Raw genomic sequence first — 44,326 nt, 5'->3', positions numbered from 1 at the left:
TCACAAGCAGCGCCACCGGCACACACCAACCACACCAAACGTGCAGCCAGCACAACACAGGCACGCAACCAATCCACAAACAAAAGTACATTGGCACACTATCGAGTTCTCAAACAACACACGCACACCAGACCAACCAGTCAAACACAACCAATCAGTGCTCGGCAGCGGAAAACAACGTTACACACAAGGTAAACAAAAGTCAAAATCGAGTAAAACCTCAACCAAACTCAAGCAACCAAGCCCGCAACACTGTGAAATTATTTCGTTCCCTCCGAGCGACTCACTCGCTCTCGGCAACGAGGAAATACTTAACCACGAACAACACAAACACGCAAATCCCCAGCACACAACAGGTTTTTGGGCAAACGAAAACCGCCAACAGCTCGCTTACACGAAAGCTGATGGCGGTTGATAGCGGTGAGGAGCTATCCCACCTTCTTGGCACCGGCGAAGTTCTTCTTTCCGCGGCGGAGGACCAGCCACGCGCCGTGCAGCAAGTCGTCACTTCCGGGCTTCCATTCCTCGGTTGCCACCCGCTCGTTGTTCACGTAGATGCCACCCTCCTTGATCGAGCGACGGGCAGCGCCCTTCGAATCGGCAAGGCCTGCCCCAATGAGCAGGTCAACAATGGTGGTCTCCGCATCGCTGAACTCGAACACCTGGGTCTCCGAAACCGCGGAGGCGAGCGTCTTCTCGTCCAGGTCAGTCAGTTCCGCCCGCCCGAACAGCGCCTGCGAAGCCAGCTCAACAGCTTCGCGCGCTTCGCGGCCGTGAATGAGGTCCGTCATCTCCTGCGCAAGACGCTTTTGAGCCTCACGCTTGAACGGTCGCTCCTCCACCTCAACCTCAAGGCGATCGAGTTCTTCCTGGTCCAGGAACGTAAACCAGCGCAGGTAGCGGATCACGTCGGCATCAGCGGTATTCACAAAGTACTGGTACCACTTGTACGGGCTGGTCATCTCGGGATCGAGCCACAGCGAGCCGCCGCCAGTGGACTTGCCAAACTTCTTACCCTCGGAGTCGGTGACCAGCGGCACCGTCAGCGCGTGCACCTGCTCGCCGTCCATGCGACGGTTCAAGTCCACACCAGCGACAAGGTTGCCCCACTGGTCACCTCCACCAACCTGCAACACGCAGTCGTGGTTGCGACGAAGCTGCACGTAGTCATTCGCCTGCAGCAGCATGTAGGAAAACTCGGTGTACGAGATGCCGTCGTTTTCCAGGCGGCGCTTCACCGTGTCGCGGCCAAGCATCGTGGACAGGGAGAAATGCTTGCCCACGTCGCGGAGGAAGTCGATGACTGACATGTCCTTCGTCCAGTCGTTGTTGTTCACCAACAACGCGCCGTTCTCACCCTCAAAGGAGACGAATCGCTTGAGCTGACCGCTGATACGTCCAGCCCAATCCGCAACCGTGTCGGAGGAGTTCATGGTCCGCTCCCCTACGTCGCGGGGATCACCAATCATGCCGGTGGCGCCGCCTGCTAGCACGATCGGTCGGTGCCCCGCCTCCTGGAAGCGCCGCAGCATGAGCAACGGCACCAGGTGGCCGGCGTGCAGCGACGGGCCCGTCGGGTCGAAGCCGCAGTACAGGCTGATCGGCGATTCCGTCGCGGCGCGCAGTGCATCCAGGTCGGTGGACTGGTTGATCAGTCCGCGCCATTCGAGTTCTTCAACAATGTTTGTGCTCATCGGTGTCCTTCGCGCGTGGAAATGCGCAGTCGTCTCGGGTAGTTGAATTCAGCTGATGCGGTGAGGTCTTAGGCTGCGGGATAGGGCTCGGCTTCGTCGATAAGGAGCACCGGGATCCCGTCGTCGATGCGATACGCGATGTTGAGGCGCTCGTTGACCAGCAGCTGTTCGTCTTCCTTGTACGTCAGTGGGCCCTTGTCCTTCGGGCAGGCCAGGACGTCAAGGAGTTTCGGATCGAGACTCATGGGGATCATCCTACTTGTACGGGCTCGTCCCCGACGTGTCGGGATCGGAGGGAGGGTCAACGGTGGCGTCGTCAAGCGAAACGGGCCCCTGCAGCGCCTCCTTGAGGTACGAAGCCTGCGAATCCAGGGCGCGGAGGTTGTTGTCAAGGATGCCTTGCTTGACGCGGTTCACCGCGTCGTACATCGTGCGCAGCGAATCGATGCAGCGCATCGACGCCTCGCGCCCGCGGTACTGGGGCGCCTTGAGGTAGGTGTCGACAACCTCGGGGAGGTAGACCTTTGACACATTGTACACGGTCTGCTGGTGTTCGGGCGTCGGCGTCAGGCTCTCCCACTGCGAGAGCACGAAGCGGGTGACCGACTGCAGCTTCATCGCCTCGTTGTACACCGGCGGTGGCACGTTTGCCCGGTGCAGTTTGGCCAAGTTTTCCTTGATTGACTCATCAATCATGGACTCAGTCGAGGTCGTCTCAGCCGCCGGGAGCGCCTTTTGACTATTCGACGGCGTGAGCAACGCGCCCGCTCCGTACGCGACTCCGGCGGCGACCGCCCAGGGAATCACTCCGAGCGCCCCCACCAGGCCGAAGACGGCGAACGCCCCGGTGGTGACCGCGGCCGCGATCATGCCGACCTGGTTTTTCGGCGAGGCGAAATAGTCCCATTTACTGGTAGCCACGGATCTCCTTAAACGTCTCGGCCAAGTCGCCGTTCTGGGCGTCGAATACCTTACCGCCGGTGAGCTGAGCCAACTGCTCCATCTCGCCCCGGTTCGCTTCACCGTACAGGATCACAAAGACCGGGATACCAGACCATTCGGGATGCTGCCCGTAGTCCGCAACGAACTGATCGTAGAACGGTTCGGCGGTCGCCTGCCCGTCGGACAGGAGCACGACCGTGGGCGTCCGGGTCTTCTCGTTCTGGTCCTGCGTCGACTCGCTCTTCGCCTTCGCCGCAGCTTGCTGGGTAAGCACCTGCTCAAGCGCGGCGTAGGTCGCGGTGTACCCGCCCGGCTCGAGGTTGTTCACAAAGGCGTCAAGGTGTTCGCGGGACGCAGGGTCCGCATCAGCAATAACGCTCGAGGCGCCTTCCTCCAGTGCATCATTGAACGGCAGGAGCTCGACGTTTTCCCTGTCGCGGAAGGAGACATCACCGGTCGACGTAGCAGCAGTGCCGCCGATGAGCTCGTGCATGATCCGCTTCAGCGACGCCAGGCGCTCGCCCTCCATCGAGCCTGAGGTGTCCAGCAGGAATGTTGATTGGCCGGGCATGCGGAACTCTCCGTTGTACTGGTCCAGCAGCTGCGTCGTGACGTTCTCCGTGGCCGGGAACGGCAGCTCGATCGGAGTGTGCCGCGCGAGCTCAGCGGGCAGAGTATCGACGCCCTGCACCGGGCGCCGGTACGTATCCGCCACCTCTTGCTGGTGTTCCTGGAACCAATCCGCAAGCTCACGGACCGCCTCACCCGAGCCCGTATTCTGCGGGTGCTTGAGCGCACTGAGCGGGTAATCCGCGGTGATGGTTCCGTCGGCGGGGACCACCACCTCGATGTCCTGCCCCGCGTTCTTCAACTGGTAGAGCGTCGACTCATAGTTGAAGATCGCGTCCGCCTTCGTCGGATCCTGCGCAAACGTGTCCGCGAGCCAGCCGGAGGAGCCAGACGAAATCGTCTGGGAGGAAAAGAAGGTTTGCAGCTGCGGGGCAACCCGGTTGATGTCCTCCTCCGTCAGCGCGAGCCCGGTATCGGCCAGCGCCGTCGCGGCGGAGACCACCGTGGAAAAGCCGGAGTTCGACGCCGTGGGGTCGGTCATTCCGAAGGACAGCTCGCCGGCATCGGCAGCGGCAACGAGGTCATCCCAGGTCGGCGGGCTATCCACCCAACCCTTCTGTTGCGCCAGATCGCTGCGAACTCCAAGCGCGATCGGGGAATTGGCCAACGGGTACTGGTCCGCCAGCGCGTCAGAGGCGCCGATCAGGTCCGCGTAGCGGTTGGTGGCAAACCAGGTGGCGTCGTACGTGCCGTCGTACCCGCCGTCCTTCAGGCCCTGTGAGTTCTCCAGGGTGCCTCCGTCGTAGCTCACGCGGATGTCCATACCTAGGTCATCAGCCGCCTGTTGGATCAACGGTTCAAGATCCTTCAGCTCGGTCGCGGCGAGAATGTGCAGCGATGCGTCACCACCACCGCCGGACCCACCCGATCCTCCCAGGCCACCTGATTCACCGCCGAGGCTCATGCAGCCGGCGGTTACAGTCACCATGAACAGCGCTGAAAGAACGGCAAGTAGTTTCTTCATAGGGTGGCCTCCTCATTGGCTGGTGGTTGTCCGCTGTAGCGTTGCCCGACGGCGTCGAGAAGCTGCTCGAGGCGATCGAAGGTCGGTGGGTCGACGCTGTTGACGTAGTCGGACGGCCCGGGCAGTCCGTGCGCTTGGAGCTCGTCCGCGAGCGAGCCGCTCTCAGCCGGGCGGAAACCGTGCTTCGCAGCGAGCCGCTGCAATTCCGGATCAGTACTCAGCAGGTGGCCGAACTCCTTGCCCTTGTCCGAGATGCCGACGATGCCGTGGTTTGCCACCACGGTCGGCTCGAGGCGCAGGAGGACCATGTCGTCGCGAACGCGCGAGTTGTCCTTCATCTGCTCGCCAAGGAACTGGGCCTCGTAGACCAGGACCAGCGGCGTCGAGCCCATGCCCTGGCTCAGGTAGTCGCGGAAAGGCGCGGATGAAGACGACTCCGAGTACCCCTGCCCCACGAAGAACGGCGAAATCTTGTCCACCAGTTCCTCGGTACTCATCCCCGGATTTTCCTGCTCAAACTGCCAGGTCAGCAGCGAGAGGTACATGGCAGCGGAGTTTGAGGTGCGAATGTCCGTCGTGCTCACCTGCACCTGGCGCGGGGACGGGAAAGTGTCGCCGAGGTCGCGCCACCGCTTCCCACTTTCCGCGAGCTTGATGTATGCGCCCATGTCAAAGGCGTAGCCGTCGCCCGTGTTGCGCACCACGCCCTCCTGCTCGAGCAGGTCCACGATCGGCTGCCAGGTGGCGATAGCCATCGGGGTAAAAAACGGGTAGTCCACCGAGTAGCTGCCGCCCTGGCTCTTCACCTTTTGGGCTGCCGGCCCGGACGACGGGAAGACAAAGTCCTGCTTGTCCAGGTCAGTGTTCGTCGCGATTTGACGCGAGCCCGCAGTGGAAAACTTCACGGTGTAGCCGAGCTCCGCGAGCCGGTTGCTGACTTCCGGGTCCTCGAAGTAGTCGCGCTTCTCCGAGCCGATAATTCCCTCTACGGTGGTGGTTCCGGCACCACCACCGTCGCCGCCTCCGAAGTTCAGCCAGCGTATCGCGTTGTTCTCGCCGCGGGCATCGCTCAGCGCAAGCCCGATCATCACGATGAGCACAACCGCGATGATGATCGAGACTATTGCAGAGAAAGACCGCTTCCCTCCGTTGGTGTCGCTCATGCACCCAGCATAAGCTCTGCGCGGTTGTGGCGCAGGTCATTGCGCCAATGCCGAGGTTACGCGCCCCGCACCGGCGCCTCCGCCCACGCACGGAATGCCGCGTTCGCCTCGGAAACGCGTTGCCGCTGCTCATCCACGCGCACCTTGGCGGTGCCGCCCCGGGTATCGCGGGATGCCACGGCCCCATCGATCGTGAGGACTTCACGGACCTCGGGGGTCAGTCGCTTATCGACGCCCACCAGCTCCTCATCCGTCAAATCGATGAGGTCCACACCACGCTCCTCGGCGATGCGCACACACGCGCCCGACGCCTCGTGCGCTTCGCGGAACGGCACACCCTGGCGCACCATCCACTCCGCGAGGTCCGTCGCCAGCGTGAAGCCGGCGGGCGCGAGCTCGCGCATGCGGTCCTCGTGGAATACGAGCGTGGAGACGAGCCCGGTCATCGCGGGCAGCAACACCCGCAGCTGGTTGACCGAATCGATCACCGGCTCCTTGTCCTCCTGCAGGTCGCGGTTGTACGCCAGCGGCATCGCTTTCAGCGTGGCGAGCAGGCCGGTCAGGTTGCCCAGGAGACGGCCCGTCTTGCCGCGAGCTAGCTCCGGCACGTCCGGGTTCTTCTTCTGCGGCATGATCGAGGACCCGGTCGACCAGGCGTCGTCAAGCGTGATGTAGCCGAACTCCGGGGTCGACCACGCGATGAGCTCCTCGGACAGCCGCGAAATATCCACGGCGATCTGTGTGAGCACGTAGGCGGTCTCCGCTGCGAAGTCGCGCGAGGCGGTGCCGTCCAGCGAGTTGTCGGATGCGGAGTCGAAACCGAGCTCGGCCGCGATCGCTTCAGGGTCCAGGTGCAGCGACGAGCCCGCCAGCGCGCCCGAGCCGTAGGGCGAGACAGCGAGGCGCATGTCCGCGTCTTGGATGCGCTCGAGATCGCGCAGCAGCGGCTGCGCGTGCGCCAGCAGCGAGTGCGCGAGCAGGATCGGCTGCGCCGCCTGGAAGTGGGTCTTGCCCGGCATGATCGCGTCCGGGTGCGCGGAGGCCTGGTCGACGAGCGCATCGATGAGCGCGCTGACCTCGACGGCCACGCCGCGCAGCGCGTCACGGCACCACATGCGGAACATCGCGGCGACCTGGTCGTTGCGGGAACGGCCTGCGCGCAGCCGTCCGCCCACCTCGGGGCCGACCCGCTCGATCAGTCCGCGCTCCATGGCGCCGTGGACGTCCTCGTCCGTCGGGGCCGGGACGAAGGAGCCGGCCGCCACGTCGCGCCCGAGCTGGTCGAGACCGTCGAGCATGGTGTGCAGGTCAGCGTCGGAAAGCAGCCCTGCCTTGTTGAGCACCTTCGCGTGCGCCTTGGACGCGAGCACGTCGTAGGGTGCGAGGACCCAGTCAAAGTGGGTGGACACGGAGAGCGCGAACATCGCTTCCGAGGGGCCGCCGGAGAAGCGGCCGCCCCACAGCGCGCCTTCGTTGGTCTTGTGCTGTTCCATGGCTATTTTTCCTGCTTCTCCTGGGCGCCGGCCTCGCGGTCGCGCTTGTTGGCAATCTGGGATGACAGGCCGTGCAGGCGCACGAAGCCCTTGGCCAGGGTCTGGTCGAAGGTATCGCCGGTGTCGTAGGTGGCCAGGTTGAAGTCGTAGAGGGAGTGGTTGGAGCGGCGGCCATTGACGGTCGCCTTGCCCGCGTGCAGCTCCATGCGGATGTCGCCGGTGACGTGCTCCTGGGTGGAGTCGATGAAGGCGTCGAGCGAGCGCTTCAGCGGGCCGAACCAGAGGCCGTCGTAGACCTCCTCGGACCAGCGGGCGTCGATCAGGCGCTTGTAGCGCGCAAGCTCACGCTCAACGGTGACGTCTTCAAGCGCCTTGTGCGCGGTGATCAGCGCAACCGCGCCCGGTGCCTCGTAGACCTCGCGGGACTTGATGCCCACCAGGCGGTCCTCCACCATGTCCAGGCGGCCGATGCCCTGCGCGCCGGCGCGACGGTTGAGCTCCTCGATGGCCTCGAGCACGGTGACCTTACGGCCGTCGATTGCAACGGGCTTGCCGCCCTCGAAGGAGATGATGACCTCGTCCGGCGCGTTGCCCATCGCCGGATCCTCGGTGTATGCGTAGAGATCCTTTGTCGGCGGGTTCCACAGGTCCTCGAGGAAGCCGGTCTCAACGGCGCGGCCCCACACGTTCTGGTCGATGGAGAACGGGGACGCAGCTGACTGCTCGATCGGCAGGTCCTTGCCCTCGGCGTACTCGATTGCCTTATCGCGCGTCCAGGCGAAGTCGCGAGCCGGGGCCACAATCTCCAACTCGGGGTCTTGGTTGAGGAAACCGACCTCGAAGCGGACCTGGTCGTTGCCCTTGCCCGTGCAGCCGTGGGCGACGTGGGTGCCGCCGTGCTCCTGGGCGGCCTTCACCAGGTGCTTGACAATCAGCGGGCGCGAAATCGCAGAAACCAGCGGGTACTCGCCCTGGTACATACCGTTCGCTTTGATGGTGGGCAGGCAGTAGTCCTCAGCGAACTCGTCCTTCGCGTCGACGACGATGGACTCGACGGCGCCGCAGTCCAGGGCGCGCTGGCGGACGGACTCCATGTCCTCGCCGCCCTGGCCCAGGTCGAGGGCGACGGCGACGACGTCGGCATCAAGCATTTCGCCCAGGTAGGAAATGGCGACGGAGGTGTCCAGACCGCCGGAGTATGCGAGTACGACGCGATTGCTCATGAGAAGTAGCTCCTTCAATAGTGTTCGAGGTTGTTCAAGTTGTGACACACCCGGTTACTGAGGTTACCCGGGGATGTGTGTTTCCTGTGACCCGCTGCTGCGGAACACGCTATTCGTTGGCGGGGTGCGCGTGGCCGAAGATCTTTTCGCCCAGTTCCTTACCGCTGAGCGGCTCCCGAGCCAGGACAAAGATCGTGTCGTCGCCCGCGATGCAACCCACGACTTCGTCGAGGCCGACGCGGTCGATGTAGCTGGCCAAGTACTGCGCGGCGCCGGGAGGCGTGCGCAGGACCGTGGTGTTGCCGGTGTAGTCCACCGAGACGACGAGTTCCTCGATCATGCGGCGCAGCTTGTCCCGCGGCCCGGTCTGCACGACGGAGAGCGACCCCGTGTCCGAGGTCACCGTGTAATACGCACGGCCGCCTCCAAGGGGACGGATCTTTTTCGCCCCAAGCTCATCCAGGTCGCGCGACAGCGTCGCCTGGGTGATGTCGATGCCGTCGGCCTGCAAGAATTCGGAGAGTTGCGCCTGCGAAGACACCCGTGTGCTCCCGATGATCTCAAGGATGCGGGCCTGTCGCGCCGTGCGCGATACGGGTTGGGTCATACCTGGTGTTCCTCCTCATCTTGGTGTTCCATGAGCCACGCCAGCAATGCTTTCTGGGCGTGCAGCCGGCTTTCCGCCTCGTCGAACACGCGCGATTGCGCGCCGTCGATCACCTCCGCCGTGACCTCGTTGCCACGGTACGCAGGTAAGCAGTGCAAGAATACGGCATCCTCCGACGCGCGTGCCATGACCTCTGCGTTGACCTGGTAGGGCAAAAACGGGGTCCGACGATCCAACCCGTCGTCCTCCATGCCCATGGACACCCACGTGTCCGTGATGACCACGTCCACGCCGTCCACCGCGGCCAGGTCGGCGCTCACCGTGACCGTCGCGCCGGTCTGTTCGGCGCGCTCACGCGCCCGCTGCACAAACTGCTCCTTGGGCTGGAACCCCTCGGGCGCGACGATGGCAATGTCCACCCCCGCGGTGGCGAACCCGAGCATGTAGGAATTCGCCATGTTGTTGTCGCCGTCGCCCAGGTACGCGGCGCGCAGCCCCTTGAGGCGGCCGAAGTTTTCCTGGATAGTCTGCAGGTCCGCGAGGATCTGGCAGGGGTGCAGGTCATCCGACAGCGCGTTGACCAGCGGGACCGTCGCGGTCTCGGCCATCGCGTGGAAGTTGTCATGCGCGTAGGTACGCCACACGATCGCGTCAACGAACCGCGACAGCACCGCCGCCGTGTCCTGCAGCGTCTCCCCCTTCCCCATCTGGGAGTTGGACGTGTCCGTGATAATCGCGTTCCCGCCCATCTGGTGAATGCCCACGTCGAAGGAGAAGCGGGTCCGCGTGGACGTCTTGTCAAAGAGCACGGCCACAGACCTCGGCCCCTCGAGCGGGCGCTTCGCGTACGGGTCGCGCTTCATCTCAGCGGCGAGCGCGAGCACCTCGGCCTGCTCGTCCGGCGTCAGATCGTCATCAGCCAAAAAGTGCCTGGTCATGAGTCGTTCCTTTCGTTCTCGGTGGCGTCGGCAAGCGCGAGCGCGATGCGCTCAACGGCCGCATCAATGTCATTGTCCGTGATGATGAGGGGCGGCGTGAGTCGCACCACGCTTGTCGACGGAGCGTTCACAATCACTCCCCGCTCCAGCCCCTTCGCCACCACGTCCTTGGCCACGGGCCGGTCGAGCACCACCCCGAGCATAAGGCCGCGACCGCGCACCTCCTGCACGCCGGCCAACGCCGCGACCGACGCAGCAAGTTTCTCCCCCTTGCGGCGCACCTCCGCGAGGAATGCGTCATCAACAGTGTCCAGCACCGCGTTCGCCGCAGCGCAGGCGACGGGGTTGCCGCCGAAGGTCGTGCCGTGCGAGCCCGGGGTGAACAGCTCCGCGGCCTTCCCGCGCGCGAGGACCGCGCCGATGGGCAGGCCGGCACCGAGCCCCTTCGCCATGGTCACCACGTCCGGGACGACGCCTTCGTGCTGGAACGCAAAGAATTCTCCGGTGCGTCCGATGCCGGTTTGGACTTCGTCGATAAGCATGAGCGCCCCGGACTCGTCGCACAGTTGGCGGACCTGGGTGAGGAAATGCTCGGGAGCGGGGATGACGCCGGTTTCGCCCTGGATCGGCTCGAGGATGATCGCCGCGGTGTCACCCGGGTTTACGGCCACGAGTTTGCGCAGGTAGTCGATGTCGCCGTAGGGGTAGAACTCCACGCCGGGGGGCAGGGGCTCGAACGGCGCGCGCTTCTCGGGCTGGCCGGTAAGCGCGAGCGAACCCATCGTGCGGCCGTGGAAACCGTTCACCGCGGCAAGGACGCGCGAGCGCCCAGTCAAGCGAGCAAGCTTGAACGCTGCCTCGTTCGCCTCGCCGCCCGAGTTGCAGAAAAACAGTCGCGCAGAATCGTCGCCACACCGCGCCTTGAGCTTCTGTGCGGCCTGCACCACCGGCTCGGAGGCGAAGAGGTTAGAGACGTGGCCCAGCTTGCCAATCTGTTCGGTGACGGCGTCGATCACCGCCGGGTGGGCGTGGCCCAGGGAGTTGACCGCGATGCCAGCCAACATGTCGATGAACTCGGCGCCCTGCGGGCCAAAGACCCGCGCGCCCTCGCCGCGGGCGAGCTCCACGGGCGGCGTGCCGTAGGTGTTCATGAGCGTGTCGCCCCAGGCCGCGAGCGCTGGTTGCGCGGAGTGCGTCTGCTCGGTCATGCGTTTTCATCCTTCCTGAACACAGTGGTGGCCGTGCCCTCCGGGTAGTTGTTTACGTCAAAAGCGTCCGGGAACACCATGGTGCCGATACCGCCCTCGGTGAGCAGCTCCAGCAGCACGGAGTGGGCAATGCGGCCGTCAATCACGTGCGCGGCGCGCACTCCCCCTTTCACCGCCGTCAGGCAGGCCCCCATCTTGGGGATCATGCCGGAATCCAGGTCTGGCTTCATGCGCTCAAGCTCCCGGACCTGGATCTTGGACAGGAGCGAGTCCTTGTCCGGCCAGTCGGTGTAGAGGCCCTCCACGTTGGTGAGCACAACCAGGCGCTCCGCGCCGATCGCCTTGGCCAGCGCGCCGGCAGCCTCGTCGGCATTGATGTTGTACACGTCGCCGCCCTCGCCTGGCGCGATGCCGGAGACGACGGGGATCCGGCCGGCCTCGATGATGTCCATCACTGCCGAGGGGTTCACGTCCGTGATCGTGCCGACCAGGCCGATGTCGGTGGGTTGCCCGTCGACGTCGACAAGCCTGCGCTTCGCGGTAAACAGCCCGGCATCCTCGCCGGAGGTCCCCACCGCGTAGGGGCCGTGCGAGTTGATCTTGCCCAGCAGGTCGCGGCCGACTTGGCCGAACAGGACCATGCGGACCACGTCGAGGATCTCCGGCGTGGTGACGCGAAAGCCCCCAACAAACTCCCCGCCATCGAGGCCCAGCCGCTTCAGCATCGCCGAAATCTGCGGCCCGCCACCGTGCACGACGACGGGTTTTGCGCCCACCGTGCGCAGAAACACCATGTCTGCGGCGAACGCGGCCTTCAGCTGCTCATCAATCATGGCGTTGCCGCCGTACTTGACCACGACGATCTTGTCCCGGTAGTGCTGCAGCCACGGGAGGGCCTCCGCGAGAACGTGCGCGCGGTCCTCGCTGCTGAGATGCTTCAAGGGTTTCAGCGGCTGCGCCGGAGTTGGTTCGCTCATTGTGCTCGGTGCCCTTCCTGCTAGGAGCTGTACGCGGAGTTGATCTCCACGTAGTCATGGGACAAGTCGGTGGTGTGGACCGTCGCGGTGCCCGGCCCCCCGGTCCCCAGGTCCACGCGGACGTCGATGTCCACGCCGGAGAGGTCGACGTCGCGCGCGCCGGGCGTTCCGGTGGAGCGCTCGCACACCGGCTGCCCGTTGAAGTACACGGAGATGTTCTCGGGGTCCATCGCTGCGTCCGCCATGCCGACCGCCGCGAGGGTGCGGCCCCAGTTCGGGTCGGAGCCGAACATGGCGCACTTGAACAGGCTGTCGCGGCCCAGCGTGCGGGCGGCGTTGAGTGCGTCGTCATCGCTCGCGGTGCCGGTCACCGTGATGTTGACGCGCTTGGTCACGCCTTCGGCGTCGGCCTGCATCTGGCGCGCCAGCGAATCGCACACCGCGTGGATCGCGCGATCCAGCTCGTCCTGGCTCGGGGTGACCCCGCTCGCGCCGTTGGCCATCACGATGACCGTGTCGTTGGTGGAGGTCGAGCCGTCAATATCGACGGTGTCAAACGTCACCTTCGTCGCCTTGCGCAGCGCGGCGTCCAGCGCCTGGGGTGTCGCGGCAGCGTCCGTAGTAATGCACACCAGCATCGTGGCGAGCGAGGGCGCCATCATACCCACGCCCTTGCCCATCGCCCCGACCGTCCAGCCTTCGCCGCGGTAGCCAGCCTCTTTCCGCACAAGGTCCGTCGTCAAAATCGCGTCAGCCGCCGCCTCGCCCTGCGCCTCGTCGTCGCCGAGCAGGGGCAGCAGCTTTTCGACGCCACCACGCACCTTCCCCATGTCCAGCAGCTCCCCAATTAGCCCGGTCGAGCACACGGCCACCTCCGAGGGCTCGACACCGAGCGCCGCTGCGGCGAGCGCCTGGGATTCGCGCGCGTCCGCGTCGCCCTGCGCACCGTTGCACGCGTTTGCGTTCCCGGAGTTGTACAGCACCGCGCGCAACGCGCCGTCTGCCAGCGCCGCCTGTGACAGCTTGACCGGCGACGCCTTCACGCGATTGCGCGTAAACACCGCGGCCGCAGCGTCATTCGGTCCGTCGTTGACCACGAGTGCCATGTCCGACTTCCCCGACGGCTTGATGCCCGCCGCAGTCGCCGCAGCGCGGAACCCCCGGGGGGCGGTCACACTCAGTCGGGGCGCTTCGGCGGTGTCGTGGGTACTCGGTGAGGGGTGTGGGGTTTCCATGGTGTCTCGCTTTCTGTGTAAAGGTCGCCGCGCGGGTGGCGTTGTAGGGATGATCTTCCGGGTGTGCCCGGGCTAGGGGGCGACGCCCTGCCGTGGCAGGCCGGCCGTCTCGTCCAGTCCGAGAGCGAGGTTCATGCACTGCACTGCCGCGCCGCCGGTGCCCTTGGTCAGGTTGTCTATGGCGGATGTGGCAAGCAGTACTCCGGCGCCCTCGTCGACCTCAACCTGGAGGTGGCACATATTTGCACCCACGACGTGCTGCGTCTGCGGGTGCGCGCCTTCCGGGAGGACGTGCACGAACGGTTCGTCGCCGTACGCCGACTCGTACGCCGCGCGAGCGGTGGCGGCGTCGACCCCGCTCCGCAGCGGCATGGTCACGGTGGTGAGAATGCCGCGCGGAAGCGGTGCCAGGACCGGGGTGAAGCTCACGGTGACGTCCTCATCCGTGGCCTCGGCGATGTTCTGCGCGATCTCCGGGTTGTGCCGGTGCGCACCTGCGGTCTTGTACGTCTTGAGCGAGCCCATCGTCTCTGCGCCGAGCATGGCGACGGACGCCTTCTTGCCGCCGCCCGAGACCCCGGTGATAGCCACAACGCGGAGATCGGGTGCCGCCAACCCCGCTGCAACGGCCGGGTAGGCAGCGAGGGTCGCGCCGGTTGGAAAACAGCCGGGGACGGCCACGCGGGTCGCACCGCGCAGCTGGTCGCGGTGACCGGGCATCTCCGGTATGCCGTAAGGCCAGCTGCCCGCGTGCGCGGAGCCGTAGTAGCGCTGCCACGCGGCGGCATCACGGAGACGGAAATCCGCCGCGCAATCGATCACGATCGTCGTGTCCGGCAGCTTCGCGCCAATTTCGGCCGAGAATCCATGCGGCAACCCGAGAAAGACGACGTCGTGCCCGCCGAGCACCTCAACCGAGGTCGGCTCAATGACTCGGTCCGCCAGCTGCGGGAGGTGCGGCATCAGCTCCGCAACGGACTGCCCCGCCGTGGAGTTTCCGGTCAGTGCGCCAATGGTAAGGTCGCCCGACTCGTACAGGGGGTGGCGCAGGAGCAGACGGAGGATCTCTCCGCCCGCGTACCCCGTCGCTCCGGCGACTGCTACGTTGAGTGTCATACAGACACCCTACGCTTTTATGCAGTCGACTGCAAATTATTCACTCTTTGCTTAGCCGCGCATCTCAGCGCCAAAGCGAGACTTGGCCGCCTCCGCTGCCGCGAGGCGGGCCTCGGAGGCCTCGTCCTCGGTCAGCGTACGGTCCGGCGCGCGGAACACCAGGCCGAACGCCAGGGACTTCTTGGCTTCGCCGAGCTGTTCGGAGCGGTAGACGTCGAAAAGCGTGACACCCTCGAGCAGCTCACCTGCCCCCTCTTCGAGGACCCTGCGGACCTCCTCGGCCGGCACTGCCTCGTCGACGACGAGCGCGATGTCCTGGTGCAGCGCCGGGTAGACGGACAGGATGGGGGCCGGGAGGACCTCCGCGAACGGCAGCGCGGAGAGGTCGAGCTCCATCGCGCACACGCGCGGCGGCAACTCGAGTGCCTCCAGGATCTGCGGGTGGAGCTCGCCGGCGTGCCCCACGACGGTCTCTCCGACGCGCAGCTCGGCACAGCGGCCCGGGTGCCACGGCAAGTACTCCGCAGCAGCAACCGTGAGCTCAACGCCTGCGGCGCGGGCCACGACCTGCGCCGACTCGAGTGCGTCTGCCCAGGTGTAGGCGCGAGCCTGTCCGAACGGGCCTGCCTCCTCGGCGTTGCCCAGCGCGACGGTTGCCACATGCAGCGGCTGATGCGGCACCGAATCCAGGATGCCGGAGATCGTCGGCTCGTCGGGGCGAGCTTCCACGCTGGGCAACGGCGAGGCTTCCGCGCGCTTGAACGCCGTTTGCGCCACCGAGTAGATCGCGACATCAGCGCGACCGCGTGCCACGTTCTTCCCCACGGCCTCGAGCATCGCCGACAGCAGCGTCGTGGCGAGCACTCCGTAGTCCGTATCCAGCGGGTTCTGCACCTTTACGGTGTTGCGGCGCGGGTCGTCCTCGTCCAGGCCCCAGGTGTCGAAGGTGCCGTTTGCCATGAACGGGGTGGGGATAACCTCGGCGTAACCGGCGTAGGCCAGCGCGTGCGTCACGGCGCGGCGGCGCTGCTGCGCCGGGGTCAGACCGCGGCCACCGCGCGGGGTGGGCAGGATGGACGGGATGTCGTCCAGCCCTTCCAGGCGCACGATTTCCTCGATCAGCTCGACCGGGACGGTGAGGTCGCCGCGCCAGGTGGGCGGGGTGACAGCCAGGACGCCCTCGGCCGCTTTCTCCACGGCGCAGCCGACCTCCTCCAAGCGACGCACGACCGTCTCCTCGGCGTACTCGACGCCGATGAGCTTGGACGGCGCGGCCGGCGGCAGTTCGATGGACTCGCGATGCGGGACCGCGCCGACGAGGGTGCGGCCAGACGTGATCTCGCCGCCTGCGATGCTGGTCAGCAGTGCGCACGCAACGTCCAGGGCTACCTCCACGATGGCCGGGTCGACGCCACGCTCGAATCGGCGCGACGCCTCCGAGCTCAGCTTGTGGTGGCGCGCGGTCTTCGCCACCGTGAGCTCGTCCCAGCTGGCGGCCTCGAAGTACACGTTTGCCGTCTCGTCCGAAATCTCAGAGGTGACGCCGCCCATCACGCCCGCGAGGGACTGGATGCCCGCGTCGTCGGTGATGACCACGTCGGAGTCCAGCAGGGTGCGCTTCGTGTGGTCCAGCGTCTCAAACTCCTCGCCCACCAACGCGTTGCGCACGTGCAGGTTGCCGGAGATCTTGTCCGCGTCAAAGGCGTGCATCGGCTGGCCGAGGAGCAGCATGACGTAGTTGGTCACGTCGGTCGCAGCGTTGACGGAGCGGATGCCGGAGAGCATGAGCTCGCGCTGCATCCAGAACGGGGCTTTCGCTGCCGGGTCAATGCCCTCGACCTTGGCCAGCCCGAAACGGCGAGCGCGGGTGGAGTCGTCCAGGGTGACGTCGATAAGCGCACCCTGCACTGCGGGGACCTGCGAGGTGTCCACGGCTGCAACCTGCGGGTCCGCGGCGGGATCGGTAAACGCGAGGTTGAACGCGGAAGCGATCTCGCGGGTCAGCCCGCGCGCGGAAAGCGCGTAACCGCGGTCCGGGGTGATGTTGACGTCAAAGATCGTGTCATCGAGCTGGAGGATCTCGCGGGCATCATCGCCCGGCTTGCCCATGCCCTCGGGCAGGGTAATGATGCCGTCACTCTTCGTGGTCATGCCGAGCTCCGCGGCGGACGCCATCATGCCGTTGGAGTTGTGGTCATAGGTCTTGCGCGCGGAGATGGCAAAGCCACCCGGCAGGACCGCGCCCGGCAGCGCTACCACGACGTAGTCGCCAAGCGCGAAATTCCGCGCACCGCAGATGATGCCCTGCAGTTCGCCGGTGCCGTTCGCATCTCCCACGTCAACCTGGCAGTATCGGATCGGCTTCTTAAACCCGGTGAGCTCTTCGATCTCGGCGACGCGCCCCAGCACGAGCGGGCCGGTGGTTTCTTCGATCGGCGCGTAGCCCTCCGTTTCGAAGCCAACGCGGACGAAGCCTGCGTCCAGCTCCTCGTCGGTGACGGTCCAGCCCTCGTTGCCCGCGTTGCGCAGCAGGCGAGTGATCCAGTTTTTGGAAATCAGCATGTTGTCCTTGTCCCTTCTCTCCTATTGCCTGCTTACGCCTGCACGCCGAACGGCAGGGTGAAGCGCACGTCGCCCTCGACCATGTCGCGCATGTCCGTCAGCCCGTTGCGGAACTGCAGGGTGCGCTCCAGGCCCATGCCGAAGGCGAAGCCCTGGTACTCTCCCGGATCCACGCCGACAGCGCGCAGCACGTTCGGGTTGACCATGCCGCAGCCGCCCCACTCGATCCAGCCTGCGCCGCCCTTCTTGTTTTCAAACCACACGTCCACCTCAGCGCTCGGCTCCGTGAACGGGAAGTAGTTCGTACGCATGCGGGTTTTCGCCGCCGGCCCGAACAGCGTCTTGGCCAGGTGGTCCAGGGTGCCGCGGAGGTGCGCCATGGTCAGCCCCTTATCCACGGCCAGGCCCTCAATCTGGTGGAACACCGGAGTGTGTGTGGCGTCAAGCTCGTCGGTGCGGAAGACGCGACCCGGGCACGCGATGTACAGCGGAACGTCACGGTCCAGCATGGAGCGCACCTGCACCGGCGAGGTGTGCGTACGCATGACCTGTTTGGAGCCCGGCTCACCAATGTAGAAGGTGTCCTGCAGGGTGCGCGCGGGGTGATCCGGGATGAAGTTGAGCGCGTCGAAGTTGAAGAATTCCGCCTCAACCTCCGGCCCCTCGGCGATTTCCCAGCCCATGCCGACAAAGATGTCCGCGATCTGCTCGCTCAGCGTGGTGATCGGGTGCATCGCCCCGACCTGCCCGCGAGTCGTCGGCAGAGTGACATCCACCGCTTCTTCCTTGAGCTGCTGCGCACGGTACTCGGCCTCGCGCAGCTCGCGCAGCTGCGCGAAGCGCTTCTCGACGCGCCCGCGCGCCATATTCACCATCCGACCAGCGTCCTTGCGCTGGTCCTTCGGAAGGGTGCCCAGGGCCCGCCGCGCCCGCGGGATAAAGGCCTTCTCCCCCAGATGCTGCCTATGCGCCTCTTCCAGCGCCGGCAAGTCTGCCGCGTTCTCAAACGCTTCGATCGCCGCCGCGGCAGCGCTGTCTAGCGCCTCCTCGGTCAGTTGAATCTCCGGGGTCTCGGACACGCTCGTCCCTTCCACTTGTCTGGTGATATTTCAGCGCACACAAGCATACCCGCGCATACACTTCAATTGTCCGACGCCTGCAGAGACAACTTCGAGGGCGCGCACCGCCCTGCGCGTCTTCTAGTCCTGGCCGAGCACCTTGGAGGACTCCCACATGCACATTGCTGCAGCTGTGGCGAGGTTCAACGACTCCGCGCTTCCTTTGATTGGAATTGCCACCCGGTGGTCAGCCAGTTCCAGGATCTCGTCGGGGAGCCCGTGCGCTTCGTTGCCGAAGAGCCACGCAGTCGGTTTCGCGAGCACCTCCCCCGCTGCGTCGAGGGAGACTTCACCGTCCATGGCGGTCGCGACGATCTGCAAGCCTTTGGCGCGCAACTGACCCAGGACGTCCTTGATGTTTCGTTCGCGTGCGACGGGGAGGTGGAACAGCGAACCGGCGGAGGAACGCACGACCTTGGAAGATTCCGGGTCGACCGTCTCGCCGGCAAAGATCACGGCATTCGCTCCAGTCGCATCGGCAATGCGGATGATGGTGCCCGCGTTGCCTGGGTCGTTCGTTTCCACTCCTACGGCGACGAACTCTGGGGTCCCGCGCAGCGCCGCGCCGACAGTCCACAGCGACGGCTTGCACACGGCGAAGAGCCCGGTGGTGTGGACCGTATCAGACATGTGCTTCGCTGCCTGATCAGTGATGGCGTGGGTGAACACGTCCATGTAGTCCGCCGTGGTGATGATGTCCGCGAACTCGTCTGCGGCACGCTCTGTGGCAAAGAGATCGGTGGCCGCGCCCGTCGCCACAGCCGCCTCAACTGAGTTTGCGCCCTCCACCAAGAAGCGGTTCGCCTTCTTTCGGGCCTGCGCCCGGTGCAGCTTCGCCGCGTTGACTACTCGGGGGGTGCGCTCAGTAAAGGGTTGCGTGAAATCAAGGCTCATGGCCTTGCATTCTACCGGCGTGCTACCGCAGCAACGGCACGCCGTCCGCGTCTGCGGAGTAAAACCCGCTGCGCGTGAAAATTCGGACGAGGTCGCACAGTACCCAGATACCCAGCACCCCCAACACGACAAAGCCCACCAAGAAGAACATCGTAAACCAGCCGAAGATGTGGAGCCCCAACTGGACGAGCCCCCGCTTGGTGTAGCCCAGGTAAAAGTTGTGCGCGCCGAAAAGCCCAAAGAAAAGGCACAGCAGGACAGCAAGGGGCCACGCGCGGGGCTGCCTCACAGGCTGCACGGGTCCGTTTGACGTGCGAAGTTTTTCGTAGTGATCCGACAGCGCGGGAGCGCCCGGCCTGCCGCCGTAGAACTGCCTGGTGCGCGCCCACTCGTTGGCAGCCGCGCCCTGCTCGTCCCAATACCAGTCGTCTGCACCTTTGCCGTGTGCGCTGGGGTACCCGCTCCCGTAGGGGCCGTTGTTGTTGCTGCCGTTGTCGTAGGGGTTCGTCATGTCCCACACCTTACTCAGGCACCCGAACACACTCGGACATGCGAAACGCCCACCCCGACCCGTTCGCAAGTGCGAGGGTGAGGTGGGCGTCGATAAGCGAAGGGTGCTTACGCGGCCTTCGGAGCGTTCACGTCCTCCGGGAGGGCGTTCTTGGCAATCTCGCAGATCGCGGAGAACGCAGCGAAGTCGTTGACGGCAAGCTCGGCGAGGATCTTGCGGTCGACCTCGACCTCGGCCAGCTTCAGGCCGTGGATGAGGCGGTTGTAGGTGATGTCGTTCAGACGAGCAGCGGCGTTGATGCGCTGGATCCACAGCTTGCGGAACTCACCCTTGCGCTTACGACGATCGCGGTAAGCGTAGGTCTGGGAGTGCAGCCACTGCTCCTTGGCCTTGCGGTACAGGCGGGAGCGCTGGCCGCGGTAGCCCTTCGCGGACTTGAGGATTGCGCGGCGCTTCTTCTTGGCGTTGACTGAACGCTTCACACGTGCCATGAGTCAAACTTCCTTTACTTATTCGGTATTTGTGCTGGTTACAGGGCGCTGGTTGAACTATGCGCGGCCAAGAAGGCGCTTCATGCGCTTCTGATCTGCCCGTGCGACGTCAGTGGTGCCGGACAGCTTGCGGCGACGCTTGGAGGACAGCGACTCGTTGAGGTGGCGCTTGCCGGCCTGTTCGCGGCGCAGCTTGCCCTTGCCGTTGACCTTGATGCGCTTTGCGGTGCCCTTGTGGGTCTTCTGCTTCATGGTAAAAGCCCTTCAGAGTTGAAAATGTGTGCTACTTCTTGCCCTTGCGAGCCGGCCCGAAGACCATCGTCATGTTGCGACCGTCCTGCTTCGGACGAGACTCGACCACGCCCAGCTCACCGATGTCATCTGCAAGACGCTCGAGGAGGCGGTAGCCGAGTTCCGGACGCGACTGCTCGCGGCCACGGAACATGATGGTCACCTTGACCTTGTTGCCCTTCTCCAGGAAGCGCTCGACATTGCCCTTCTTCGTCTGGTAGTCGTGCTCATCGATCTTCGGGCGGAACTTCTGTTCCTTCACCACGGTCTGCTGCTGGTTCTTGCGAGCCTCGCGGGCCTTCTGATCCTGCTCGTACTTGTACTTGCCGTAATCCATGATCTTGGCCACGGGCGGCTTGGCCTTCGGCGCGACCTCGACCAGGTCGAGGTCCGCGTCGTACGCCAACTTGCGGGCATCATCCGTGCGGACAATGCCCACCTGCTCGCCGGACGGGCCGACGAGGCGAACTTCCGGTACGCGGATTCGTTCGTTGATCCGAGCTTCAGCGCTGATGAGAACTCCTAAAGACGAGAATGACAATGTGATCGCTACCAAGCCCCAAGCGACGTCATCCCACGCGAAAAACCCGCTAGCGTTTACGCCAGCGGGAGTTCATCCGTTCAGCATGGCAGACTTCCTGCGTGTGCCATACCGTTGACCCGTATCCTGCGCTCCAGCGCGGCGTGGGGTGGGAGTAACTCCACTTGCGGCCCGTACACCTGAATCAGGAGCACTGGGCGGTAGTGGTACTTACATTAGCAACCATTGCGGGAGAACCCAAATCGCACGCCGAGACGGGCTGCTTCGATTCTCCGCACCCCCACCCAGGCAGCTAGTGCAGGACCTTGTGCAGGTACTCGCCCGTAAACGATCCTTCCACCGCTGCCACGTCCTCGGGTGTTCCCTGCGCAACCACGGTGCCGCCGCCGGATCCGCCCTCCGGGCCCATGTCGATGATCCAGTCGGCGGACTTGACCACGTCGAGATTGTGCTCGATAACCAGGACGGTGTTGCCCTTCTCCACCAGGCCATTGAGCACGAGCATCAGCTTGCGGATGTCCTCGAAGTGCAGGCCGGTCGTCGGCTCGTCCAGGATATAGATGGTCCGGCCGTTGGAGCGCTTTTGCAGCTCGGTTGCCAGCTTCACGCGCTGCGCCTCGCCACCGGACAGGGTCGTCGCGGACTGTCCCAGGCGGACGTAGCCGAGGCCGACGTCGACAAGCGTGGCGAGATACCGGTGAATGGAAGAAATCGGTTCGAAGAACTCGGCGGCCTCGGAGATCGGCATCTCCAGCACCTCCGCGATCGTCTTTCCCTTGTAACGGACCTCGAGGGTCTCCCTGTTGTAGCGCGCGCCGCCACACACCTCGCAGGGCACGTACACATCGGGCAGGAAGTTCATCTCGATTTTGATGGTGCCGTCGCCGCGGCAGGCCTCACACCGGCCACCCTTGACATTGAAGGAGAAACGCCCCGCCTTGTACCCGCGCACCTTCGCCTCCTGTGTTTCGGCAAAAAGGTTGCGAACTTTGTCAAAGACGCCCGTGTACGTCGCCGGGTTCGAGCGCGGCGTGCGCCCGATCGGGCTCTGATCTACCTGGACCAGCTTGTCCAACGAGTCCAGCCCCTCCACGCGTTTGACGCGGCCGGGAACCTGGCGGGCGCCGTTCAGCTCGTTCTGCAGGGTCTTCGCCAGGATCTCGTTGACCAGGGTGGACTTGCCGGAGCCGGACACGCCCGTCACCGCGACGAGCAGGCCGAGCGGAATCTCCACGCTGACGTTATTCAGGTTGTTCTCGCGGGCCCCAACCACCTTGATCTTCCGGTCCTTATCCAGCGGTCGCCGCTGCGCAGGCACCTCGATCTTCTTGCGGCCGGCGATGTAGTCGCCGGTGAGCGAGCCTTCCGCCTCGACGAGTCCGTCGGGCTCGCCCTGGTAGACCACCTCGCCGCCGTACTCACCGGCGCGCGGGCCGATGTCAATGAGCCAATCCGCCTCGCGGATCGTGTCCTCGTCGTGCTCCACCACCACGAGTGTGTTGCCCAGGTCGCGCAGCTTCTTCAGCGTGGCGATTAGCCTGTTGTTGTCGCGCTGGTGCAGGCCGATGGAGGGTTCATCCAGCACGTACAGCACGCCAGCAAGTCCTGAGCCGATCTGCGTGGCCAGGCGGATACGCTGCGCCTCGCCGCCGGAAAGCGTCCCGGCGGAACGCGACAGCGTGAGGTAGTTCAGGCCCACGTCCAGCAGGAAGTGGAGCCTTGCCTGGATCTCGCGCAGCACGGCACCGGCGATCATCTCCTCGCGGTACCCCAGCACCAGGTTGTCCAGGTATTCCGACGCGTCCTCGATGGACAGCTCGGTCAGCCCGGCAATCGAGCGCTCGCCGTGCGTTGTGGAGTCCAAGCGCACCGCCAGGATCTCCGGCTTCAGGCGCGCCCCCTTACACGTCGGGCACGGGACCTCACGGGTGTAGGCGAGCAGGCGCTCCTTCTGCGTGTCCGTCTCCGCCTGCTCGAGCTTCCGCTCCAGGTAGCCAATCACGCCTTCGTACGCGGCGCTGAAGGAGCGCTGCCTGCCGTAGCGATTCTTGTACCGCACGCTCACCTTGGTCTTCGAGCCGTTGACCAGGTGCTTCTGCTGCGTCTTGGTCAGCGAGGAGAACGGCACGTGCGCGTCGAAGCCCTCCTCCTTGGCCAGCGCCTCGATCAGCCGCTCGAAGTACTTCTTGTTCGGGCTCGAGTTCCACGGCTGGAACGCGTCGACCGCCGGCGCGTCCGGGTCCGGGATGACCAGATCGGTGTCAATCTCCTTGCGCATCCCCAAACCGTCGCAGGCAGGGCACGCGCCGAACGGGGAGTTGAAGGAGAACGCGCGGGGCTCGTACTCCTCCACGTCCAGCTTGTGGCCGTTCGGGCAGGCCATCTTCTCCGAGAAGATCTGTACGCGGTCCGGGTCGTCCGCGTCCAGGCCGACGAACTCGAAGCCGACGAGCCCGTCGGCAAGTTTCAGCGCGGTCTCGACGGAGTCAGTAAGGCGCTGCTTCTGGCTCTCCTTCACCTGCAGGCGGTCCACGACGACGTCGATCGTGTGCTTGATCTGCTTCTCCAGCTTCGGCGGCTCGGAGAGCTGATAGGTCTCCCCGTCCACGTTCACGCGGGAATAGCCCTGGGAGGCCAGGTCTGCGAACAGGTCCTGGAATTCGCCCTTGCGCTTGCGCACGATCGGCGCGAGCACCTGGAACTTTGTGCGCTCCTCGTACTCAAGGACCTGGTCGACGATCTGCTGCGGCGTCTGCCGCTGGATCACTGCGTCGCACACCGGGCAGTGCGGCGTCCCCGCGCGCGAGTACAGCAGACGCAGGTAGTCATAGATTTCCGTGATCGTGCCCACGGTCGAGCGCGGGTTGCGGTTCGTGGACTTTTGATCGATGGACACCGCGGGGCTGAGCCCGTCGATGTAGTCCACGTCAGGCTTGTCCATCTGCCCCAGAAACATGCGGGCGTACGAGGACAGGGACTCCACGTACCGGCGCTGGCCTTCCGCAAAGATCGTGTCGAACGCCAGGGAAGACTTGCCCGAGCCGGAGAGCCCGGTAAACACGGCCATCTTGTCTCGCGGTAGCGAAATGTCGACGCCCTTGAGGTTGTGTTCGCGCGCGCCGCGCACAGTCAGCCATTCGGCCACGTCACCACGTCCCTTCCCTAGCGGTTCTCTGTGGGGTTCAGTCCTAGAAACTACCAACTCGGGCCTCCCCCGAGCTATTCCCGCCCGGCTACGCTGGTCGCCATGACGCTTTCATTGCACCAGATTTCCGTCTCAGAGTTGGACAACAACTGCTACCTCCTCGCTTCCCAGGGCAAGGGGCTGCTTATCGACGCCGCCGCCGACCCCGCCGCACTCCTCTCCCTCGCCAGCGACGCAGGCGTGGAGATCACCGACGTGCTCACCACGCACCGCCACCACGACCACGTCCGCGCGCTCAAGGAGGTCCTCGACGCGACCGGCGCGACGCACTGGGCACCGTTCCTGGACGCGCCCGCGCTGCCGGCGCCGGTGGACCGCGAGCTCAAGGACGGCGACACCCTCGAGTTCGACGGTCAGGAGTTCCCCGTCATGATCCTGCGCGGCCACACCCCCGGCGGCGCGGCGCTCGCGGCGGAGATCAACGGCGCGATGAACCTCTTCGTCGGCGACTCTCTCTTCCCCGGCGGCCTGGGCAAGACGGCCTCCGAGGGCGATTTTGTCCGCCTGTTCAACGAGGTGAAAACCAAGCTGTTCGACGCCTACGCGGACGACGCCATCGTCCGCCCCGGCCACGGGAAGCCGACGACCCTGGGCGAGGAACGACCCCACCTGGATGAGTGGTGGCAGCGTCGCTGGTAGCCGAGCGTTTTTCGCCGAGTCTCCCCCCGTAAGGCCGGAACACAAGTACAGTTGTGCCCAGAAGAGTCCCGCTGTGGGCTCCAGAATGAACCTGAATAAACCACGATCAAATGAGAAGGACTGGTTTGCAAGATGATTCGTAAGATCGCTCGCCCGATGTTGGCGTCCGTATACATCATTGACGGCGTTGAGACCGCGCTGAACCCGGCGTCGCACAAGGACGCTGCGGACTCCGCGCTGAAGAAGGTCCGCTCCGTACTGCCGCGTCAGTACCGCGGCTTCCTGCCGAAGGACCCGGAGACCGCTGCCCAGATCGTGGGTGGCGTCAAGGCCGGCGCCGGCAGCCTCTTCGCCATCGGCAAGATGCCGCGTACCTCCGCGTCCCTGCTCGCTCTCTCCACCGTCCCGTCCCTGATCGGACGCAACGCGTTCTGGGAGGCAGACGATGAGGACGACAAGGCCCGCCGCCGCACCGGCGCGCTGACCGATGTCGCACTCGCAGGCGGCGTCCTGCTGGCTACCGTCGACACGGCCGGCAAGCCGGGCCTCCAGTGGCGCGCGCAGAACGCCGCCAAGGTTGCGCGCAAGAACGTCCAGCAGGCGCTGCCCACTCAGTCCGAGACCGAGAAGACCATGGGCAAGGCCAGCGACTGGCTGTCCGACACCACCGACCAGGTCACCAGCCAGGTTTCCAGCTACGTCGATGACAATAAGGACGACTGGAAGAAGGCCGCGTCCCACGCCACCGAGGTAGCCGGCGACTGGTTCGAGGACGCAAAGAAGCAGACCTCGAAGTTCCTCGCGGAGACCTCCGACCGCGCGCAGGACGCGTACAAGGACTTCGACGCGGAAAAACTGATCGAGCAGGCTACTCCGTCCAAGCTCGAGAAGTTCCAGGCCAAGCGCAAGGTCCACGGCGTTGTCGGCGACCTGCAGGGCTCCATCGATGACCTTCGCCCGAGCCCCCTGGAGAAGCTCTCCGCAAAGCACAAGGTGAAGAAGAACCATGCGAAGCTGGAAAAGAAGGCGCAGGGTTCCGTCGATAAGCTGCAGGCTGCGTTCGACAAACTCGACGCCGACCCGTCTTGGATTCAGAAGCTGAAGTGGAAGCGCAAGGCGAAGAAGGCCGAGAAGCGCGCCAAGAAGTCGGTGAAGAAGCTGCAGAAGAAGCTGGGCTAATCCCCGCTTTCGCGCACCGCGGCCCCGCCAATCCGGAATATTCCGGGCGGCGGGGCCGTTTGTTGCTTACACGGCGCGGTTTGACCGCGGAGAATCGTGAGGAGGTACACGCGGGTGAGAAATCCCCAACACATTGCATCCGAGCAGGCTTACGTTGATGAGCTCTTCCGGCACCTGGATGCGGAAGTCACCGCAGCCCAGGAGAAGCTGGCCGCGGTGCAGCGCGACGTCGACCCGGACAACCCGGACTCGGACGCACTCGTGCGCCGCGAAACTGAGTACCACGGGCTCAACGCCAAGCTCGATGCACTCAACATCGCCGAGGTGGGCCTGGTCTTCGGCCGCATCGACGTGGCCGACACGGACGTCGAGAATCCGGTCCCGGGGCGTCCTGGGCTCGAGCGGCGGTACATCGGGCGCATGGGGATGGACGATCGCGCGGACAACTACCGCACCCTCCTGCTGGACTGGCGCGCGCCGCTGGCGCGGCCGTTCTACCTGGCAACCACGGCGCACCCCGAGGGCGTGGAACAGCGCCGCAACATCCGCATGCGCGGCCGCAAGGTGACGGCGGTGGATGACGAGGTCCTGTCTGGAGACAGCACCGACGCCGATCAGCCTGGCGCCGCGGAGCCAGCGACCGACGGCGGCAACGTCGGCTCCGAGGCCGCGCTGCGCCGCGCCATGAACACCGCGCGCACCGGCCACATGCAGTCCATCGTGGAGACGATCCAGCGCGAGCAAGACGAGATTATCCGCGACGCCACACGCGGCGTCATGGTCGTCCAGGGCGGCCCCGGCACCGGCAAGACCGCGGTCGCGCTGCACCGCGTGGCCTACTTGCTTTACACCTGGCGCGAGCAGCTTTCGCGCACCGGCGTGCTCATCATCGGCCCGAACCCGACGTTTCTGGAGTACATCTCCCGCGTCTTGCCCGAGTTGGGCGAAACCGGCGTGGTCCTGTCCACCATCGAGGACCTCGTCCCCGGGTTCACGCCGACGCATGACGCGGAGCCGCTGGCGGCGCGCGAGGTCAAGGGCTCGGAGGAGATGGTCACGGTACTCAAACGCGCCGTGCAGGCCTTTGAGACGGTGCCCGAGCGCCCCGTCACCTTGAAGATCGACTCCGTCGACATCGAGGCCACCCCGGCGATGGTGAAGGCGGCGCGCACCCGCGCCCGGCGTTCGCGCAAACCGCACAACCAGGCCCGCGAGTACTTTGCTGAGCACCTCACGCAGTCGCTCGCGGAGGCCCTGGCGGAGAAGATCGGCGCGGACCCGCTCGGCGGCCGCAACCTCCTCTCCGCCGCGGACGTGGACCAGCTGCACGACGACCTCGCCGACGACCCGCAGGTGATCGCGCTGGTGGACGAGCACTTCCCGGAGCTCGACCCCGCCGAGGTCCTCGACGTCACGCTCACGGACCGCACGCGCATCGCAGAGGTCGCCGGGGACTACGACGCCTACACCCAAGACGCGCTCTACCGCGCGCCGGGTTCGGGGTTCTTCGCGTCGGACACTGCGCTTATCGACGAACTGTCCGTCCTCATCGGCGTCGTCGCGCCCGAGGACCAGCGCGCGAAGGAGGACGCGCAGTGGCGCCAGCAGGTCGAGGAGGCCGCCGACGCCCTTGACGTGCTCGCGTCCTCCGAGTCCACGGACAACGACGACGACCAGTTCGAAGCGGAAATCCTTTCTGCTGCCGACGTCATCGACGCGGAGACTTTGGCGAGCCGACAGCGCGTCACCGACATCCGCTCCACCGCGCAGCGCGCGCGGGCGGATCACACCTGGGCCTACGGCCACGTGATCGTCGACGAAGCGCAGGAGCTCTCCCCCATGGAGTGGCGGATGGTGTTCCGCCGGTGCCCGTCAAGGTGGATGACGCTGGTGGGCGACCCCGCGCAGACGTCAGCGCCCGCCGGCACGGACGACTGGGCCGCGTCACTCGCGCCGTTCGTCGGCGAGCGGTTTGTCACCCACGAGCTCACGGTGAACTACCGCACCCCCGCGGAAATCATGGAGTACGCGGGCGACGTCCTGGCGCAGATCGACCCGGAGGCGCAGGCCTCTGTGGCAATCCGCCAGACCGGTGTTCCGGTGCGGCACCTGCCCGCCGGTACGGACCCCGAAGGCGTGCGCGGGCAGCTGCACCACGATGATGGCGCGGATCGAGGGGAACAACGCACCGTTGCCGTGATCGATGCCGCCAACGTGGCACAGATGAAGGGGTTGGAGTTCGACCACGTCATCGTGGTCGATCCGGACAAAATAGTAGAGGCCTCACCACAGGGGTGGCAAGACCTCTACGTTGCCGCTACGCGAGCGACTCAGAGCCTGACGGTGATCGGCTAAGCGCCACCGTCGGCGCCGTTACTTGACGGTGTGGACGATCATCACGTCGCAGTCGGACTGACGTGCAACGTCAGCCGGCACGGAGCCCAGCAGGCGGCCGGTGAGCGAGTTGATGCCGCGGTTGCCCACAACCAGCAGCTCAGCCTTGTTGTCGTTCACGATCGCCATGAGCGCCTCGACCGGGGTGCCCGGGCGGGTCGCGGTCTGCACGTCCTCGACGCCGAAGGAGCGAGCGTGCTCAGCGGCCTCCTCGAGGTTTTTCAGCGCCTGCTCGTCGCCCAGAATGGTCACCGAGTCCTGGCGCAATGCCTTGGAGGCGTCCTCTTGGGTGCGGTAGTACGCCGTGCCGATGACCAGCGTTGCCCCGAAGGCCGCTGCCATCCGTGCCGCCCGCTCCACTGCGAGGAGGGAGGACTTGGAGCCGTCGGAGCCGACGACGATGGTGTTGTAGTACTCAGCCATAGTGTCTGGGTGACCTTTCATCGAGTTTAGGAATCTGTGGACATGGTACTCCGGGTGCTCCGGGGAGGTTAGTTATGCCCCTCGGCCCTGGTATCTACCAGCATAACGTCCACCGGAGCCTTCTTTGCCACGCTCCCGGGGATGTTGCCAAATACCCGGCCAGCCAGCGAGCGCATCCCCTTATTGCCCACTACGAGCAGGTCGACCTCGTAATCCGCAACGGACTCAAGCAGCACGTTCGCCGGCTGCCCGGCCTTAGACACAACGTTGACCTTCGGAGCCTGCTCCTCCTCTGCGATCGTGCGGGCGCGGGTCAGGATCTCCTGGGCACCGGTCTCGGTCACGATGTCGATCTTGCTCAGCTCGGCGTTCGTGGAGTTCAGCATGGAACCGGACGCGGTGTAGTGCGCGCAGATGACGGTGAGCTGGGCGTCGTACACGCGGGCCAAGCTGGCTGCGGCGCGGACGGCCACCAGGGAGGTCGGCGAACCGTCGGTGCCCACGGCGATGGATGTGTAAGTGTGCATGATGGGTATTGCGCCCTTTCTCGTTCTAGTTTCCTGTGTCTTTCATACCACGGAGTTCCTTGCGCAGATCTGCAATCTCATCGCGGAGTCTGCCGGCGAGCTCAAACTTCAGCTCGCGGGCCGCGTCGCCCATCTGCTTCGTAAGGTCGTCGATAAGCTTCTGCACCTCGTCGGAGGCCATGGTGGTCACGTCCGGCTTCTCTGCCACTGCGGCGTCCGAGCTCAGGCTCGCCTGCTCCTCGGCATCGCCGTTCTCGTAGACCTGGTCGAGGATGTCGGCGATCTTCTTGCGCAGCGGCTGCGGGTCGATGCCGTGCTCCTTGTTGTAGGCCAGCTGCTTCTCGCGGCGGCGCTCGGTCTCATCGATCGCCTCCTGCATCGACTCGGTGATTGTGTCGGCGTACATGATGACCTCGCCGGAGACGTTTCGAGCTGCACGTCCGATGGTCTGAATGAGCGACTTCGTTGAGCGCAGGAATCCTTCCTTGTCCGCATCAAGAATCGCCACCAATGACACCTCTGGGAGGTCAAGGCCCTCGCGCAGGAGGTTGATGCCCACGAGCACGTCGAACTCGCCAAGCCGGAGCTGGCGCAGCAGCTCGACGCGCTGCAGCGTATCGATGTCGGAGTGCAGGTAGCGCACCTTAATGCCGTGGTCGAGCAGGTAGTCGGTGAGATCCTCGGCCATGCGCTTGGTCAGCGTGGTCACGAGCACGCGCTCCTGCTTGTCCACGCGCTGGCGCACCTCGTCGATGAGGTCGTCGATCTGCCCCTTCGTCGGTTTGACGGTCACCTTCGGGTCCACCAGACCGGTCGGGCGGATCACCTGCTCGACGTATTCGCCCTGCGCGGCCTCGAGCTCGTAGTCGCCCGGGGTCGCCGACATGTACACGGTCTGCCCCACGCGCGACTCGAACTCATCGAAGGTCAGGGGCCGATTATCGACAGCACTGGGCAGGCGGAACCCGAACTCCACGAGGTTTCGCTTGCGCGACATGTCGCCCTCAAACATGCCGCCGATCTGGGGCACGGTCACGTGGGACTCATCAATGATGGTGAGGAAGTCCTCCGGGAAGTAGTCAATGAGCGTGGCCGGCGCGGAGCCGGGGCCGCGGCCGTCCATGTGCCGCGAGTAGTTCTCAATACCGGAGCAGAACCCCACCTGCTGGATCATCTCCAGGTCGTACTCGGTGCGCATCCGCAGGCGCTGCGCCTCGAGGAGCTTGCCCTTGCTCTCCAGTTCCTCGAGCCGGTCGGCGAGCTCCTCCTTGATCGCCTGGATCGCCTTTTCCATGCGTTCCTCGGTGGCCACGTAGTGGGTGGCCGGGAAGATGCGCACCTCGTCCTCCTGGCTGAGTACGTCGCCCGTGAGCGGATGGATGTAGTAGAGCGAGTCGACCTCGTCGCCGAAGAACTCGACGCGCACGGCCACCTCCTCGTAGGCGGGGATGATGTCGACGGTGTCGCCCTTGACGCGGAAGGTGCCGCGCTTGAAGTCAATGTCGTTGCGCTCGTACTGGACGTCCACGAGCAGGCGCAAGAACCGGTCGCGCTCGACCTCCTCGTCCACGCGCAGCACGATCGAGCGGTCCAGGTAAGACTGCGGTGTGCCCAGGCCGTAGATGCAGGACACGGAGGAGACGACCACCACGTCGCGGCGGCTCAGCAGCGCGGAGGTTGCGGAGTGGCGCAGACGCTCCACGTCATCGTTGATGGACGAGTCCTTTTCAATGTAGGTATCGGTCTGCGCGATGTACGCCTCCGGCTGGTAGTAGTCGTAGTAGGAGACGAAATACTCGACGGCGTTGTTGGGCAGGAGCTGCCGCAGCTCGTTCGCCAGCTGCGCGGCCAGCGTCTTGTTCGGCGCCATCACCAGCGTGGGCCGCTGCTGCTGCTCAATCAGCCACGCCGCCGTCGCAGACTTACCCGTACCCGTCGCGCCCATGAGCACCACGTCTTCTTCGCCGCGGCGCAGCCGCTCGTCCAGTTCCGCGATTGCGGCAGGCTGATCGCCGGACGGTTCGAACTCGGAGACCACCTCAAACGGCTTTTCGCGCCGCTCAATCTCGCCGACGGGGCGGAACTCGGAGTGCGCAAGGACTGGGTGTTCTGCAGCGAAAGCCATGGCTGCCAGCATACTCGCCGCCCCCCAACTGCTCCGCTGCCGCCGTGCCAGAATGGGGCACATGCTTTCTACGTTGATCCCCCACGGTTTCCAGATCCGCGAGCACGTCATCCGCGTCCCCTGGGACCGCGCTGACGCGTCGCTAGGCACCCTCGAGCTTTTCGCGCGCGAGCTGTACACCGACCCGGAAGCGCCGCCCCTCGCCTACTTCCAGGGCGGCCCCGGCAACCCCGGCCCGCGCATGCTCATGGGTTGGATCCCCGAGGCACTCAAGCACTACCGCGTCTTCCTCATCGACGAGCGAGGCACCGGCCGCTCCACCAGGATCGACGCGACGCAGCGCACGCTTCTCGACGCCGCGCATCTCTCCCGCCTCCGCCCACCCGACATCGCTGCCGACGCCGAGGACCTGCGCCGCCACCTGGGCTTTAACACCTGGGACATCCTGGGCAACTCATTTGGCGGGATCTGTGTCGGCGCCTACCTCTCCTACTTTCCGGAGGGCATTGGGCGCGCGATGATGACTGGCGTGGTCCCGCCGTTCGGGACCACACCGGAGGAGTTCAACCGCCAATCGGTGACGCTCATGGCCCAACGCGTTGAGCGCTTCTACGCCGCGGTGCCGTGGGCCGAAGGGCGTGTCCGGGAGGTATGCGCGCACCTGGCGGACACCGAGGAGTTTCTGCCCACCGGCGAGCGGCTCACCCCGGAGCGCTTCCGCTTCGTGGGCGTGCGGCTCGGCGAGGAAACTGGCGCGGACACGCTTGCCATGCTGCTCGAAGCACCGTTCCACCGCGGCGCGCACAAGCGGCTGCGCACCGACTTCCTCGCTGCGGTGGGCGCGATGCTCAGCCTGGCGCCCAATCCCTTGTGGGCCGTAGTCCACGACCAGATATTTGCCGGCCTGACCCCGCGTCCCACGGACTGGCCCGGCGCCCGGACATACGAGGAGGCCGAAGGGTTCTCGGTCCACGCAGACCCACGGAGCGACGCCCCCTTCTACCTGCTGGGCAACGCCTTCTTCCCGTTTCACTTCGACCAAGACCCCGCGCTCCGCCCGTTCCGCGAGGTGGTCGAGGATATTGCGCAACGCACGGGTCAACGGCCCAGCGTGGACGCCGACGCGCTGCGCGCGAACGATACACCCGCCTCCGTCCTGCTCTACGAGGATGACCTTTTCGTCCCCTTTGACTACGCCAGCGCCCAGGCGGCGCAGATTCCCAACCTGTCCGTCACCACGCACCCGACGTACCAGCACGACGGCATCTACCTCCACGGCGACGAGATATTCCGCCAGGTGCACGCCGCGTTGCCCCCGGATAGGGCGTAATTGCGAGCGTTCCCCTGACTCTGCATCAGGGAGTTGCGACTCCTGCCAGCTATTTATACGGTCGTTGTTATGACTCCAGCCCACCCATATGACGCGGCGCGCGCCGCCATCGCCGCCTCCGGCTTGCGGCAGCGCGACGTCGCTCAGCACTTGGGTATTGACGCAAGCAAGCTGTCGAAGTCGCTCTCCGGGGTGCGGCGCTTCACCGCAACGGAGCTGGCCCTCCTGGCCGACCTCACCGGCGTCCCCGCCCGGGAGCTCGCCGTCCGCGGCGAGCCACGCCCACCGCGCCAGCACGACGCACGGCGCGACCAGGCGCGATCAAGCCGCCGGCACGCTATTGTCAGCGCCGCGTGGCCGCTGTTTGCGGCGCACGGGTACCAGCCAGTGACCGTGGCCGACATCGCCGCCGCCGCGGGCATGTCCGCCTCCGCCGTGCACTACTACTTCCCCACCAAGAACGAGATCTTCCTGGCTACCTTGGATGCCTGTTCGCTGCAGGGCATTGCGCGCCGGGCATCAGCGCACGCGGTCGCAGACCCGGTCGACCGACTCAACGCGCTCTTCGCCGTCCAACTCGACGGCTCGCCGGAGGCGCATCGCGAGTGGGCAACCTGGGCGCAGTTCTGGTCCTCCTCCGCCATGTTCACCGATGCGCACGACGCCACCGAGATTGCGTACTCGCGCTGGCAGCGGGAGCTCCTGCCTGTCGTGGAAGAGGGCATGGACAACGGCACCTTCCGGGCCGGGGACCCCCAGACCATGGTCACGGCGCTGACCGCGCTCATCGACGGCCTGGGGATCCGCATGCTCGCGGGCGACCTCAGCCCGGCCGACGTCCACGCGGTGGTCACCGGCAGCATCCGCGGCTGGATCACGCACAGCGATAGCGGCGGCGCAGGCCGCGAGCCAGCAGGCTCGCCTCCAGACGTAGCCCCCGCCCGAGATTCCCAAGCACACGAAAGCAAGGTGTGAACGACATGCTGCAATTGAGCCGCAGGCAGCTGCTGCAGGCCACGGTGATGGGAGGCGCGACACTCGCGCTCGCGTCCTGTTCCACCGCACCCGTCGAAAACATTGATACCTCCGGCCCGCCCAAGCAGGGCGGCACGCTGCGCATCGGACTCGTCGGCGGCTCGTCCACGGATACCGTGGACGCGCACGTGCCCACCAGTACGAGCGACGCCGCGCGCGTGATCAATTTGTACGACGCGCTGGCGCGCCGCGACGACGACTACAACCTGGAGTACCGCCTCGCGGAGGCGATCGAGCCGAACGCGGACGCCACCGAATGGACGATCACGCTGCGCGAGGGCGCACAGTTCTCCGACGGCCGACCCGTCCGGCCCGAGGACGTCATGTTCTCCTACGACCGCATCCGCGACCCGCAGGACCCGAAGTCTGGCGCGGCGTCGATCTCCCACATCGACAGCATGGAGGTGCTCGACAACCGGCGGCTGCTCATTCGGCTCGCGGTCGCGGACGCCGCGTTGGTCGATTCGCTCGCGGAGTACCAGATGGGCATCGTCCCCGAAGACTACGACCCGGAACACCCAATCGGCGCCGGCCCGTTCACGCTCGAGGACTTTACTGCGGGCCAGTCCACCACACTCGTGCGCAATGACAATTACTGGGCCGGACCCGCGCACCTGGACGCGGTGCGCATCATCGACTTCCAGGAGGAGGACGCCATGCTCAACGCGCTGCTGTCTTCCCAGGTGGATGCGATCGGCAGCCTCAACCACGCGCTCGCCCGCGTCATCGATGAAGACCCGCGCCTGAGCACGCTCATCTCTGAAACCGGCATGTGGCTGCCGCTGACCATGCGCGTCGACGTCGCTCCGTTCGATGACGTCCGCGTGCGCCAGGCGATGCGCCTCGCGGTGAACCGGCAGCAGATGGTCGACCAGGTCTACTCCGGCCAGGGCCAGCTGGGCAACGACATGTTCGCGCTCTACGACGAGGCCTACCCCCGCGACTTCCCGCAGCGAGAACAGGACGTGCAGAAGGCGAAGAATCTGCTCGCGGAGGCCGGCTACCCGGACGGCATCGAGGTGGACCTGGTCACCTCCGAGATCCAGTCTGGCGCCGTGCGCACCGCCCAGGTCTTCGCCGAGCAGGCCCGCGAGGCAGGCATCACCGTCAACATTCAGCAGGTGGATTCCTCCACGTTCTACGCGTCCGGAAACTACCTAGAGTACCCGCTCGCGCAGTCGTTCTGGTACACGCGCAACTTCCTTCAGCAGGTCAACCAGTGCGCCACGGCGGACTCCCCGTTCAACGAGACGCATTGGGTGCGCGAAGACTTCACCCAACGGGTGCATGAGGCGCGCGCGATCGTCGAAAAGCCCGAGCGCGAGGCACGCATCCGAGAACTACAGCAAGAGCTTTACGACGAAGGCGGCTACATCATCTGGGGCTTTGCCAATCAGGTCGACGCTTACCACAACTACGTGGTCGGGCTCACGCCGCACCCGAGCGGTGTGCCGCTGTCGCAAGCAATGTTCCACAAAATCTGGCTCGCGGAGGCATAACATCATGGGCAAATTCATTCTGCGCCGACTCGCGGTGAGCATCTTCATCCTCATCGCCGTGTCCATCATCATCTTCTGTGCCACGCTGCTGCTGCCGGGCTCCCCCGCCACGGCGATCCTCGGCCAGCAAGCCACGCCAGAGCGCATCGCCGCGCTGGAGGCCGAGATGAACCTGGACAAGCCCCCGCTGCAGCGCTACTTCATGTGGCTCGGCGGCATCTTCACCGGGGACCTGGGGACCTCGACGTCTACCGGCGGCCCGGTCACGGACTTGCTCGGCGAGCCGCTGGCCAACTCGCTCGTGCTCATGGTGCTCGCGGCCGTCGTGGCCATCCCAGTTGGTATCCTGGTTGGCATCTACGCCGCCTGGTGGCGCGGCACCAAGCGCGACCAGGCGATCACGTGGGTGACGCTGATCCTCGCCGCCATGCCGGAGTTTGTCATCGGTATCGCGCTGATCACGCTGTTTGCCACCTCCGTGTTCAAGGTGCTTCCGGCGGTCACGATGTCCCCTCCCGGCAGCCACGTCTGGGAGTTCCCGTCCCAGCTCATCCTGCCCACGATCACGCTCGCGCTGGTGGTCAGCCCGTACATCGCGCGCATGACCCGCGCGACGATGGTGGAGACGCTGGACTCCGGCTACGTCGAGATGGCGCGTCTGAAGGGTGTGCCCGAGCGGCGCGTCATCTTCCGTCACGCGCTGCCACACGCGGTCGGGCCGATCGCGCAGGTGGTGGCCATCCAGCTTGCGTGGCTCGCCGGCGGCATCGTCGTCGTAGAGTACCTGTTCCGCTACCCCGGCTTGGGCGTCGCGCTCATTGACGCCGTGAATTACCGCGACGTCCAAGTCGTGCAAGCCGTGTCCCTCCTGATCGCCGCCGTCTACGTCGTGGTGAACCTCATCGCGGACATCGTCAGCATTACGGCCAACCCGAAACTGAGGAGCTAGCAATGACCACACCGAATACCACCGGTGCCCACAGCACCGCAGGCAACGAGCCCGCTGACGAGTTCGAGACGCTCAAGGAATCCGCGTCCAAGCCCGCGCCGGTGCTCGCCCGCATCTGGGCAATCCCCGAGGGCAAGGTCGGGCTCGTCCTCACCTCCCTCATCGTCGTGTGCACCGTCATCGGCTACCTCTTCGCGGAGCAGCTCACCGGCTACTCCACCACCGAGTTCCTCGGGCTGCCGTTCACCGGCGAGGGCGCATTCGGCACCGACAACCTCGGCCGTTCGGTCTTCTCCCGGTTCATCGCCGGCGGCTTGGTCCTGCTAGTCACCGCGTTTTTGGCCACCGCGCTCGGCATGCTCGTCGGCACGCTCATCGGCATGGTCGCCGGCTACGCGGGCGGTTGGGTCGACGCGGTCCTCATGCGCATCAACGACGTCGTGCTCGCCTTCCCGCAGCTCATCTTCGCCATGCTGGCGATCGTCATCTTCGGACCCTCCGCCACCGTCCTCGTGCTGGTGATCGGGCTCACCCACGCGCCACGCATCGCCCGCGTCGCCCGCGCGTCCACAATGTCGGTGACCAACGAGGACTACATCCGCGCCGCCCAGATGTACTCCATGCCTCACTGGCGCATCCTTCTCCGCGAGATCCTGCCCAACATCACCGGCCCCCTCGCCGTCGAAGCCGGCCTGCGACTCACCTACTCCATCGGCTCCATCGCCTCGCTGTCCTTCCTCGGTCTAGGCATCCAACCGCCCGCCGCGGACTGGGGCTTGATGATCAACGAGAACCGCATCGCACTCTCGCTCCAGCCCTGGGGCGTCATCTTGCCGGTCGCGGCCATCGCGCTGCTCACCATCGGCACCAACATGCTTGCCGACGCCACCGCGCGCGCCACCGCGTCCACCGCCATGCCCGCACGCCCCACGCCCGAGCAGCTCGACGCCGCGCGGAGGCCGAAGAACGAGCCCATCCGCCACGACGCACCTACCGCCACCGAGTCCGAGGAGGCCCAACGATGACCACCGCGATCACCACCCCCGCCGACGCCGCCGGCACCGTACTGAGCGTCCGCGACCTGCGCATCCGCGCCAACGACGGCACCGAGATCTTGCACGGCATTGACTTTGAGCTCCATCGCGGCGAGATTGTCGGCCTGGTCGGCGAATCCGGCTCCGGCAAGACCACGGCGGGTCTCGCCGCGCTCGGCCACTGCCGCGAGGGCCTTTCGCTTACCGACGGCACCGTCACCCTCCACACCCGCAACGGCGACACCGTCGACGTCCTCGGGCTCGGCGAGGACGACTTGCGCCAGCTGCGCGGAGCCCGAGTCGCCTACGTGCCCCAAGACCCCGCGTTGAGCCTCAACCCCACCATGCGGATCGGCGAGCAGATCTCCGAGGTGCTGGACCAGCACAACTACGACGGGGACGCCGCCGCGCGCGTCCGCGAAGTCATGCGGGACGTCGACCTGCCCGACGACGACGCGTACCTCGCGCGCTGGCCCCACCAGCTCTCCGGCGGCCAGCAGCAGCGCGTCGGCATCGCGATGGCGTTCGCGATGCACCCCGACGTGCTCGTCCTCGACGAGCCCACCACCGGCCTCGACGTCTCAACCCAGGCGCACGTGTTGGAAACGATCCGCAAGATGACCGTCCGCCACGCCGTCGCCTCGCTCTACATCACGCACGACCTCGCCGTCGTCGCGGAGCTGGTTGACCGCGTCATCGTCATGCTTCGCGGCGACATCGTGGAGGAAGGCCCCGTCCAATCGGTCCTGTACTCCCCGCAGCACCGCTACACCCAGCGGCTGCTCGCCTCCATCCCGGACCTCGCGGGGAAGAAGAACCTCGCCGGGCGCGAGGCGGGCGGCGCGGGCAAGGGTGGCGCGGGGGCGTCGATAAGCAAGGGCCCGGCCCCGCTCCTGCAGGTCCGCAACCTGGAGATGTCCTACGGCGACAACAAGGTGCTCCACGGCATCGACCTCGAGCTCAACGAGGGCGACTCGATCCTGCTGCTTGGCGAGTCCGGGTCGGGCAAAACCACCCTCGCGCGCTCCATCGCGGGGCTGAATCCCGGGTACACCGGCACGGTCGCGCTCGGTGGCGAGGAACTCGCGCACGGTAGCCGCCAGCGCACACTGGACCAGCGCCAGGCGGTGCAGTACATCTTCCAGTCCCCGTTCTCCTCGTTGAACCCGCGGCGCACGATCGGCGAGTCGCTGAGCGTGCCGATGCAGCTGTCGAAGCGCCTGCCCAAGCGCGAGCAGCGCGACGTGGTGTACGAGGTACTCGAGGCCGTGCAGCTCGACCCCAGCTTCTACGACCGCCGGCCCGGCGACCTCTCCGGCGGCGAGCGCCAGCGCGCGGCGATCGGCCGCGCCCTGGTCAACGCCCCGTCCGTGCTCGTGTGCGACGAGGTGACCTCCGCACTCGACGTTTCCGTGCAGGCCTCCATCCTGCGCCTGCTGGCCAAGCTGCGCCGCGAGCGGGGCCTGTCCATGCTCTTTGTCACCCACAACATCGCGCTTGCCCGCCACGTGGCCACGCGGATCGCGGTGCTGAACAAGGGCGTGATCGTGGATGCCGGCACCGTCGACGAGGTCCTGGAGAACCCGCAGCACGACTACACCAAGCACCTGCTCGCGGACGTCCCCTCGCTGTAGCGGCCCGCTAGGCTGGTGGATGATCTGACCCCAGCCTAGGAAGTGAGCCGCCGTGCACTCCTTGCCAGTCCACCCCGCCACCGTCGACCTCAAGCCGCTGCCCCTGCCGCCGCTCGGGCAGACACTCGGGGCATACCGCACCGCACTCTCCGCGGTACTCAGCGAGGAGGATCTCGCCCACGCCACTCGCGTCATCGAGGATTTCGCGCAGGGCGATGGGCCGCTTCTCGACGCCACCCTGCGCGACCGTGCCGCCGCCCGCGAGAAGGAAGGCACGAACTGGCTGCACGACGAGTGGTACGAGGGGTACCTGGAAAACCGGGAGCCACTGCAGCTGAGCACGAACGTCGGGTTCCAGCTCGCGCCCTTCGGCGACGGCACAGGCACGAGCCGGGTTGCCAGCGCCGTGCAACGCATCGCCACTGTGCACCTGCAGGCCGCGGCGCAACAGGTTCCCGAAGACGTTGACGCGCGCGACAACCGCATCACCATGAACCAGTGGTTTGTCTACAACGGCGGCGTCCGCCACCCGAACGTCGACGTGGACGACGTCAATGTATGCGATCGCGACGTCGCGGATCGGGAAATCGGCGTGTTCGTGCGCGGTCGCCTCTTCGCCCTGCCAATCAGCGACTCTGACGGCAACGTCGCGCCGCTTGACCAACTCTCCGCGGCGTTCGACGAGCTGCTGTCCACCGATGAGGCCGCCGACTTCAACGCAGACTTCAACGCTGCGTCGCTGATCGGGTCCGGCCCGCTTGGCGACGCCCTCTCGGGCCTCTTCACGCAGAACCCCGGCACCTACGCGCGCCTCCGCGACCTGTTGTTCACCGTGGACCTCGTGGAGGCCGCGGGCCGCAGCGACGCCGCGCTCCTGGCGGACCTAACGTTCCGCCCGCGCGGCGCTTGGACCTACAAACCACTGAGCTACCAGTTCGGGGTGGACAGCCCGTGGACCGCAGTCCACGTCGAGCACAGCTGCCAGGACGGGGCGACACTGGTCACGGCGCTTACGCGGATGCACGACGTCGACGTCACCGAGTCCGCGTCGATGACCGCGCGTGCCCCGCAGGAGCTGCGCTGGGAGTTAGACAGCAACATCTCGGACATTGCGCGCGAGGTGCGCTCGTACACCAACATCACCGGTGACGACGCGCAACCGTACACCGCCGAGATCGTCCCCGTAGACATCAACCAACCGGACGACCTACCGTTGAAGTTCAGCCGCGACGCGAGCGCACAGCTCATCCTGTCCATCGCGCAGCAGCTCACCTACGGCCGCGTGCGTGCGGTGTACGAGGCCGTTGACATGCGCGAGTTCCGCGCCGGCCGCACCGAGTGCCTGCGTGCGGCGACCCCCGAGGCCGTCGCCTTCGCCCGCCACCTGGTGGACGGCGATGCCACCCAGGAGCAGCTCGTGGCCGCTGTCGACGCCCACCGCGCGTGGGTGAAGCGTGGCAAGTCCGGTAACGGGTTTGACCGCCACATTCAGATGCTCGAGCGCCTCGACGAACGGTTGCCCCCGGCGGAGTTCTTCACCGACGAGACCACCATCGCGGCGCGCCAGGACTTCCTCTCAACCACCTCGATCGGCGGCGCGGACCAGATCGTGCGGTACGCCTTCGCGCCGACGCTGCCCGAGGGCTTCGGCGTGGCCTACACGCCGCTGCCGAAGGCCACCGAGTACTGCGTGTCCTTCAACGCGGACACCGCGGAACGGCCCGAGAAGTTACTGCGTAACCTCGCGCGCGCGGCCGAGCTGCTCTGGGAGTTCTGCGCGGACCTCTAGCGGGGCCGCTCGCCGGCTAGGCGCCGGCGAAACCCGTAAACCCCGTGGCGCGGCGCGTCGCCGCCAGCCACTGCTCGAGCTCGCCGGCGTCGAGCCATTGCTCGTACAAGTCGGAGTCGGGCGAGGACATCAGCTCACGGACCTGGTGCTCCAGCCAGCATCGGTCGCGGAACGAAAATTCAAACGCCAGAGCCTCGTGGAACTCTTCGGAGGGCAGGTTGCCGTTCATCACGGCAACGAGGGCGACGACGACCTCGGCCTGGCCCGAATCAAGGGGCAGCTCGCGGCAGGCGAAGCGGAACTTATCCATGCGGAACGTGCCATTGGCAAGCTGACGCACGGCGTCGCGCGCGTGGTCATTATCAAACGGCCCATAGTTCCACGTTCCCATGGCCAGTTAGCTTAAGACCGGCTGGTTGCAGGTTGCTTTCCGTAAAGCGAACAATACTTAAACGTCAAGCAATATGTTGGTAATCCGGTTTGCCAACGTGTCTACCTGCTGTGCAAGTTTGTCCTCCGTGCCGTTATTATCCAGCACCACGTCTGCCGCTGCGCGGCGCTCGACGTCCGGGATTTGCCGCGCGATGCGGTTGCGCGCGTCGGCCTCGTCCAGCCCGCGGTGCGCCACCAGGCGCCGCACGCGTTCCTCCGGATTCACGTCGACCACGACGGTCATGTCCATGTCCTGGTCCATGCCGAGCTCCACGAGCAGCGGCATGTCGTATACCGCTGCCCGCTCCCCAGCGGCCTCCAGCGCGGCGAACCTGCGGGCGGATTCCGCGCGGATCGCTGGGTGGGTAATGGCGTTGAGTCGCTGCGTCGCCTCCTCCGAGGCGAATGCGCGGCGGGCCAGTTCCGCCCGGTCCAGCGCGCCGTCCGGTCCCAGCAGGTCGGCGCCGAACTCCTCCGCCACTGCGGCGAGGACGGGCGAGCCGGGTTCCATGTTGTCGCGGGCCACCTGGTCGGCGTCAACGACGGGAAAGCCACGCTGGCGCATAAGCGCCGCGACCGTGGACTTGCCGCTGCCGATGCCGCCGGTCAATCCGATCATGTACATGGGCACCGATGATAGAGCAAAGCGGCCCGCGCCCCGTCGATAAGCGACTGGGTGCGGGCCGCCGTGCGACCTCACATGGAGGATTTAGTTGCCGGTGAGCTTGTCGCGCAGTGCGGCGAGCTGCTCATCCGAAGCCAGGGAGCCCATGGACGACTCTGCCGGCTCCGCTGCCGGAGCTGCAGCGTTGGAGTCGGAAGAGTAGTTTGCCTGGTCTGCTGCCTGGTCGGCGGCCTCTGCGGCTGCGGCGCGGTGACGCTCCACCTGACCGGCGTGCGCCTGGTGGCGACGCTCTGCCTCGGCGTAGCGTGCCTCCCACTCCTGGCGAGCCTCGTCGTAGCCTTCCATCCACTCGTTGGTCTCCGGGTCGAAGCCCTCCGGGAAGATGTAGTTGCCCTGCTCGTCGTAGGAGTCGGCCATGCCGTAGCGGGACGGATCGAACTCCTCGGTGAAGTCCTCGTCAGCCTGCTTGAGGGACAGGGAGATGCGGCGACGGTCCAGGTCGATGTCGATGACCTTGACCATGACCTCTTCGCCCACGTTGACAACCTGGTCCGGCACCTCGACGTGGCGCTGAGCCAGCTCGGAGATGTGGACGAGGCCCTCGATGCCCTCGTCGACGCGGACGAACGCACCGAACGGGACGAGCTTGGTGACCTTGCCCGGGACGATCTGGCCCACGGCGTGGGTGCGTGCGAACACGCGCCACGGATCCTCCTGGGTTGCCTTCAGCGACAGGGACACGCGCTCGCGGTCCAGGTCCACGTCGAGCACCTCGACGGTGACCTCGTCGCCCACGGTGACAACCTCGGACGGGTGGTCGATGTGCTTCCAGGACAGCTCGGACACGTGGACCAGGCCGTCGACGCCGCCGAGATCGACGAAGGCGCCGAAGTTGACGATGGAGGACACAACGCCCTTGCGGACCTGGCCCTTCTGCAGCTGGTGCAGGAAGTCGGAGCGGACCGCGGACTGGGTCTCCTCCAGGTAGGCGCGGCGGGACAGCACGACGTTGTTGCGGTGCTTGTCCAGCTCGATGATCTTCGCCTCGAGCTCCTGGCCGATGTACGGCTCCAGGTCGCGGACGCGACGCATCTCAACCAGCGATGCCGGCAGGAAGCCGCGCAGGCCGATGTCCAGGATGAGGCCGCCCTTGACAACCTCGATGACCGTACCGGTAACCGGCTGGTCGTTGTTCTGCAGCTCCTCGATGGTGCCCCAAGCACGCTCGTACTGAGCGCGCTTCTTGGACAGAATCAGGCGACCTTCCTTGTCCTCCTTGGTCAGGACAAGCGCGTCGATCTCGTCGCCGACCTCGACAACCTCGTCCGGGTCGACGTCGTGCTTGATGGACAGCTCGCGCGTCGGGATGACGCCCTCGGTCTTGTAGCCGATGTCAAGGAGGACCTCGTCGTGGTCAACCTTGACAACCTTGCCGCTGACGATGTCACCGTCGTTGAAGTACTTGATGGTGGCGTCGACTGCAGCGAGAAATTCCTCAGGGCCACCGATGTCATTGATAGCAACCTGGGGTGCGTTAGTAGTGCGCATAAGTATATGTGCTCCGAAATGAATAGGAGATCGAAATTGGACAGGGGCGCATCTCTCCACCCAGTTCACCATCCATTGGGGGCTTGACGTGGGAAAGATCTCGCGCGAGGATCGACCCAGGCCCTCCTATTACGGCCGGTGTCGCCCCGATACGTCGATGCGCCCCTGCAAGGGTAGTCCGTTTCACCTGCTTAAGCAAATAATATCCGTCATGCACAATTCCGATCATTCGCTTATCGACGCCACCGTCACCCCCTCCGCGGCAAACCGCCAATTCTGGGACGATGACGCGGCACGCTACCACGCCGATCACGCGGCGTACCTGTCAAGTTTCTACTGGTGCCCGGAGATGCTCCACGAGTCGGAGGCACGCCTCCTCGGCGACCTCACCGGGCGCAGCGTGCTGGAGATCGGGTGCGGCTCCGCCCCGTGCAGCGCGTGGCTCGCACACACTGCGCAGGACGCCGAACTGGTCACGGGATTCGACATTTCCGCGGGCATGTTGCACCGCGCGCCCACCGGACTCCCCCTCGCGCAAGCGGACGTGCTCGCGTTGCCGTACCGCGACGCCGCCTTCGACGTCGCATTTTCCGTCTTCGGCGCGCTGCCTTTCGTCGCCGACCTCGGCGTGGCCCTCTCCGAGATCCGCCGCGTCCTGCGCCCCGGCGCCCGCTTCGTCTTCAGCGTCACGCACCCCATGCGCTGGGTCTTCCCCGACGACCCCGCCTCCACCACCGCTGAGATCAGCTACTTCGACCGCGCCTACGAGGAGCGCGACGCCGAGGGCCTACTGACCTACGCGGAATACCACCGCACGTTCGGCGACTGGGTCCGCGCCCTCCGTGCAGCGGGGCTGTCGCTTCTTGACGTCACCGAGCCAACCTGGCCACCCACCCTCACAGAAACCTGGGGGCAGTGGTCACCGGAGCGCGGCGCGCTCTTCCCGGGCACAGCCATCTTCACTACCCAAGCGGTCTAAGCTTCACTTCCCGCACTCTCAGCTTCCCCCGAGCCCGACACCCCCATATAGGGGCACTTTCACCGCTCTTTGAAGTGAGATGACCATTTGCCGCCCTTCCGGGAAAATCGACCCATACACAGCCAACTTGCAGGTCAAGATATTTCCACATCGTGAGACTCGTCATAAAATATAAATGCTTCTTCATGCCTGAGTTTCACGTAAGGCGAACCCGGCAATTCGCTCACAACATGTTAAACTCGCTCTTGGTTTTCGAAGCTCGCCCCTCTGGTAAGGGAAGACCACTGAGGCGGGAGAAACATCGAAAACCCTTCCCCGCTCACAGGGGGTTTAAGTGAAAAGGGAAGCACAGCGTGGTGGAGGGGGTTCGCCACGCGATCGG

The 44,326-nt window shown here is 65.6% G+C and carries 39 protein-coding genes; 12 read left to right on the top strand and 27 right to left on the bottom strand.

Features of this window, described 5'->3' with window-relative positions:
* Positions 1–415 (top strand): hypothetical protein (locus FPH17_RS11045; protein WP_208722083.1); only part of this gene is annotated, 415 nt, incomplete at its 5' end.
* A 13-nt stretch (positions 416–428) separates the two neighbouring features.
* On the opposite strand, the gene tyrS is transcribed toward FPH17_RS11045, so the two are convergent.
* The 21 genes from tyrS to uvrA all read right to left on the bottom strand — a co-directional run bounded on the left by tyrS (position 429) and on the right by uvrA (position 23,743).
* Entirely contained in the window at positions 429–1,694 is a 1,266-nt protein-coding gene (gene tyrS / locus FPH17_RS11040; protein ID WP_154880578.1) for a tyrosine--tRNA ligase, read from the bottom strand.
* A gap of 68 nt (positions 1,695–1,762) precedes the next feature.
* Positions 1,763–1,939, bottom strand: a complete 177-nt coding sequence (locus tag FPH17_RS11035; RefSeq protein ID WP_095278855.1) for a Trm112 family protein — start codon at positions 1,937–1,939, stop codon at positions 1,763–1,765.
* Positions 1,940–1,949: 10 nt separating this feature from the next.
* Positions 1,950–2,615 carry a hypothetical protein gene (locus FPH17_RS11030; protein WP_154880576.1) on the bottom strand — a complete coding sequence of 222 codons (666 nt, stop codon included), beginning with the start codon at positions 2,613–2,615 and terminating at the stop codon, positions 1,950–1,952.
* Positions 2,602–4,230: an extracellular solute-binding protein gene (locus FPH17_RS11025; protein WP_154880574.1), complete on the bottom strand. Its 1,629-nt coding sequence runs from the start codon at positions 4,228–4,230 to the stop codon at positions 2,602–2,604. The genes FPH17_RS11030 and FPH17_RS11025 overlap by 14 nt, the downstream gene beginning before the upstream one ends.
* Complete coding sequence (locus FPH17_RS11020) at positions 4,227–5,393, bottom strand: hypothetical protein (RefSeq protein ID WP_154880572.1); 1,167 nt, start codon at positions 5,391–5,393, stop codon at positions 4,227–4,229. Before FPH17_RS11020 ends, FPH17_RS11025 begins: the two co-directional genes overlap by 4 nt.
* Before the next feature lie 56 nt (positions 5,394–5,449).
* Complete coding sequence (gene argH / locus FPH17_RS11015; RefSeq protein ID WP_154880571.1) at positions 5,450–6,886, bottom strand: argininosuccinate lyase; 1,437 nt, start codon at positions 6,884–6,886, stop codon at positions 5,450–5,452.
* A gap of 2 nt (positions 6,887–6,888) precedes the next feature.
* A complete protein-coding gene (locus FPH17_RS11010) occupies positions 6,889–8,109 on the bottom strand; it encodes an argininosuccinate synthase (protein WP_154880569.1) in 1,221 nt (406 codons plus the stop codon).
* Positions 8,110–8,218: 109 nt separating this feature from the next.
* A complete protein-coding gene (locus FPH17_RS11005) occupies positions 8,219–8,716 on the bottom strand; it encodes an arginine repressor (RefSeq protein ID WP_095278849.1) in 498 nt (165 codons plus the stop codon).
* Positions 8,713–9,654, bottom strand: coding sequence for an ornithine carbamoyltransferase (gene argF / locus FPH17_RS11000; RefSeq protein ID WP_154880567.1), 942 nt, complete (start codon positions 9,652–9,654; stop codon positions 8,713–8,715). Before argF ends, FPH17_RS11005 begins: the two co-directional genes overlap by 4 nt.
* Entirely contained in the window at positions 9,651–10,862 is a 1,212-nt protein-coding gene (locus FPH17_RS10995; RefSeq protein ID WP_154880565.1) for an acetylornithine transaminase, read from the bottom strand. Before FPH17_RS10995 ends, argF begins: the two co-directional genes overlap by 4 nt.
* The gene (gene argB / locus FPH17_RS10990; RefSeq protein ID WP_154880563.1) at positions 10,859–11,839 is read right to left on the bottom strand and encodes an acetylglutamate kinase; all 981 of its coding nucleotides are present in this window, start codon (positions 11,837–11,839) and stop codon (positions 10,859–10,861) included. The genes FPH17_RS10995 and argB overlap by 4 nt, the downstream gene beginning before the upstream one ends.
* A 20-nt stretch (positions 11,840–11,859) precedes the next feature.
* The gene (gene argJ, locus FPH17_RS10985; RefSeq protein ID WP_154880562.1) at positions 11,860–13,074 is read right to left on the bottom strand and encodes a bifunctional glutamate N-acetyltransferase/amino-acid acetyltransferase ArgJ; all 1,215 of its coding nucleotides are present in this window, start codon (positions 13,072–13,074) and stop codon (positions 11,860–11,862) included.
* Between the two features lie 72 nt (positions 13,075–13,146).
* A complete protein-coding gene (gene argC, locus FPH17_RS10980; protein ID WP_154880560.1) occupies positions 13,147–14,190 on the bottom strand; it encodes an N-acetyl-gamma-glutamyl-phosphate reductase in 1,044 nt (347 codons plus the stop codon).
* A 51-nt stretch (positions 14,191–14,241) separates the two neighbouring features.
* Positions 14,242–16,752: a phenylalanine--tRNA ligase subunit beta gene (pheT, locus tag FPH17_RS10975; protein WP_154880558.1), complete on the bottom strand. Its 2,511-nt coding sequence runs from the start codon at positions 16,750–16,752 to the stop codon at positions 14,242–14,244.
* 32 nt (positions 16,753–16,784) lie between these two features.
* A complete protein-coding gene (pheS, locus tag FPH17_RS10970; protein WP_154880556.1) occupies positions 16,785–17,831 on the bottom strand; it encodes a phenylalanine--tRNA ligase subunit alpha in 1,047 nt (348 codons plus the stop codon).
* Between the two features lie 120 nt (positions 17,832–17,951).
* Complete coding sequence (locus tag FPH17_RS10965; protein ID WP_154880554.1) at positions 17,952–18,764, bottom strand: TrmH family RNA methyltransferase; 813 nt, start codon at positions 18,762–18,764, stop codon at positions 17,952–17,954.
* Positions 18,765–18,786: 22 nt separating this feature from the next.
* The gene (locus FPH17_RS10960; protein ID WP_154880552.1) at positions 18,787–19,275 is read right to left on the bottom strand and encodes a TM2 domain-containing protein; all 489 of its coding nucleotides are present in this window, start codon (positions 19,273–19,275) and stop codon (positions 18,787–18,789) included.
* A 107-nt stretch (positions 19,276–19,382) separates the two neighbouring features.
* Positions 19,383–19,766 carry a 50S ribosomal protein L20 gene (gene rplT / locus FPH17_RS10955; RefSeq protein WP_095278839.1) on the bottom strand — a complete coding sequence of 128 codons (384 nt, stop codon included), beginning with the start codon at positions 19,764–19,766 and terminating at the stop codon, positions 19,383–19,385.
* Positions 19,767–19,823: 57 nt separating this feature from the next.
* A complete protein-coding gene (gene rpmI, locus FPH17_RS10950) occupies positions 19,824–20,018 on the bottom strand; it encodes a 50S ribosomal protein L35 (RefSeq protein WP_095278838.1) in 195 nt (64 codons plus the stop codon).
* 31 nt (positions 20,019–20,049) lie between these two features.
* On the bottom strand, positions 20,050–20,598 hold the full coding sequence (infC, locus tag FPH17_RS10945) for a translation initiation factor IF-3 (protein ID WP_205691350.1): 549 nt from the start codon (positions 20,596–20,598) through the stop codon (positions 20,050–20,052).
* A gap of 292 nt (positions 20,599–20,890) precedes the next feature.
* Positions 20,891–23,743, bottom strand: a complete 2,853-nt coding sequence (uvrA, locus tag FPH17_RS10940) for an excinuclease ABC subunit UvrA (RefSeq protein ID WP_154880550.1) — start codon at positions 23,741–23,743, stop codon at positions 20,891–20,893.
* Between the two features lie 102 nt (positions 23,744–23,845).
* Between uvrA and FPH17_RS10935 the strand changes: the two genes are divergently transcribed.
* The 3 genes from FPH17_RS10935 to FPH17_RS10925 all read left to right on the top strand — a co-directional run bounded on the left by FPH17_RS10935 (position 23,846) and on the right by FPH17_RS10925 (position 27,976).
* The gene (locus FPH17_RS10935; RefSeq protein WP_154880548.1) at positions 23,846–24,442 is read left to right on the top strand and encodes an MBL fold metallo-hydrolase; all 597 of its coding nucleotides are present in this window, start codon (positions 23,846–23,848) and stop codon (positions 24,440–24,442) included.
* Between the two features lie 132 nt (positions 24,443–24,574).
* On the top strand, positions 24,575–25,621 hold the full coding sequence (locus FPH17_RS10930) for a DoxX family protein (RefSeq protein WP_154880546.1): 1,047 nt from the start codon (positions 24,575–24,577) through the stop codon (positions 25,619–25,621).
* Between the two features lie 114 nt (positions 25,622–25,735).
* Positions 25,736–27,976, top strand: coding sequence for a HelD family protein (locus tag FPH17_RS10925; RefSeq protein ID WP_244288108.1), 2,241 nt, complete (start codon positions 25,736–25,738; stop codon positions 27,974–27,976).
* An 18-nt stretch (positions 27,977–27,994) separates the two neighbouring features.
* Here FPH17_RS10925 and FPH17_RS10920 read toward each other — a convergent pair whose 3' ends face one another.
* The 3 genes from FPH17_RS10920 to uvrB all read right to left on the bottom strand — a co-directional run bounded on the left by FPH17_RS10920 (position 27,995) and on the right by uvrB (position 31,090).
* Positions 27,995–28,438 (bottom strand): universal stress protein, encoded by a 444-nt coding sequence (locus FPH17_RS10920; protein ID WP_095278832.1) that lies wholly within the window; start codon positions 28,436–28,438, stop codon positions 27,995–27,997.
* Between the two features lie 68 nt (positions 28,439–28,506).
* Complete coding sequence (locus FPH17_RS10915; protein WP_154880542.1) at positions 28,507–28,965, bottom strand: universal stress protein; 459 nt, start codon at positions 28,963–28,965, stop codon at positions 28,507–28,509.
* Between the two features lie 25 nt (positions 28,966–28,990).
* A complete protein-coding gene (uvrB, locus tag FPH17_RS10910; protein WP_154880540.1) occupies positions 28,991–31,090 on the bottom strand; it encodes an excinuclease ABC subunit UvrB in 2,100 nt (699 codons plus the stop codon).
* A 61-nt stretch (positions 31,091–31,151) separates the two neighbouring features.
* On the opposite strand from uvrB, the gene FPH17_RS10905 reads away from it, so the two are divergent.
* From FPH17_RS10905 to FPH17_RS10875, 7 genes are all read left to right on the top strand, one after another.
* On the top strand, positions 31,152–32,420 hold the full coding sequence (locus tag FPH17_RS10905; RefSeq protein WP_167496824.1) for an alpha/beta fold hydrolase: 1,269 nt from the start codon (positions 31,152–31,154) through the stop codon (positions 32,418–32,420).
* A gap of 69 nt (positions 32,421–32,489) precedes the next feature.
* Positions 32,490–33,395 (top strand): TetR family transcriptional regulator C-terminal domain-containing protein, encoded by a 906-nt coding sequence (locus FPH17_RS10900; RefSeq protein WP_154880536.1) that lies wholly within the window; start codon positions 32,490–32,492, stop codon positions 33,393–33,395.
* 5 nt (positions 33,396–33,400) lie between these two features.
* Positions 33,401–34,954: an ABC transporter substrate-binding protein gene (locus FPH17_RS10895; RefSeq protein WP_154880534.1), complete on the top strand. Its 1,554-nt coding sequence runs from the start codon at positions 33,401–33,403 to the stop codon at positions 34,952–34,954.
* Between the two features lie 4 nt (positions 34,955–34,958).
* A complete protein-coding gene (locus FPH17_RS10890) occupies positions 34,959–35,903 on the top strand; it encodes an ABC transporter permease (RefSeq protein WP_095554693.1) in 945 nt (314 codons plus the stop codon).
* A 2-nt stretch (positions 35,904–35,905) separates the two neighbouring features.
* Positions 35,906–36,928 (top strand): ABC transporter permease, encoded by a 1,023-nt coding sequence (locus FPH17_RS10885; RefSeq protein ID WP_154880532.1) that lies wholly within the window; start codon positions 35,906–35,908, stop codon positions 36,926–36,928.
* On the top strand, positions 36,925–38,571 hold the full coding sequence (locus FPH17_RS10880) for an ABC transporter ATP-binding protein (RefSeq protein ID WP_154880530.1): 1,647 nt from the start codon (positions 36,925–36,927) through the stop codon (positions 38,569–38,571). The genes FPH17_RS10885 and FPH17_RS10880 overlap by 4 nt, the downstream gene beginning before the upstream one ends.
* Before the next feature lie 52 nt (positions 38,572–38,623).
* Positions 38,624–40,360 carry a choline/carnitine O-acyltransferase gene (locus tag FPH17_RS10875; RefSeq protein WP_154880528.1) on the top strand — a complete coding sequence of 579 codons (1,737 nt, stop codon included), beginning with the start codon at positions 38,624–38,626 and terminating at the stop codon, positions 40,358–40,360.
* A gap of 16 nt (positions 40,361–40,376) precedes the next feature.
* On the opposite strand, the gene FPH17_RS10870 is transcribed toward FPH17_RS10875, so the two are convergent.
* The 3 genes from FPH17_RS10870 to rpsA form a co-directional block, all read right to left on the bottom strand.
* Positions 40,377–40,751 carry a DUF4259 domain-containing protein gene (locus FPH17_RS10870; RefSeq protein WP_154880527.1) on the bottom strand — a complete coding sequence of 125 codons (375 nt, stop codon included), beginning with the start codon at positions 40,749–40,751 and terminating at the stop codon, positions 40,377–40,379.
* A 57-nt stretch (positions 40,752–40,808) separates the two neighbouring features.
* Positions 40,809–41,417, bottom strand: a complete 609-nt coding sequence (gene coaE, locus FPH17_RS10865; RefSeq protein WP_095554360.1) for a dephospho-CoA kinase — start codon at positions 41,415–41,417, stop codon at positions 40,809–40,811.
* Between the two features lie 84 nt (positions 41,418–41,501).
* Complete coding sequence (gene rpsA, locus FPH17_RS10860; protein ID WP_095278821.1) at positions 41,502–42,965, bottom strand: 30S ribosomal protein S1; 1,464 nt, start codon at positions 42,963–42,965, stop codon at positions 41,502–41,504.
* Positions 42,966–43,176: 211 nt separating this feature from the next.
* Between rpsA and FPH17_RS10855 the strand changes: the two genes are divergently transcribed.
* Positions 43,177–43,944: a class I SAM-dependent DNA methyltransferase gene (locus FPH17_RS10855; RefSeq protein ID WP_154880525.1), complete on the top strand. Its 768-nt coding sequence runs from the start codon at positions 43,177–43,179 to the stop codon at positions 43,942–43,944.
* Positions 43,945–44,326: the final 382 nt, after the last annotated feature.

The sequence above is a fragment of the Corynebacterium gottingense genome, from assembly GCF_007559235.1.
Lineage (GTDB): Bacteria > Actinomycetota > Actinomycetes > Mycobacteriales > Mycobacteriaceae > Corynebacterium > Corynebacterium gottingense.
Note: the sequence above shows the minus strand (reverse complement) of the source record. Positions and strands in the feature narration are given on the sequence as shown.

What these genes read in the sequence shown, in the direction of transcription:
- argH (WP_154880571.1), bottom strand. Translation starts at nt 6,886, where the DNA reads ATGGAACAGCACAAGACCAACGAAGGCGCGCTGTGGGGCGGCCGCTTC.
- uvrB (WP_154880540.1), bottom strand. Translation starts at nt 31,090, where the DNA reads ATGGCTTTCGCTGCAGAACACCCAGTCCTTGCGCACTCCGAGTTCCGC.
- FPH17_RS10900 (WP_154880536.1), top strand. Translation starts at nt 32,490, where the DNA reads ATGACTCCAGCCCACCCATATGACGCGGCGCGCGCCGCCATCGCCGCC.
- FPH17_RS10880 (WP_154880530.1), top strand. Translation starts at nt 36,925, where the DNA reads ATGACCACCGCGATCACCACCCCCGCCGACGCCGCCGGCACCGTACTG.
- FPH17_RS10870 (WP_154880527.1), bottom strand. Translation starts at nt 40,751, where the DNA reads ATGGGAACGTGGAACTATGGGCCGTTTGATAATGACCACGCGCGCGAC.
- FPH17_RS11035 (WP_095278855.1), bottom strand. Translation starts at nt 1,939, where the DNA reads ATGAGTCTCGATCCGAAACTCCTTGACGTCCTGGCCTGCCCGAAGGAC.
- FPH17_RS10960 (WP_154880552.1), bottom strand. Translation starts at nt 19,275, where the DNA reads ATGACGAACCCCTACGACAACGGCAGCAACAACAACGGCCCCTACGGG.
- FPH17_RS10890 (WP_095554693.1), top strand. Translation starts at nt 34,959, where the DNA reads ATGGGCAAATTCATTCTGCGCCGACTCGCGGTGAGCATCTTCATCCTC.
- coaE (WP_095554360.1), bottom strand. Translation starts at nt 41,417, where the DNA reads ATGTACATGATCGGATTGACCGGCGGCATCGGCAGCGGCAAGTCCACG.
- FPH17_RS10930 (WP_154880546.1), top strand. Translation starts at nt 24,575, where the DNA reads ATGATTCGTAAGATCGCTCGCCCGATGTTGGCGTCCGTATACATCATT.
- FPH17_RS10905 (WP_167496824.1), top strand. Translation starts at nt 31,152, where the DNA reads ATGCTTTCTACGTTGATCCCCCACGGTTTCCAGATCCGCGAGCACGTC.
- FPH17_RS11010 (WP_154880569.1), bottom strand. Translation starts at nt 8,109, where the DNA reads ATGAGCAATCGCGTCGTACTCGCATACTCCGGCGGTCTGGACACCTCC.
- FPH17_RS10915 (WP_154880542.1), bottom strand. Translation starts at nt 28,965, where the DNA reads ATGCACACTTACACATCCATCGCCGTGGGCACCGACGGTTCGCCGACC.
- rpsA (WP_095278821.1), bottom strand. Translation starts at nt 42,965, where the DNA reads ATGCGCACTACTAACGCACCCCAGGTTGCTATCAATGACATCGGTGGC.
- FPH17_RS10920 (WP_095278832.1), bottom strand. Translation starts at nt 28,438, where the DNA reads ATGGCTGAGTACTACAACACCATCGTCGTCGGCTCCGACGGCTCCAAG.
- rpmI (WP_095278838.1), bottom strand. Translation starts at nt 20,018, where the DNA reads ATGAAGCAGAAGACCCACAAGGGCACCGCAAAGCGCATCAAGGTCAAC.
- argF (WP_154880567.1), bottom strand. Translation starts at nt 9,654, where the DNA reads ATGACCAGGCACTTTTTGGCTGATGACGATCTGACGCCGGACGAGCAG.
- FPH17_RS11025 (WP_154880574.1), bottom strand. Translation starts at nt 4,230, where the DNA reads ATGAAGAAACTACTTGCCGTTCTTTCAGCGCTGTTCATGGTGACTGTA.
- pheT (WP_154880558.1), bottom strand. Translation starts at nt 16,752, where the DNA reads ATGCTGATTTCCAAAAACTGGATCACTCGCCTGCTGCGCAACGCGGGC.
- FPH17_RS10965 (WP_154880554.1), bottom strand. Translation starts at nt 18,764, where the DNA reads ATGAGCCTTGATTTCACGCAACCCTTTACTGAGCGCACCCCCCGAGTA.
- FPH17_RS11020 (WP_154880572.1), bottom strand. Translation starts at nt 5,393, where the DNA reads ATGAGCGACACCAACGGAGGGAAGCGGTCTTTCTCTGCAATAGTCTCG.
- argJ (WP_154880562.1), bottom strand. Translation starts at nt 13,074, where the DNA reads ATGGAAACCCCACACCCCTCACCGAGTACCCACGACACCGCCGAAGCG.
- argC (WP_154880560.1), bottom strand. Translation starts at nt 14,190, where the DNA reads ATGACACTCAACGTAGCAGTCGCCGGAGCGACGGGGTACGCGGGCGGA.
- argB (WP_154880563.1), bottom strand. Translation starts at nt 11,839, where the DNA reads ATGAGCGAACCAACTCCGGCGCAGCCGCTGAAACCCTTGAAGCATCTC.
- FPH17_RS10885 (WP_154880532.1), top strand. Translation starts at nt 35,906, where the DNA reads ATGACCACACCGAATACCACCGGTGCCCACAGCACCGCAGGCAACGAG.
- tyrS (WP_154880578.1), bottom strand. Translation starts at nt 1,694, where the DNA reads ATGAGCACAAACATTGTTGAAGAACTCGAATGGCGCGGACTGATCAAC.
- FPH17_RS10895 (WP_154880534.1), top strand. Translation starts at nt 33,401, where the DNA reads ATGCTGCAATTGAGCCGCAGGCAGCTGCTGCAGGCCACGGTGATGGGA.
- rplT (WP_095278839.1), bottom strand. Translation starts at nt 19,766, where the DNA reads ATGGCACGTGTGAAGCGTTCAGTCAACGCCAAGAAGAAGCGCCGCGCA.
- FPH17_RS10855 (WP_154880525.1), top strand. Translation starts at nt 43,177, where the DNA reads ATGCACAATTCCGATCATTCGCTTATCGACGCCACCGTCACCCCCTCC.
- FPH17_RS11005 (WP_095278849.1), bottom strand. Translation starts at nt 8,716, where the DNA reads ATGACCCAACCCGTATCGCGCACGGCGCGACAGGCCCGCATCCTTGAG.
- FPH17_RS10935 (WP_154880548.1), top strand. Translation starts at nt 23,846, where the DNA reads ATGACGCTTTCATTGCACCAGATTTCCGTCTCAGAGTTGGACAACAAC.
- FPH17_RS10995 (WP_154880565.1), bottom strand. Translation starts at nt 10,862, where the DNA reads ATGACCGAGCAGACGCACTCCGCGCAACCAGCGCTCGCGGCCTGGGGC.